The sequence below is a fragment of the Pseudomonas sp. BF-R-01 genome (assembly GCF_019946615.1).
Taxonomy (GTDB): Bacteria; Pseudomonadota; Gammaproteobacteria; order Pseudomonadales; family Pseudomonadaceae; genus Aquipseudomonas; species Aquipseudomonas migulae.
The window spans coordinates 1-57671 of sequence record NZ_JAGYFX010000008.1 but is presented as its reverse complement, the minus strand read 5'-3'; the positions used below and the strand labels follow the sequence as shown (position 1 = coordinate 57671).

Annotated in this window: 54 protein-coding genes (1 of these 54 running past the window's edge); 16 read left to right on the top strand and 38 right to left on the bottom strand. The window is 58.9% G+C overall.

Annotated elements, in window-relative coordinates; genetic code table 11:
• Positions 1-1405 carry the 5' portion of a protease modulator HflK gene (gene hflK, locus KGB27_RS05655; RefSeq protein WP_223553544.1) on the bottom strand. 554 nt of this gene lie to the left of the window's left edge, so only the first 1405 of its 1959 coding nucleotides appear in the window; its start codon is at positions 1403-1405; its stop codon lies off the left edge, out of view.
• 217 nt (positions 1406-1622) lie between these two features.
• Between hflK and lpdA the strand changes: the two genes are divergently transcribed.
• Positions 1623-3023 carry a dihydrolipoyl dehydrogenase gene (gene lpdA, locus KGB27_RS05650; RefSeq protein ID WP_223553511.1) on the top strand — a complete coding sequence of 467 codons (1401 nt, stop codon included), beginning with the start codon at positions 1623-1625 and terminating at the stop codon, positions 3021-3023.
• A gap of 121 nt (positions 3024-3144) precedes the next feature.
• Here lpdA and KGB27_RS05645 read toward each other — a convergent pair whose 3' ends face one another.
• Positions 3145-3618 (bottom strand): Lrp/AsnC family transcriptional regulator, encoded by a 474-nt coding sequence (locus KGB27_RS05645; RefSeq protein WP_008027506.1) that lies wholly within the window; start codon positions 3616-3618, stop codon positions 3145-3147.
• 144 nt (positions 3619-3762) lie between these two features.
• Here KGB27_RS05645 and KGB27_RS05640 point away from each other — a divergent pair, with 144 nt between their 5' ends.
• The gene (locus tag KGB27_RS05640) at positions 3763-4392 is read left to right on the top strand and encodes a LysE family translocator (protein ID WP_223553509.1); all 630 of its coding nucleotides are present in this window, start codon (positions 3763-3765) and stop codon (positions 4390-4392) included.
• A gap of 3 nt (positions 4393-4395) precedes the next feature.
• Here the strand turns inward: KGB27_RS05640 and KGB27_RS05635 are convergent, their stop codons facing one another.
• The 5 genes from KGB27_RS05635 to KGB27_RS05615 all read right to left on the bottom strand — a co-directional run bounded on the left by KGB27_RS05635 (position 4396) and on the right by KGB27_RS05615 (position 11579).
• Positions 4396-6513 (bottom strand): hypothetical protein, encoded by a 2118-nt coding sequence (locus tag KGB27_RS05635; protein WP_223553506.1) that lies wholly within the window; start codon positions 6511-6513, stop codon positions 4396-4398.
• Positions 6500-7696, bottom strand: coding sequence for a DUF3142 domain-containing protein (locus KGB27_RS05630; RefSeq protein ID WP_223553503.1), 1197 nt, complete (start codon positions 7694-7696; stop codon positions 6500-6502). The genes KGB27_RS05635 and KGB27_RS05630 overlap by 14 nt, the downstream gene beginning before the upstream one ends.
• A 130-nt stretch (positions 7697-7826) precedes the next feature.
• Positions 7827-9857: a pyridoxamine 5'-phosphate oxidase family protein gene (locus tag KGB27_RS05625; RefSeq protein WP_223553501.1), complete on the bottom strand. Its 2031-nt coding sequence runs from the start codon at positions 9855-9857 to the stop codon at positions 7827-7829.
• Between the two features lie 63 nt (positions 9858-9920).
• Positions 9921-10547, bottom strand: a complete 627-nt coding sequence (locus KGB27_RS05620; RefSeq protein WP_008041372.1) for a glutathione S-transferase family protein — start codon at positions 10545-10547, stop codon at positions 9921-9923.
• 129 nt (positions 10548-10676) lie between these two features.
• Positions 10677-11579 carry a LysR family transcriptional regulator gene (locus tag KGB27_RS05615; RefSeq protein WP_008041374.1) on the bottom strand — a complete coding sequence of 301 codons (903 nt, stop codon included), beginning with the start codon at positions 11577-11579 and terminating at the stop codon, positions 10677-10679.
• Positions 11580-11685: 106 nt separating this feature from the next.
• On the opposite strand from KGB27_RS05615, the gene ppk2 reads away from it, so the two are divergent.
• Positions 11686-12507, top strand: coding sequence for a polyphosphate kinase 2 (gene ppk2 / locus KGB27_RS05610; RefSeq protein WP_008027519.1), 822 nt, complete (start codon positions 11686-11688; stop codon positions 12505-12507).
• A gap of 69 nt (positions 12508-12576) precedes the next feature.
• Here ppk2 and glmS read toward each other — a convergent pair whose 3' ends face one another.
• From glmS to rpmH, 21 genes are all read right to left on the bottom strand, one after another.
• Positions 12577-14409, bottom strand: a complete 1833-nt coding sequence (glmS, locus tag KGB27_RS05605; protein WP_008041429.1) for a glutamine--fructose-6-phosphate transaminase (isomerizing) — start codon at positions 14407-14409, stop codon at positions 12577-12579.
• 1 nt (position 14410) lies between these two features.
• Positions 14411-15187, bottom strand: coding sequence for a DeoR family transcriptional regulator (locus KGB27_RS05600; RefSeq protein WP_008027522.1), 777 nt, complete (start codon positions 15185-15187; stop codon positions 14411-14413).
• Positions 15188-15379: 192 nt separating this feature from the next.
• Positions 15380-16747, bottom strand: coding sequence for a bifunctional UDP-N-acetylglucosamine diphosphorylase/glucosamine-1-phosphate N-acetyltransferase GlmU (glmU, locus tag KGB27_RS05595; protein ID WP_223553499.1), 1368 nt, complete (start codon positions 16745-16747; stop codon positions 15380-15382).
• 116 nt (positions 16748-16863) lie between these two features.
• Positions 16864-17289 carry a F0F1 ATP synthase subunit epsilon gene (locus tag KGB27_RS05590; protein WP_007969909.1) on the bottom strand — a complete coding sequence of 142 codons (426 nt, stop codon included), beginning with the start codon at positions 17287-17289 and terminating at the stop codon, positions 16864-16866.
• Positions 17290-17334: 45 nt separating this feature from the next.
• On the bottom strand, positions 17335-18714 hold the full coding sequence (gene atpD, locus KGB27_RS05585; RefSeq protein WP_008027526.1) for a F0F1 ATP synthase subunit beta: 1380 nt from the start codon (positions 18712-18714) through the stop codon (positions 17335-17337).
• Positions 18715-18741: 27 nt separating this feature from the next.
• Positions 18742-19602 (bottom strand): F0F1 ATP synthase subunit gamma, encoded by an 861-nt coding sequence (gene atpG / locus KGB27_RS05580; RefSeq protein ID WP_008027528.1) that lies wholly within the window; start codon positions 19600-19602, stop codon positions 18742-18744.
• Between the two features lie 50 nt (positions 19603-19652).
• On the bottom strand, positions 19653-21197 hold the full coding sequence (atpA, locus tag KGB27_RS05575; protein ID WP_008027530.1) for a F0F1 ATP synthase subunit alpha: 1545 nt from the start codon (positions 21195-21197) through the stop codon (positions 19653-19655).
• Positions 21198-21218: 21 nt separating this feature from the next.
• Positions 21219-21755, bottom strand: coding sequence for a F0F1 ATP synthase subunit delta (locus KGB27_RS05570; protein ID WP_008027533.1), 537 nt, complete (start codon positions 21753-21755; stop codon positions 21219-21221).
• A 12-nt stretch (positions 21756-21767) separates the two neighbouring features.
• Entirely contained in the window at positions 21768-22238 is a 471-nt protein-coding gene (locus KGB27_RS05565) for a F0F1 ATP synthase subunit B (RefSeq protein ID WP_008027535.1), read from the bottom strand.
• Between the two features lie 56 nt (positions 22239-22294).
• The gene (gene atpE / locus KGB27_RS05560) at positions 22295-22552 is read right to left on the bottom strand and encodes a F0F1 ATP synthase subunit C (protein ID WP_002555987.1); all 258 of its coding nucleotides are present in this window, start codon (positions 22550-22552) and stop codon (positions 22295-22297) included.
• A 133-nt stretch (positions 22553-22685) separates the two neighbouring features.
• Complete coding sequence (gene atpB / locus KGB27_RS05555; protein WP_008027537.1) at positions 22686-23555, bottom strand: F0F1 ATP synthase subunit A; 870 nt, start codon at positions 23553-23555, stop codon at positions 22686-22688.
• Between the two features lie 16 nt (positions 23556-23571).
• Positions 23572-23979, bottom strand: a complete 408-nt coding sequence (locus KGB27_RS05550; RefSeq protein ID WP_008027539.1) for a F0F1 ATP synthase subunit I — start codon at positions 23977-23979, stop codon at positions 23572-23574.
• Between the two features lie 148 nt (positions 23980-24127).
• Complete coding sequence (locus KGB27_RS05545) at positions 24128-25000, bottom strand: ParB/RepB/Spo0J family partition protein (protein ID WP_192228148.1); 873 nt, start codon at positions 24998-25000, stop codon at positions 24128-24130.
• A gap of 9 nt (positions 25001-25009) precedes the next feature.
• Complete coding sequence (locus tag KGB27_RS05540; protein WP_008027543.1) at positions 25010-25807, bottom strand: ParA family protein; 798 nt, start codon at positions 25805-25807, stop codon at positions 25010-25012.
• A gap of 18 nt (positions 25808-25825) precedes the next feature.
• The gene (gene rsmG, locus KGB27_RS05535; protein ID WP_007948096.1) at positions 25826-26470 is read right to left on the bottom strand and encodes a 16S rRNA (guanine(527)-N(7))-methyltransferase RsmG; all 645 of its coding nucleotides are present in this window, start codon (positions 26468-26470) and stop codon (positions 25826-25828) included.
• Positions 26467-28365, bottom strand: coding sequence for a tRNA uridine-5-carboxymethylaminomethyl(34) synthesis enzyme MnmG (mnmG, locus tag KGB27_RS05530; protein ID WP_008027545.1), 1899 nt, complete (start codon positions 28363-28365; stop codon positions 26467-26469). The genes rsmG and mnmG overlap by 4 nt, the downstream gene beginning before the upstream one ends.
• 550 nt (positions 28366-28915) lie before the next feature.
• On the bottom strand, positions 28916-30286 hold the full coding sequence (gene mnmE / locus KGB27_RS05525) for a tRNA uridine-5-carboxymethylaminomethyl(34) synthesis GTPase MnmE (protein ID WP_192228145.1): 1371 nt from the start codon (positions 30284-30286) through the stop codon (positions 28916-28918).
• A 79-nt stretch (positions 30287-30365) separates the two neighbouring features.
• Positions 30366-32051 (bottom strand): membrane protein insertase YidC, encoded by a 1686-nt coding sequence (gene yidC, locus KGB27_RS05520; protein WP_008041448.1) that lies wholly within the window; start codon positions 32049-32051, stop codon positions 30366-30368.
• A gap of 2 nt (positions 32052-32053) precedes the next feature.
• Positions 32054-32299: a membrane protein insertion efficiency factor YidD gene (yidD, locus tag KGB27_RS05515; RefSeq protein WP_010207715.1), complete on the bottom strand. Its 246-nt coding sequence runs from the start codon at positions 32297-32299 to the stop codon at positions 32054-32056.
• A complete protein-coding gene (gene rnpA, locus KGB27_RS05510; RefSeq protein WP_028620331.1) occupies positions 32292-32693 on the bottom strand; it encodes a ribonuclease P protein component in 402 nt (133 codons plus the stop codon). The genes yidD and rnpA overlap by 8 nt, the downstream gene beginning before the upstream one ends.
• 16 nt (positions 32694-32709) lie before the next feature.
• Positions 32710-32844 carry a 50S ribosomal protein L34 gene (gene rpmH / locus KGB27_RS05505; protein WP_003213577.1) on the bottom strand — a complete coding sequence of 45 codons (135 nt, stop codon included), beginning with the start codon at positions 32842-32844 and terminating at the stop codon, positions 32710-32712.
• A 566-nt stretch (positions 32845-33410) separates the two neighbouring features.
• Here rpmH and dnaA point away from each other — a divergent pair.
• The 5 genes from dnaA to KGB27_RS05480 all read left to right on the top strand — a co-directional run bounded on the left by dnaA (position 33411) and on the right by KGB27_RS05480 (position 40376).
• Positions 33411-34931: a chromosomal replication initiator protein DnaA gene (gene dnaA, locus KGB27_RS05500; protein ID WP_008027554.1), complete on the top strand. Its 1521-nt coding sequence runs from the start codon at positions 33411-33413 to the stop codon at positions 34929-34931.
• A 39-nt stretch (positions 34932-34970) separates the two neighbouring features.
• The gene (dnaN, locus tag KGB27_RS05495; RefSeq protein WP_008027555.1) at positions 34971-36074 is read left to right on the top strand and encodes a DNA polymerase III subunit beta; all 1104 of its coding nucleotides are present in this window, start codon (positions 34971-34973) and stop codon (positions 36072-36074) included.
• 20 nt (positions 36075-36094) lie between these two features.
• Positions 36095-37198, top strand: coding sequence for a DNA replication/repair protein RecF (recF, locus tag KGB27_RS05490; RefSeq protein WP_008041454.1), 1104 nt, complete (start codon positions 36095-36097; stop codon positions 37196-37198).
• A gap of 5 nt (positions 37199-37203) precedes the next feature.
• Positions 37204-39621, top strand: a complete 2418-nt coding sequence (gyrB, locus tag KGB27_RS05485) for a DNA topoisomerase (ATP-hydrolyzing) subunit B (protein WP_008027559.1) — start codon at positions 37204-37206, stop codon at positions 39619-39621.
• A gap of 236 nt (positions 39622-39857) precedes the next feature.
• Entirely contained in the window at positions 39858-40376 is a 519-nt protein-coding gene (locus tag KGB27_RS05480; RefSeq protein ID WP_032832632.1) for an Hcp family type VI secretion system effector, read from the top strand.
• 185 nt (positions 40377-40561) lie between these two features.
• Here the strand turns inward: KGB27_RS05480 and KGB27_RS05475 are convergent, their stop codons facing one another.
• From KGB27_RS05475 to glyQ, 4 genes are all read right to left on the bottom strand, one after another.
• Positions 40562-41341 carry a lysophospholipid acyltransferase family protein gene (locus KGB27_RS05475; protein ID WP_008027562.1) on the bottom strand — a complete coding sequence of 260 codons (780 nt, stop codon included), beginning with the start codon at positions 41339-41341 and terminating at the stop codon, positions 40562-40564.
• A gap of 82 nt (positions 41342-41423) precedes the next feature.
• Positions 41424-41957, bottom strand: a complete 534-nt coding sequence (gene gmhB, locus KGB27_RS05470) for a D-glycero-beta-D-manno-heptose 1,7-bisphosphate 7-phosphatase (protein WP_223553496.1) — start codon at positions 41955-41957, stop codon at positions 41424-41426.
• A 6-nt stretch (positions 41958-41963) separates the two neighbouring features.
• The gene (gene glyS / locus KGB27_RS05465; protein WP_008027567.1) at positions 41964-44018 is read right to left on the bottom strand and encodes a glycine--tRNA ligase subunit beta; all 2055 of its coding nucleotides are present in this window, start codon (positions 44016-44018) and stop codon (positions 41964-41966) included.
• Positions 44015-44968 carry a glycine--tRNA ligase subunit alpha gene (gene glyQ / locus KGB27_RS05460; protein ID WP_003213601.1) on the bottom strand — a complete coding sequence of 318 codons (954 nt, stop codon included), beginning with the start codon at positions 44966-44968 and terminating at the stop codon, positions 44015-44017. The genes glyS and glyQ overlap by 4 nt, the downstream gene beginning before the upstream one ends.
• An 81-nt stretch (positions 44969-45049) precedes the next feature.
• Here glyQ and tag point away from each other — a divergent pair, with 81 nt between their 5' ends.
• The 3 genes from tag (at position 45050) to KGB27_RS05445 (ending at position 46936) form a co-directional block, all read left to right on the top strand.
• The gene (tag, locus tag KGB27_RS05455; protein WP_223434177.1) at positions 45050-45607 is read left to right on the top strand and encodes a DNA-3-methyladenine glycosylase I; all 558 of its coding nucleotides are present in this window, start codon (positions 45050-45052) and stop codon (positions 45605-45607) included.
• 40 nt (positions 45608-45647) lie between these two features.
• Positions 45648-46535, top strand: coding sequence for a lysophospholipid acyltransferase (locus KGB27_RS05450; protein WP_192228140.1), 888 nt, complete (start codon positions 45648-45650; stop codon positions 46533-46535).
• Between the two features lie 161 nt (positions 46536-46696).
• On the top strand, positions 46697-46936 hold the full coding sequence (locus KGB27_RS05445; protein WP_008027574.1) for a PilZ domain-containing protein: 240 nt from the start codon (positions 46697-46699) through the stop codon (positions 46934-46936).
• Here the strand turns inward: KGB27_RS05445 and KGB27_RS05440 are convergent, their stop codons facing one another.
• From KGB27_RS05440 to def, 5 genes are all read right to left on the bottom strand, one after another.
• Positions 46937-47251 (bottom strand): tetratricopeptide repeat protein, encoded by a 315-nt coding sequence (locus KGB27_RS05440; protein WP_223553493.1) that lies wholly within the window; start codon positions 47249-47251, stop codon positions 46937-46939.
• A gap of 116 nt (positions 47252-47367) precedes the next feature.
• Positions 47368-48741 carry a Trk system potassium transporter TrkA gene (gene trkA / locus KGB27_RS05435; RefSeq protein ID WP_008027578.1) on the bottom strand — a complete coding sequence of 458 codons (1374 nt, stop codon included), beginning with the start codon at positions 48739-48741 and terminating at the stop codon, positions 47368-47370.
• A gap of 22 nt (positions 48742-48763) precedes the next feature.
• Positions 48764-50074 carry a 16S rRNA (cytosine(967)-C(5))-methyltransferase RsmB gene (gene rsmB / locus KGB27_RS05430; RefSeq protein ID WP_223553491.1) on the bottom strand — a complete coding sequence of 437 codons (1311 nt, stop codon included), beginning with the start codon at positions 50072-50074 and terminating at the stop codon, positions 48764-48766.
• A complete protein-coding gene (gene fmt / locus KGB27_RS05425; RefSeq protein WP_223553489.1) occupies positions 50071-51030 on the bottom strand; it encodes a methionyl-tRNA formyltransferase in 960 nt (319 codons plus the stop codon). Before fmt ends, rsmB begins: the two co-directional genes overlap by 4 nt.
• A 71-nt stretch (positions 51031-51101) precedes the next feature.
• Positions 51102-51608: a peptide deformylase gene (def, locus tag KGB27_RS05420; RefSeq protein WP_008027583.1), complete on the bottom strand. Its 507-nt coding sequence runs from the start codon at positions 51606-51608 to the stop codon at positions 51102-51104.
• Positions 51609-51779: 171 nt separating this feature from the next.
• Here def and KGB27_RS05415 point away from each other — a divergent pair, with 171 nt between their 5' ends.
• From KGB27_RS05415 to KGB27_RS05405, 3 genes are all read left to right on the top strand, one after another.
• On the top strand, positions 51780-52805 hold the full coding sequence (locus tag KGB27_RS05415) for a LysM peptidoglycan-binding domain-containing protein (RefSeq protein WP_223553487.1): 1026 nt from the start codon (positions 51780-51782) through the stop codon (positions 52803-52805).
• A gap of 80 nt (positions 52806-52885) precedes the next feature.
• A complete protein-coding gene (gene dprA, locus KGB27_RS05410) occupies positions 52886-53986 on the top strand; it encodes a DNA-processing protein DprA (protein WP_223553485.1) in 1101 nt (366 codons plus the stop codon).
• A 54-nt stretch (positions 53987-54040) separates the two neighbouring features.
• On the top strand, positions 54041-54598 hold the full coding sequence (locus tag KGB27_RS05405) for an L-threonylcarbamoyladenylate synthase (RefSeq protein WP_192228136.1): 558 nt from the start codon (positions 54041-54043) through the stop codon (positions 54596-54598).
• A gap of 89 nt (positions 54599-54687) precedes the next feature.
• Here the strand turns inward: KGB27_RS05405 and KGB27_RS05400 are convergent, their stop codons facing one another.
• Positions 54688-55665, bottom strand: a complete 978-nt coding sequence (locus KGB27_RS05400) for an NADPH:quinone reductase (protein ID WP_223553483.1) — start codon at positions 55663-55665, stop codon at positions 54688-54690.
• A 180-nt stretch (positions 55666-55845) separates the two neighbouring features.
• Here KGB27_RS05400 and hemF point away from each other — a divergent pair, with 180 nt between their 5' ends.
• On the top strand, positions 55846-56760 hold the full coding sequence (hemF, locus tag KGB27_RS05395) for an oxygen-dependent coproporphyrinogen oxidase (protein WP_223553481.1): 915 nt from the start codon (positions 55846-55848) through the stop codon (positions 56758-56760).
• A gap of 9 nt (positions 56761-56769) precedes the next feature.
• Positions 56770-57591: a shikimate dehydrogenase gene (gene aroE / locus KGB27_RS05390; protein WP_223553479.1), complete on the top strand. Its 822-nt coding sequence runs from the start codon at positions 56770-56772 to the stop codon at positions 57589-57591.
• Positions 57592-57671 lie beyond the last annotated feature (80 nt).

The window sequence follows — 57671 nt, the reverse complement described above, 5'->3', positions numbered from 1 at the left end:
CGAAGTCGTGCACCAGAATCCGGCTGGCGGTGCTGCGGATCAGTGCCGGCACGTTGGCGCTGTTGTACGTCGCGGCCAACGCCGCTTGATCCGTGAGGCCGATGCGATAGACAAAACGCACGTCCATGTTGACGATCTGGAAGCTCTGTTTGTCGGCGCGACTGCTGGCAATCACCTGAGACTTGTCGTTCACGTGGCTGGCGTCCCACAAGCGATTGGCCGTCGCCGGCGCCGGACCTTCAGCCGGTTCAGCCACAATCGGCGCCGTCGCTTCGCCAACACTGGTGGCCAACTCGTGGACCACGCCGTTCTCGACACTCAACACTCGACCCAGAGGCCACGGCAGACCTGCGTGCAAACCGGGGCCGAAGACCTCAACCGGTTTGCCGAAACGCTCATAGATGCCCCGCCCTTGCAGGGAAATTTCGTGAATGCCGGTGAGCGACCAACCGACCAGTGCCACCACCGCCAGCACCGGAACGAATGCCCGGCGCATGTAAGTGAAGGCCCAGATCTGTCGTAGATCGATGCCGAAGCGGTTATGTAATTCGTGTTGCAGCGCCAGCAACGGTTGGGGCGGCCAGCGCAGCATGTCGGCGACGAAGCTTCGCGCCAGCAACGCAGGTTCGAGTTGTTCACGCTGCGGACTGAACAGTGACAACACCGCGCGTAGCAGCAGTTCGACCGCGACCAGACCCGGCAGCAGGCCAATCAGTACAGCCAGACGTACCGGCCAAACCGACGCTTCGCTGCCCAACAACAGGCACAGCGCGCTCAGCACAAGACAGATGATTGCCACGCGCGTCAGCTGCGCAAGCGAACCTGCTTCGGGCCACTGGGCCACGTTTTCCTGGGCAAGTTGCCGCTCCAGCACCAGCAAACCGAAGGCCAGCAGTAACGACAATGCCGCCGCGACACTCGCGGAAAAACCGAGCGCAGCGGGAGGCAGGGCCAGGTTCCAGACTTGATTGATGCTGAACACTACCAGCAGCGCCCAAGCGCCAAGCCACAGCGTCGAGGCGCCGATCTGCGCCAGCAGCCGCAACCATCGCTGGCTGATCCGCTCCAGCAGCCGTTCATACCAGCCCTCCGGCGGTGATTCAGCGACGGCTTCCACAGGGAGCATCGCAGGGTTCATCGCCCTTTCACGCCACTGCGTCACCCACCACGCCGATTGCAGCCCGGCGACCAGCACCAGCAAACCGGCGCTCTGATTGACCAGCACCGCAGGCCAAAGCGACTGCGGTGCAAACAGCCCGACGAAAAACGCCAGCACCCAGCCTGCCCCTGCGAGCGCGCCAAGGCCGATTGCCAACTGCCGCAATCGCCGCCCTTGAAAGACTGCCTGCTGAAAGCGCGGTAGCCCGGCTACCGTTGCGCCCTCAATCTCGAGATCGACTTGCATACCACCCCAGTGATTTTCTTTGCTCACGTCGCAATTCGTTACGATATAACGAAAGCCGTGAAATTTTCGTACTAAATCTCTTTATCTAAAGACGCTCAACCTGTCGCTTGGCTGAAGCCTTGACCGAAAGGCGTGGCTGCGCACATATTACGCTCGTAATTTTATTCAGGAACTACGTTTATCCAGCCCGATTCCCATCCAATTCAGGAGTACATCCATGAGCAACTATGACGTCGTGATACTGGGCGGAGGCCCCGGCGGCTATAACGCGGCGATTCGCGCCGGCCAGTTGGGCCTTAAAGCCGCCTGTGTCGAAGGCCGCGCCACCCTCGGCGGCACCTGCCTGAACGTCGGTTGCATGCCGTCCAAGGCATTGCTGCATGCTTCTGAATTGTATGACGCGGCCATGGGTGCGGAATTTGCCAACCTCGGTATCGAGGTCAAACCCACGCTGAACCTCGCGCAAATGATGATGCAGAAGGATGACAGTGTTGCCGGGCTGACCAAGGGCATCGAGTTTCTGTTCCGCAAAAACAAGGTCGACTGGATCAAGGGGTGGGGCCATATCGACGGGCCGGGCAAAGTCACGGTAACGGACAGCCAGGGCGGCAAGACTGAGCTGAGCGCCAAGGACATCATCATTGCCACCGGCTCCGAGCCCACTCCCCTGCCCGGCGTGGACATCGACAACACGCGCATCCTCGATTCCACAGGTGCGCTTTCTTTGTCCGAAGTGCCCAAGCATCTGGTGGTGATTGGCGCCGGGGTCATTGGCCTGGAATTGGGCTCGGTGTGGCGGCGTTTGGGTGCACAGGTGACCGTGGTCGAGTTTCTCGACCGGATCTGCCCTGGTGTGGACGGTGAGGCGGGCAAAACCCTGCAACGTTCGTTGAGCAAGCAAGGCATCAGCTTCAAGTTGAGTTCCAAAGTCACCCGCGCCACAACCTCGGCGAACGGCGTTCAACTCAGCGTCGAACCGGCCGCCGGCGGTACTGCCGAACTACTCGAAGCCGATTACGTGCTGGTCGCCATCGGGCGCCGGCCTTACACCGAGGGGCTGGGGTTGGAGAACGTTGGCCTCGCCACGGATAAACGCGGCATGCTCGCCAACAAGGGTCATCGCACTGAAGCGGCAGGCGTGTGGGTCATCGGCGATGTCACGTCGGGGCCGATGCTCGCGCACAAGGCCGAAGATGAAGCCATGGCCTGTATCGAGCAGATCGTCGGCAAGGCAGGCGAGGTCAATTACGACCTGATCCCCAACGTCATTTACACCAGGCCGGAGCTGGCCAGCGTCGGCAAGACCGAAGAGCAACTCAAGGCTGAGGGCCGCGCGTACAAGGTCGGTAAATTCCCCTTCACCGCCAACAGCCGGGCGAAGATCAACCACGAGACTGAAGGCTTCGCCAAAGTGCTGGCCGATGAGCGCACCGACGAGATTCTCGGTGTACACCTGGTAGGCCCGAGCGTCAGTGAAATGATTGGCGAATATTGCGTGGCCATGGAGTTCAGTGCTTCGGCTGAAGATATTGCCCTGACCTGTCATCCACACCCGACCCGCTCCGAGGCTTTGCGCCAGGCGGCGATGAATGTGGAGGGGATGGCGACGCAGATGTAGGGCTGGAGACCTGATGAGACTGATCTATCGCCATCGCGAGCAGGCTCGCTCCCACACTGGTTTTGTGTACGCCACAGATCACATGTGGGAGCGGGCTTGCTCGCGAAGGGGGCAACTCGGTTTAAAGCGGCAAATGCTCTAGAGGCAACGCGCCCGGCGTTTTCACAGTGTGAATCGCAAAGTTGCTGCGGATGTCGCTCACGCCCGGCAACTTCAGCAACCGCCCGGTGAGAAAGCGGTCATAAGCACGCAAATCCGGCACCACCACCTGCAACAGAAAATCCGATTCCCCTGACACCAGAAACGCCGAAATCACTTCGGGCAACGCCATCACCGCCACACGGAAGGCTTCGGCCTGTTCGTCGTTGTGGCGTTCGACCTTGACCCCGACAAACACCGTCAGCCCCAACCCGACTTCATCGCGATCCAGGTTGGCCTGATAGCCGCGAATCACCCCGGCCTCCTCCAGCATCCGCACCCGACGCAAACAAGGGGATGCGGACAGACCGATTTCATCTGCCAGTTGTACGTTGCTCAGACGACCGTCACGTTGCAGGGCCGCGAGAATTTTTCGGTCGTAAGCGTCCAGTTTCATGTTTGGCAGATCCTGATGGTATAGGCGTCAGAGAATGGAAGGTTATGCCAATTCAAGACTGTTTAGAAGCAAACTACGCAACCACCTGCCCTGTGCTTCAGCCCTAGACTGGCGCTACCGAATCGACAACGAAAGGGGTGCAGCATGGCGGGGTTTTGGCTGTTTTTCATGGCGCTGGCAGTGGTTTACCTGCTCCCAGGCCCGGACATGATTCTGCTGCTGCAAACCGGCGCTCGTCAGGGCAAAGGCGCGGCGCTGGCCACGGCGGTGGGATTGGGCATTGCCCGGGGTTGTCATGTGGCGTTGGCGGCACTGGGGCTGGCGGCACTGTTCAAGGCCGCGCCCTGGACGTTCGATTTGGTGCGCCTGGCCGGGGCCGCGTACCTGTTGTGGATCGGCATTCAATGCCTGCGGACCACGATGCTCCCGAGCCTGAACGGCGCAGATTCAGCCTGTGGAAAACCTCGTTGGCGCGAAGCCATTCAGCGCGGATTGTTGACCAACCTGCTGAACCCCAAGGCGCTGCTGTTCTGCTCGGTGCTGCTGCCGCAGTTTATCGATCCGCATACAGGGCCGGTGCTCGCACAATTCGCGACCCTGGGCGTGGTGCTGGTCAGTGTCGGTTTGTTGTTCGACAGCGCGTACGCCTTGGCCGGCGCCGCGCTTGGCCGCTGGCTGCAACGCAGTCCTTCGGCCCAGCGCGTACAGCAGTGGTTGTTTGGCAGCCTGTTGATTGGTTTTGCCTTGCGACTGACCTTTGTTCAACAGGTTTGAACCTTACTGCGACTTACGGCGACGACGATTGATCAGTAACAATGCCGCTGCCGTGACCGCCAACACACCGCCGATCTGCAAAGTTTTTTTGTAAGGCCGCAGCTCGGAGCGCACGGCGTCGGTGACCTGGGTGACGTAGCGCTTGTCGGCGCGCTGAAAGTCCGGGTCCTGGCATTGGTGACCGAAATCACCCGCCCAGACGACATACGGGCCTTCCTCGACATAACGACGGTAGAACGCGCTTTGCTCTTGCAGGCTCGTCCCCCACGACGAAGCCTTGCACAGCACCGACGCGAAAGCCTGGCTGCTGTGGGGCAAAAGATCAGCCGCTTTACTCGCCAGCGCGGTGGCAACAAACCGGTAATGGAAACGCTCATCAGGTTGCGCCAACGTGGCTTGCTGCCGTTTCACCTCACCCTCGGCCATTAATGGGCCGACCTTGAGCTCGGGAGCCTCGAGGCTGTAATTACCACCGAAAGTGGCGTAATCCGGAGACATCTCGTAGCCCAACAGCTCCATTCCGTCGAAACGAGCCACTGTCGCGGCATGGTAATAAGCGAATGCCCGTTTGGTTGGCCACCATTTCGACTCGGCGTCGTGGCGCAACTCCCCGTACCACTTGGCCTTGGCCTGCAAGTCGGCATTATCGAAATAGCCTGGCGCCTCGTCATAACGGCCCTCACGCAACAAGCGCCGCCCCAGCAGGTTGCGCAACTTCGCCGCCACCGACAACGGCACGTAGTTATCGCGATCCTGTTGAGTCAGCGCTGGCGGCGCCGGCACCTGAGTGTCGACGTATTGCTTGAGCTCATCGACGGTCAGCACACGCTCAGCGACGGTCGCAGCGTCGAACCAGTAAATGTCATTGCTGCGATAAAGCTGATCGAATGCCTGCAAATAATCCCCACGTTGCAACGCCAGGATCGCGCTTTCCCCCTCGACGCGGCACTTGGGCTGAAGCGTTTCGAAATCCCAGTCCGGCGTCCGTCGCTCGCCCCAGGATTCGCTCTGCGGGAAGGCCTTGGCAGCCTTGGCGTACGCGGCGGCGGCAGCCGTCTTATCACCCTCGCGCATCGCCAGTTTCGCCCGCAGCCACCACGCCAGGCCACCGTCGCCGGCGTGTTCAAGGAAGGCCTTGGCGCTGGCGTAATCGCCCTGTTGATAATTCACGGCCGCCAGCCGATCAGCATTGTCGAGGCTGCCGCGCGTGCTGTTCTGCAGCAGCTTGATCAGTTTTTGCTCGCTCGGCGGTTGATCACCAAATGACCAACCCAACCGGCTGATCAGCGACGCCGTGACCAGCTGCTGCACTGGTTTGCCTTTAAGCAACGCGGCCAGTTGCTCGTCAGGCATCGCCGCCAGATCAGCCATCAACAGCTTCAATGAGGTGTAACCCACCGCGGAACCGTGGAGGTTTTGCGTGGCGTAGAGTTTTATAGCGTTGTCCCAATCGCCCGCCGTGCGAGCGACACGCGCCTCTTCGCCGAGGCTGGCGACGCCCAGCTCCAATGGGTCGCTGAAACCGTCGATGCTCAACTGGCGCGCCTGCTCAAAGGCCTTGCGCGACTGCGTCAGCAGATCGGGTGCGGCGTCCGCTTCGCTGCTCATGGCAAACAGCGCCCGGCCCAGCGAATAAGCGGCCCACGTGCTGCGCAACGCGCGTTGATCCGCCGGCAATGCGAGCACTTTCTGGAAGTAATCGGCAGCCAATTCATGGTCACCGGCGCTGAACGCCACGGCGCCCGCCAGATAGAGCCTGTGCTCGGTCGGCAGACTTGCGCCCTGCGCCTCGACCTGATGAGCATCGCTCAGCGTGCGCAGTTGTTTGACCAACGCCTGCTGCGGCACCGTCAAACCAGCCTGTTCGGCGTCGTCGCGCTGCACGGCATAGTCAGGCGCGTCCATGCTGTAGACGACTTCGCTGACGTTCTTCAAACCCGTAATCGCCTGCCCGAGACGACTGATCTCGAACCGGAAGTTGCCTTCCGGCAGCTCCGCCAGCGACTGGCCCCGGTTGTCGAGCAGGCGCATAGGGAAATCCGGCCCGCAGGCCACTGCCGAACCCAGTGGAAAACCGAGGCTCAGGCAAAGCAAATGGCGGGGCCAGTTACGGGTGAACATTCGAACCTCCTTGATCAATGTTTGTGCAGCGTGCCCAACCAATGGCGCGCTGCCCACCGGCCAGGATCCGACCGTCGCGCAGGCGGGTGAAGGTAAGCAGATCCGGGCTTTGTTGCAACGCATAACCGGCCAGCGCATCGGCGCCTTCACAACCTCGTGCGGCGAGCGTCAGGCGTTCGGGCCAGGCGCTGTCGAGGTTGCCTTGATTGCTGATGCTGACGTCATAGAGGCCATCCTGCGCCGAGAGTTTCAGCGTCAGGCGACTATCGAGGGCATCGCCACGGGCCACGGCGCGCAAGGTCGTCAGGCTCCAGGCCCGGCGATCATTGACCAATGGCAGGCGAAACCAGATCAGCCCGGCCAGATGAGCCGGTGGATCGTCGCGCAACTGGGTAGCAAGTGTGCTCAGTTGCTGCGGATCGGCCAGCAATTCCCGGCGCTCGCCGACGCGCTCAATGGGCACTTCGCTTTCCACGTCGGGTGCGCCGCCGGCCTGCGGCAACAACGCTACGCCATAGGCCGGCAGCGCCAGATAAAAAGGTTTCGACGTGATGCGGCTCCAGGCACCGGCCCATTTTCTGGCCTGATCCGGGTCAAACAATCCCATGCGCGGGTCGCTCACCGCATGCACCTGCAACACGCTGCTATCGACTGTGGATAACAATGCAGGCAGTTCAGGACTGTCGAGCCACGCCGGCAGCGCAGTAATGCTCAACGGCATGGAAGCCGGCAGCACCGCGCGCAAATCCGTGAGGAATTTCCGATAAGCCGGTAGCCGAGCGTTCCCGGCATCGTGGTCGATTTCCACGCCGGAGAGCACCAGCCCCTGCGCCTGCCAATCGCTGAGCACTTGCAGGATCTGCGCAGAGACCTCGTCCTGATCCAGCGACTTGAGCTGGCCATCGAGACGAATCACCGCAATCAGCGGCCGGCCATCCCGTTTGAGCAGCACCGGGTCGATTCGCGCCCGGTTCCAGCCCGCCTTGGGGAATGCTTGCAAGGCCAACACCCGCAGGGTCGAAAAATCCGCACGGCTGTCTTTGAGTGCGGCTTCGTGGGCCGGCGTCCATTGTCGTTGCCATACATAAAGTTGCTGATCGAGCGGCGGTGCGTCCTGTTGTTCGCAACCGCTAAGCAAAGCCAGCATCACCAGCAAGCCTGACAGGCGAGCGAGAAAAACCATAAAACTCCTAAGCCTGAATCTCATATTTGTAGGAGCGAGGCTTGCCCGCGAAGCTTTTGGCGGAGTTTAGGACGCCTTCGCGGGCAAGTCGGGTCGCCGCATCGCTCGCTCCTACACGCCGCGTCAGATGCTACAGGTCGAGCACCAAAGGCTGCGAGCCCTGCGCCGGAATCGCACAACAAATCAGGACATGTCCTACTTCCGGCACTTCCGCTGGTGGCTGTGGATAATTCACCTGACCGCTGATCAGGCGAGTCTTACAGGTCCCGCAGGAACCGCCGCGGCAACTGAACTCCGGGCGCAAACCGCGGCTTTCCGCCAACTCCAGCAAACTGCCGCCGTCGGGTTGCCAGCGAGCTTCTTTGGCCGAACGCTCGAACACCACCGGCACTGACGTGGTCGCGGCGGGCGGTTGCTCGATGACCACCGCATCGGGGTCCGGCCGGCGACGCAAGGTCGACGGGCCGAAGGTCTCGGCGTGAATCCTGCTGTCACGGATGTCCAGTTCCCGCAGGCTGTCGTACAGCCCCTGGGTAAAACTGCCCGGCCCGCAGAGTACAAAATCGAGCTGATCGTAGTCCTCCACTTCAAGGATGTTCTTCAGCAACGCGGCGTCTATCCGTCCGGTCAGGTCAAAGTCCTCACCCTCGTGAGCATCGGCCTCCGGCTGACTGAGCAGACGCAGCACCCGCACCGAATCACCGGCGTCATCCAGCAAACGATCCAGCTCGGAGCGAAACGGTTGATCAGCCAGCGTGCGCGAACTCTGGAAAAACCATGTAGGCCGAATGTGTCGGGTGCGCAGGCCTTGATACACCACCTCCCGTACCATCGACAGCAGCGGCGTAATGCCTACGCCGGCGGCCAACAACACCAGCGGCCGACGTTCATGGGTTGCCACGGTGAAGTGCCCCTGAGGCGCGCGGGCTTCCAGCAGGTCACCGACACGAACCTGCTCATGCAGATGCGAAGACACCCGCCCTTCTCGCTTCACGCTGATGCGGAAAAAGTCATCGGACGGCGCGCTCGACAGGCTGTAGGTGCGGATATGCACCTCGCCGCCAATGTTGAACCGCAGCGGTAGATGCTGCCCCGCTTGAAACAGCGGCAACCCGGCGCCATCGGCGGGCTCCAGATAGATCGAGCGGATGTTGTGGCTTTCCGCTTCGATGCGCACCACCCGCAGCGGCCGCCAATGATCACCCAGCGCCCGGGCTTGCAGGCGTGCGTTGGCCTGCTCCCAGGTGCCCGTCAGCAAACTGGTGGGCGATACGCCGTCGAAGCGCCAGCGCAGAGCCAGTGCTGCAGGCCGACGCACCACCTGCTCCACCTCGAATGTCCACAGACGCTCGGCGCCTTGAAAGGCTTCGACTTGGGGGCCTTCAAGGATGATTTCGGTACGACCGCTGAGGTGCAGCAGGTCGCCGGAGTTGAAATCGATAAACAGCAAGCCCGCCCGTGGATTGATCAACAGGTTGCCCAGGGTATTGAAGAACAGATTGCCGGCGAAGTCCGGGATGGTCAGACGATTACCTTCCACGTGTACGAAACCGGCCTGACCGCCACGGTGGGAAACGTCCACTGAGCGCCGACCGTCGACATCCACATAACTGGCGACGAAGAAGGTATCGGCGTCGGCAATCATGGCTTTGGCAGCGTCATCCAGAGCGCCCAGGTGCTGCGCGATGCGCGTCGAGGGATCCGCCAGCGGCACCGAACGAAACTGCCGCAATTGAATGTATTGCGGGCAGTTGCCGAAGGACTGTTCGACCATTACGCCGAAGCCATTCGCCGTCACGGCGCCGACGCGACCATTGAGGCGGTTGCGCCGCCGCGTGTGCAGTTCGATCCCCAACAAGCCGATCGCCGCGCCATCGGTCAATTGCGCCGGGTCATCCGCCCCCGGCAAGATGTCGAATTGCAGCGCACCTGGCTCGGGCGAATGAGCGAAGCCCGGTTGCCCCTCAAGAATGCTCGCCCAAGGATTGCCGTCGATGTCCACTGCGCCGTACAGCATGAACGGCAGTTGCTCATAGAATTTGCGGTGCTGGTCCGGCATCTCAGTGCGAACCACCCTACGACCCAACTCCTCCATTCGCTGGGCAACACCGACGTGTGCCTGCAACTGTTTTTCGCCCGCGTGCCAAGGTGACTGGTCCATTACGGCTTCTCCCGTGCGCGCCAGGCGCAGTGTGAACGGCCCGACAATGCCGGGCCGCAGGTATCAGGCAGTTTTTTGCAGGCCGGCGACAGTGCGCGGCATGCCGACAAACCCTGGCAAGGCTTCGATGCGCGCCAGCCAGGCCCGCACGTTGGCGTAGTCCTCGAGCGACACGTTGCCTTCCGGAGCGTGGGCGATGTAACTGTAGGCGGCCACGTCGGCAATGGTCGGTTCGCTGCCGGTCAGGTAAACCGTATCCGCCAGTTCCTGATCGATCAGTTTGAGCCAGACGTGGGCGTAAGCGATCGTCTCTTCAGCCCTGTAAGGCGCGCCAAACACCGTGATCAGCCGGGCCCGGCCCGGACCAAAGGCAATCGGTCCAGCCGCCACTGACAACCAGCGTTGAACCTTGGCGGCGCCGAGCGGGTCGTCTGGCAGCCAGCGACCGTTACCGTATTTTTTCGCCAGGTAAACCAGAATCGCGTTGGAATCGGCCAGCACCACGCCTTGATCATCGATGGCCGGGACCTGTCCGAACGGGTTGATCGCCAGGTAATCGGGCTGTTTGTGCGCGCCCTTGGCCATATCGACCAGGATCAGCTCGGTCGGCAGTTGCAGCAGGGATAACATCAGCTCCACACGGTGAGCATGGCCGGAACGTGGGAAGTTGTAGAGTTTGATCGCTTGCATGGTCGACTCCGCTGGGTGGTGGCGCCGTTCTGAAACGATCAGCGCCGATGGGAGCCATCTTCCACCCCCAACCAAAACAACAGAATAACCAGCAAACGCAATCAATTATTTCAGCCAGTGCAATAACCCTCAGCCCTGCAAGGCCGGGTGTTCGCGCAGCGCTTTCACCGTGAAGTCGACAAAACTGCGAATCCGGGCCGGCGCATTGCGGCCGCCCTGATACACCACATGGATGGGCAATGGCGGCAGTTCGAAGTCAGCCAATACGATTTCCAGTTCGCCGGAAGCGACTTTACTGGCGACTTGATAAGACAGGACACGGGTGAATCCCAGCCCGAGACACGCAGCCGTAATGGCTGCCTGATTCGCCGTCACCACCAATCGCGATTCAACCCGCACGCTGAGTGGCTCGCGCGCATCCTGAAAAGGCCAGCTTTTAAGCTGACCAATAGCGGACGTCGAAATAACCGGTGCACGCGCCAAATCCTGAGGATGCACGGGCCTGCCCTGTGCCTCCAGAAATGGCGGAGCAGCGCAAATCACCCGCCGTACTTCGCCGACGCGGATCGCGTGCTGGTTGCTGTCGGGCAATTCACCGATGCGCACAGCCACATCAATCCCCTCCTCGACCATGCTCACTACCCGATCGACCAGCAAGCCGTTGATGCAGACTTCAGGAAACTGCTTCAGATAACTCACCATTACCGGCGTAACGAACAACTCACCAAATAACACCGGCGCGGTGATCGTCAGTTGCCCACGGGGTTCGGCATGACTGCCCGCAGCTGAATCCTCCGCTTCCTGCACCTCGGCAAGGATCCTGCGACAGTCTTCGAGATACCGCTGACCCGCCTCGCTCAAATGCACGCTGCGTGTGGTGCGCGTCAGCAAGCGTGTGCCAATGCGTTTTTCCAGCGCGGCCACGGCACGGGTAACACTGGCCGCCGACAGGCCCAAACGCCGCGCCGCTGCCGAGAAACCTTGGTCCTGGGCGACGGCGGCGAAGACCTGCATTTCCTGGAATCGGTCCACTGGGTATGTCCTCTACTCAGATATTCGCTACCGTCAGGCTGCGAATCCAATACGGCGTTCAAAACAATCTAGTCTGACATAACCGGGAATTTGCGAGGTCTTGATTATGGCAAAGGATAAGAAGCGCCCGCTTAAGCAGAACGCTGCAGACAGCTCGAAGATGTCTAACAAGGATTACCTGGAAGAACTGCGCCGACTGCACGTCGAAACCGTCAAGTTGCAGGAGTGGGTAAGGCAAAAAGGGATCAAGGTGTGCATTGTTTTCGAGGGCCGCGACGGTGCCGGCAAGGGAGGGACAATCAAGGCCCTGACTGAACGGGTGAGCCCACGTATCTTTCGGGTGGTGGCGTTGAGCGCGCCGACCGAACGTGAGAAAACCCAGATGTATGTCCAACGGTACCTGCCGCATCTGCCGGCGGCTGGCGAAGTGGTGATCTTCGATCGCAGTTGGTACAACCGTGCGGGCGTTGAACGCGTGATGGGGTTCTGCACCCAAGAGCAGGTCGACCGTTTCCTGAAGTCGATTCCGTTGGTGGAACGTGCAATCGTCGATTCAGGCGTCATCCTGATCAAATATTGGCTGGAGGTCAGCCAAGAGGAACAGACACGACGTCTCCAGGCACGCATCAAGGATGGACGCAAAATCTGGAAGCTCACCGGCATGGATCTCAAGTCATACAGCCGCTGGTACGACTATTCACGCGCCCGTGACGACATGTTCAAGATGACCGACACCGAACATGCCCCCTGGTTCGTGGCCAACTCCAATGACAAGCGACGGGCTCGCCTGAACATCATCACCGACCTGCTCAGCCGCATTCCCTATAAGGATGTTCCGAGGGAGCCTGTGAAGTTGCCCAAACGCCAGAAACCAGGCAGCTATCGAGAGCCGGATTATCCACTGCGATTGATAGAGGAAAAATTCTGAGCTGAATGTAAAAGGGGCAAGGTCCTGTCAACAACAGGAACCCTGCCCCTCGATTCAGCTGTGGATAACTTATTCCACGGTGACTGACTTCGCCAGGTTGCGCGGCTGGTCAACGTCTGTGCCTTTCAACACCGCGACGTAGTACGACAGCAACTGCAGCGGGATGGTGTAGAGGATCGGCGACAGAATGTCGTGGATGTGCGGCATGTGCACAACGTGGGTGCCTTCGCCGTTGGTCATGCCGGCCTGTTCGTCAGCGAAGACGATCAGCTGGCCGCCACGGGCGCGCACTTCCTGGAGGTTGGACTTCAACTTCTCCAGCAGTTCGTTGTTGGGCGCCACGGTCACGACCGGCATGTCGTTATCCACAAGCGCCAACGGGCCGTGTTTCAGTTCGCCGGCCGGGTAAGCTTCAGCGTGGATGTAGGAGATTTCCTTGAGTTTCAAGGCACCTTCCATCGCTACCGGGAATTGCGCGCCACGACCGAGGAACAGGGTGTGATGCTTCTCGGCGAACAACTCGGCGATTTTCTCCACCGTGCTGTCCATGGCCAGGGCTTCGCCAAGACGGGTCGGCAGGCGACGCAGTTCTTCGACCAGGGTGGCTTCGACGCCTTTGGCCAAAGTGCCGCGCACCTGACCGAGGGACAGCGTCAGCAACAGCAGGCCAACCAATTGAGTGGTGAAGGCTTTGGTCGAGGCCACGCCGATTTCGCGACCGGCCTGGGTCAGCAAGGTCAGGTCGGACTCACGCACCAGCGAGCTGATGCCGACGTTGCAGATCGCCAGGCTGGCGAGGAAGCCCAGCTCCTTGGCGTTGCGCAGCGCGGCCAGGGTGTCGGCGGTTTCGCCGGACTGGGAAATGGTCACGAACAGGGTGTCGGGCTGCACCACGACTTTGCGATAGCGGAATTCACTGGCGACTTCGACCTGGCACGGGATGCCGGCCAGTTCTTCCAGCCAGTAACGGGCGACCATGCCGGCGTGGTAGCTGGTGCCGCAGGCGACGATCTGCACGTTGCGCACTTTGGCGAACAGCTCGGCAGCCTGTGGGCCGAAAGCTTGCACCAACACACCGTCCGGGCTCAGACGACCTTCGAGGGTACGCTGCACCACAGCCGGTTGTTCGTGGATTTCCTTGAGCATGAAGTGGCGGAACTCGCCCTTGTCAGCCACGTCGGCACCGTCACGATACTGCACGGTTTGGCGCTCGACGACCTTGCCGCTAACGTCCCAGATCTGCACGCTATCGCGACGAATTTCGGCGATATCGCCTTCTTCCAGGTACATGAAGCGGTCAGTGACCTGGCGCAGGGCCAATTGGTCGGAAGCGAGGAAGTTTTCACCCAGGCCAAGGCCGATCACCAACGGGCTGCCACTGCGAGCGGCGAGCAGACGATCCGGTTGCCGAGCGCTGATCACGGCCAGGCCGTAAGCACCGTGCAACTCTTTAACGGTGGCCTTGAGGGCCACGGTCAGGTCGTTCAGATCTTTGAGTTTGTGGTTCAGCAGGTGGGCGATGACTTCAGTGTCGGTGTCCGATGTGAACACGTAACCCAATGCCTTGAGTTGTTCGCGCAGGGCTTCGTAGTTCTCGATGATGCCGTTGTGCACCACCGCCAGATCACCGGAAAAATGCGGGTGAGCGTTGCGCTCGCACGGCGCACCGTGAGTGGCCCAGCGAGTGTGGGCGATGCCCAGGCGGCCGGCCAGCGGCTCGGCTTCGAGCGCCAGTTCCAGTTCGCTGACTTTACCCGGACGACGCATGCGCTCGAGCTGTTGGTCATTGGTATAGACCGCCACACCGGCGCTGTCATAGCCACGGTATTCCAGGCGCTTGAGGCCTTCGAGGAGGATGGCAGTGATGTTACGTTCTGCGACTGCACCGACAATTCCACACATGCTATTTCTCCTGACTGACAGCCGCGCATATCAGCGTGATACCGCGGGCTTGTATCTGATCGCGTGCCTCCAGCGGCAGGCGATCATCGGTAATTAGGGTATGGACGCTGCTCCATGGCAGCTCCAGGTTGGGAATCTTGCGGCCTATCTTGTCGGACTCCACCATCACGATCACTTCACGGGCAACATCCGCCATGACGCGGCTGAGTCCCAGCAATTCATTGAAGGTGGTGGTACCGCGCACCAGGTCGATGCCGTCGGCACCGATGAACAACTGATCGAAATCGTAGGAGCGCAGCACTTGCTCGGCGACCTGCCCCTGGAAAGACTCGGAATGCGGGTCCCAGGTACCGCCGGTCATCAGCAGCACCGGTTCATGCTCGAGTTCACTCAAGGCGTTGGCGACATGAAGCGAGTTGGTCATCACCACCAGGCCCGGCTGTTGACCGAGCTCCGGAATCATCGCTGCCGTGGTGCTGCCGCTGTCGATGATGATCCGGGCATGCTCGCGGATCCGCGCAACGGCAGCGCGGGCGATCGCCTGTTTGTACCTGGAAACCGGCTGCCCGATATCGGCGACCAGTTCCTGAGGCATGGTGATCGCACCGCCATACCGGCGCAACAAAAGACCATTGCTTTCGAGCGCCGCCAGGTCCTTGCGAATCGTAACTTCCGAGGTTTCGAAGCGCTTGGCCAGTTCATCAACACTGACTTCGCCCTGCTCATTGAGCAAGGCGAGGATATTGTGACGGCGTTGAGGTGTATTGCGCTTCGACATGACCTGGTAAGTTTCGATTCGAAAGATAACGGAAGCAATCAAAACCTATTGGCGAAACTTCGTCAAGCGCGAGGCGATAAAAAGGTCTGTGGATAACCTTGTAGGAGCCGGCTTGCCGGCGATGGGCCGACGCGGTGTTTCAGGTAAACCGCTATCGCCGGCAAGCCAGCTCCTACAGGGATTGTGGATAACTCAGGCCTTTTTGATTTTCACTGGCCGTTTCCAGCCATCGATATTCTTCTGGCGCGCACGTCCGACGGCCAGTTGCTCTTTATCCACATTCTGCGTGATGGTCGATCCGGCCGCAGTGGTCGCACCGCTAGAGATATCCACAGGCGCCACCAACGAGTTGTTGGAACCGATGAACACATCCTCACCCAACACGGTTTTCCACTTGTTGGCACCGTCATAGTTGCACGTGATGGTGCCTGCACCGATGTTGGTGCGTGCGCCAATCTCGGCATCGCCCAGATAGGCCAAGTGACCGGCCTTGGCGCCTTCGCCCATGTGAGCGTTTTTCAGCTCGACAAAGTTACCCACATGCGCGCGAGCCTCCAGCACGGAGCCGGGACGCAGGCGCGCGAATGGACCGGCATCGCTGCCTTCGCCCATGATCGCGCCTTCGATATGGCTGTTCGCCTTGATCATCACGCCTTTGCGCAAAGTGCTGTCCTTGATCACGCAGTTCGGGCCGATCACCACGTCATCTTCGATGACAACCTTGCCTTCGAGAATCACGTTGATGTCGATCAGCACATCGCGACCGACAGTGATGTCACCACGGACATCGAAACGTGCCGGGTCGCGCAGGGTCACGCCCTGGGCCATCAAACGACGACCCGCGCGCAGTTGATAATGACGCTCGAGCTCGGAAAGCTGCTTGCGATCATTGGCGCCCTGCACTTCCATCGCATCGTGAGGCTGCTCGGTCGCCACCACCAGACCATCACTGACTGCCATGGCAATCACGTCAGTCAGGTAGTACTCGCCCTGGGCGTTGTTGTTGGAAAGACGGCTCATCCAGCCGCCCAGTTGCGCGAACGGCAGCGCGAGAATACCGGTGTTGCCTTCAGTGATCGCACGCTCGGCTTCGTTGGCGTCTTTCTGCTCGACGATAGCCGTCACCTTGCCGGCAGCATCACGAACGATGCGGCCATAGCCGGTTGGATCATCCAGCTGAACGGTCAGCAAACCCAATTGCTGCGGTGCAACCTGCTTGAGCAGACGTTGAAGGGTCTCGACTTCGATCAACGGCACATCGCCGTAAAGAATCAGGACGGTGTCGGATTCAATGAACGGGACTGCCTGAGCAACCGCGTGGCCAGTACCCAACTGCTTGTCCTGCAGGACGAAATTCAGATCATCGGCTGCCAGTCGCTCACGTACGGCGTCGGCACCATGGCCAATCACCACGTGGATGCGCTGTGGATCAAGTTGCCGCGCGCTGTGGATAACATGGCCAAGCATCGAGTTGCCGGCAATCGGATGCAGGACTTTCGGCAGTGCCGAACGCATGCGAGTGCCTTGGCCGGCAGCGAGGATAACAATTTCAAGAGACATGACTGGCTACCAATCCTGGATGGTCAGCGGCTGCGACCAGGTTATGAAAATCGGAAAAGAAAAAAGGGTAGCCGAGGCTACCCTTTTTAATCAATCGCGCAACAAGTGATGGCCTGTTAGTGGCCAAACTTCTTGCGGATCTGCTGGACGGTGCGCAGCTGAGCTGCAGCCTCGGCCAGACGTGCGGCAGCAGAACCGTAATCGAATTCCGCGCCCCGCTCATGCAAGGCCTTCTCGGCAGCCTTAACGGCTTCCTGAGCGGAGGCTTCGTCCAGGTCGGCAGCTCGTTGCACGGTGTCGGCAAGAACCTTGACCATGTTCGGCTGAACCTCGAGGAAACCACCGGAGATGTAATACACCTCCTCTTCCCCGCCCTGCTTGACCAGGCGGATCGGGCCAGGCTTGAGATTAGTGATCAGCGGCGCGTGGCCCAGGGCGATACCAAGATCACCCAGTGCACCGTGCGCAATCACCATCTCGACCAGGCCGGAAAAGATTTCTCCTTCCGCGCTGACGATATCGCAATGGACTGTCATAGCCATCTGATTGCCTCAACCTAAATTAGCGCCCGTTGCCGGGCGCCGGGATTACAGTTTCTTGGCTTTCTCGATCGCTTCTTCGATGCCGCCGACCATGTAGAACGCTTGTTCTGGCAGGTGGTCGTAGTCACCGTTGAGGATGCCTTTGAAGCCAGCAATGGTGTCTTTCAGGGAAACGTATTTACCCGAGGCACCGGTGAAGACTTCAGCCACGAAGAACGGCTGCGACAAGAAGCGCTGGATCTTACGAGCACGGTTTACCAACTGCTTGTCGGCTTCCGACAGCTCGTCCATACCCAGGATCGCAATGATGTCCTTCAGTTCTTTGTAACGCTGCAGAACGTACTGTACACCGCGAGCGGTATCGTAGTGGTCCTGGCCGATTACGTTCGGGTCCAGCTGGCGCGAAGTCGAGTCGAGTGGATCGACCGCTGGGTAGATACCCAGGGAAGCGATGTCACGGGACAGAACGACGGTGGCGTCCAAGTGGGCGAAGGTGGTCGCTGGCGACGGGTCAGTCAAGTCATCCGCAGGTACGTATACCGCTTGGATCGAGGTGATCGAACCGTTTTTGGTCGAAGTGATACGCTCTTGCAGAGTACCCATCTCTTCGGCCAGGGTCGGCTGGTAACCTACTGCGGAAGGCATACGGCCCAGCAGTGCGGATACTTCAGTACCGGCCAGGGTGTAACGATAGATGTTGTCGACGAACAGCAGAACGTCGTTACCTTCGTCACGGAACTTCTCGGCCATGGTCAGGCCGGTCAGTGCTACGCGCAGACGGTTACCCGGCGGCTCGTTCATCTGACCGTAAACCAGTGCCACTTTGTCCAGAACGTTGGAGTCCTTCATCTCGTGGTAGAAGTCGTTACCCTCACGAGTACGCTCACCCACACCGGCGAACACGGAATAACCGCTGTGCTCGATGGCGATGTTACGGATCAGTTCCATCATGTTTACGGTTTTGCCTACACCGGCACCACCGAACAGACCAACTTTACCACCCTTGGCGAACGGGCAAACCAGGTCGATAACCTTGATGCCGGTTTCCAGCAGGTCGTTGCCGCCCGCTTGCTCAGCGAAGGTTGGCGCAGGACGGTGAATGCCCCAGCGCTCTTCGGTGGCGATCGGGCCAGCTTCGTCGATCGGGTTGCCCAGTACGTCCATGATCCGGCCCAGAGTCGCTTTACCGACCGGTACGGAGATGGCTGCGCCAGAGTCGGTGACTTCCAGACCGCGCTTCAAGCCCTCGGTGGAACCCATCGCAATGGTACGAACCACGCCGTCGCCCAGCTGCTGCTGAACTTCGAGAGTGGTGCCTGCATCGCTTTTTACACTCAAAGCGTTGTAGATGCTCGGTACGCTGTCGCGTGGGAATTCCACGTCGATAACGGCGCCGATGATTTGAACGATACGTCCGCTACTCATAGCTGGATCCTCTGAATATTTGAACCGTTAAACCGCGGCAGCGCCGCCGACGATTTCCGAGATCTCTTGGGTGATCGCAGCCTGACGCGCCTTGTTGTAGACCAGCTGCAAATCGCTGATCAAATCACCGGCGTTGTCGGTAGCGTTCTTCATCGCGATCATCCGCGCAGCTTGTTCAGCCGCGTTGTTCTCGACCACCGCCTGGTAGACCTGCGACTCCACGTAACGGACCATCAAGCCGTCAAGCAGCTCTTTGGCGTCCGGTTCGTACAGATAATCCCAGTGGTGCTTGAGTCCTTGATCCGGGGTTGCCACCAGTGGAATCAACTGCTCCACGGTAGGCGTTTGCGTCATGGTGTTGATGAACTTGTTGGACACCACGGACAGGCGGTCAATACGGCCGTCCAGGTAGGCATCCAGCATCACCTTGACGCTGCCGATCAGGTCATTGATCGACGGCTCTTCACCCAGGTGGCTGATAGCTGCTACGACGTTACCGCCGAAGTTGCGGAAGAAAGCCGCACCCTTGCTACCAACAACACACAGATCAATCTCGACGCCGTTTTCGCGGTTTACCGCCATGTCCTTGACCAGAGCCTTGAACAGGTTGGTGTTCAAGCCACCACACAGACCACGGTCACTGCTCACCACGACATAACCAACACGCTTTACTTCACGGTCGATCATGAATGGGTGGCGATATTCCGGGTTAGCGTTGGCCAAATGGCCAATAACCTGGCGGATGCGCTCCGCGTAAGGACGGCTAGCAGCCATGCGCATTTGTGCCTTGCGCATTTTACTGACCGCCACTTTTTCCATGGCGCTGGTAATCTTTTGCGTGCTTTTGATGCTCGCAATCTTACTGCGAATCTCTTTTGCGCCTGCCATGTAACACCTATCAGGTTAGCAAGCGGGAGCCTTGCGGCTCCCGCTGCGGCTTACCAGGTTTGGGTGGCCTTGAACTTCTCGATACCGGCTTTCATGCCAGCGTCGATTTCGTCATTGAAGTCACCCTTCACGTTGATCTTCGCCATCAATTCGGCGTGATCGCGGTTGAAGAAAGCAATCAGCGCTTGTTCGAAGCTGCCGATCTTGGCGATTTCAACGTCAGTCAGGAACCCACGCTCAGCGGCATACAGCGACAGCGCCATGTCAGCGATCGACATTGGTGCGTATTGCTTCTGCTTCATCAGCTCGGTAACGCGCTGACCATGCTCAAGTTGCTTACGGGTCGCTTCGTCCAGGTCAGAAGCGAACTGGGCGAATGCCGCCAGTTCACGGTACTGAGCCAGAGCGGTACGGATACCACCGGAGAGCTTCTTGATGATCTTGGTCTGAGCGGCACCACCCACACGGGATACCGAAACACCGGCGTTCACAGCAGGACGGATCCCGGAGTTGAACATGGCCGATTCCAGGAAGATCTGACCGTCGGTGATGGAAATCACGTTGGTCGGAACGAACGCGGAAACGTCGCCAGCCTGGGTTTCGATGATCGGCAGTGCGGTCAGGGAACCGGTTTTGCCGGTCACTGCGCCGTTGGTGAACTTCTCTACGTATTCTTCCGAAACGCGGGATGCGCGCTCCAGCAGACGGGAGTGGAGATAGAACACGTCGCCTGGGTAAGCTTCACGGCCTGGTGGACGGCGCAGCAGCAGGGAAATCTGGCGGTAAGCCACTGCTTGCTTGGACAGATCGTCATAAACGATCAGCGCGTCTTCACCGCGGTCGCGGAAGTACTCACCCATGGTGCAACCGGAGTACGGTGCCAGGAATTGCAGTGCTGCAGATTCCGAAGCGCTCGCTGCCACGACGATGGTGTTAGCCAGTGCGCCGTTTTCTTCCAGCTTGCGAACCACGTTGGCGATGGTCGATTGTTTCTGACCGATCGCTACGTAGACGCAGAAAATGCCGCTGTTTTTCTGGTTGATGATCGCGTCGATCGCCAGAGCGGTTTTACCGATCTGACGGTCACCGATGATCAGCTCACGCTGGCCACGGCCGACAGGGATCATGGCATCGACAGCCTTGTAGCCAGTCTGTACAGGCTGGTCTACCGACTTACGCCAGATCACGCCTGGAGCAACTTTCTCGACCGCGTCGGTCTCGGTGTTGTTCAGCGGACCTTTGCCGTCAACTGGGTTACCCAGTGCGTCGACTACGCGACCCAGCAGTTCCTTACCAACCGGAACTTCGAGGATGCGGCCGGTGCACTTGGCGCTCATGCCTTCAGCCAGAGTCTGGTATGCGCCCAATACAACGGCACCTACAGAGTCTTGCTCCAGGTTGAGGGCCATACCGAAGACGCCGCCCGGAAACTCGATCATCTCGCCGTACATTACGTCGGCCAGACCGTGAATCCGCACGATACCGTCAGATACGCTGACGACAGTGCCTTCGTTACGGGCTTGGGAGGTCACATCGAGCTTGTCGATGCGGCCCTTGATAATTTCACTTATTTCGGAAGGATTGAGTTGCTGCATTGCTCTGCTGCCCCTTCAAACTCAAGATTTCAATGCTTCGGCAAGGCTCGCGAGTTTGCCGCGAACCGAGCCATCGATAACCAGGTCGCCGGCGCGGATGACAATGCCCCCAATAAGGGATTTGTCTTCCTCGACTTGCAGGCGCACTTCCCGGTTGAGTCGTGCACTGAGAACCTTGGCGAGTTTGTCTTGCTGTTCTTGGTTCAATGCAAAAGCACTGGTCACTTCAACGTCTACCGACTTCTCTTGTTCGGCCTTGTACAGGTCGAACAGAGCGGATATCTCCGGCAACAGCGGGAGACGGTCGTTTTCGGCAACGACGTTGATGAAGTTCTGTGCCTTGGCATCAAACTTGTCGCCGCACACGTCAATAAACGTGGCGGCCTTGTCTGCGCTCGTCAGTCGCGGGGCCTTGAGCACGCGCTGCATGGTGTCGTCTTGCGACACTGCTGCAGCCAGGCCGAGCATGGCTGACCAAGAGGCCAGTTGCTGGTGGGCCTGGGCGTGCTCGAAGGCTGCCTTAGCGTAAGGTCGGGCCAACGTGGTCAATTCTGCCATGATCGCCCTCGCTTAAATTTCAGCAGCCAGTTTGTTTACCAGCTCCGCGTGCGCGTTTTGATCGATTGTGGCACCCAGGATCTTCTCGGCGCCGCCAACGGCCAGTGCACCCAGTTGGGCACGCAGCGCGTCTTTGACACTGTTCAGTTCCTGCTCGATCTCGGCCTGAGCCTGAACCTTCACACGGTCAGCGTCGATACGGGCTTTTTCAACAGCCTCTTCAACAATCTGGTTACCGCGTTTCTTGGCTTGCTCAATGATTTCAGCTGCCTGAGCCTTAGCTTCGCGCAGTTGTTGACCCGCTTTATCTTGGGCCAACTCCAGGTCGCGAGCTGCTCGGGCGGCAGCGTCCAGTCCATCCGCGATCTTCTTCTGACGTTCGTGCAAAGCCGCGATGACCGGAGGCCACACGAACTTCATGCAAAACAGTACAAAAATGAAGAACGCAACGGACTGGCCAATCAGGGTTGCATTAATGTTCACGCCAACACCTCGCTCGTTCGTTGCACATCAAACCAATCACTCGAAGGTTCGAGTGATTAGCCAGCGAGTTGACCAACGAATGGGTTCGCGAAGGTGAAGAACAGAGCGATACCAACACCGATCATGGTTACGGCGTCGAGCAGACCGGCAACGATGAACATTTTAACTTGCAGCATTGGAACCATTTCTGGCTGACGCGCTGCGCCTTCCAGGAACTTGCCGCCCAACAGGCCGAAACCAATTGCGGTACCCAGTGCGCCCAGGCCGATCAACAGTGCAACAGCGATAGCGGTTAGACCAACTACAGTTTCCATCTTTCCTCCCGACTTTTACGTCGTATGGTTTAGGTTTTTTAGATTTTAAAGCGGTAAAACAAATCGTTTCATAGCCCTGTTCGGGCCCCCACCCGTTTGACCGGGTGGGACATCAGACTAGTCGAGACTGGCCTTAATGGTTCTCTTCGTGCGCCATCGAAAGGTAAACGATGGTCAGCATCATGAAGATAAACGCCTGCAGGGTGATGATCAGGATGTGGAACACAGCCCACGCCCACTGCAGAACTACGCCCAGGCCGCTAAGCCAGAGCAGACCGCTGCCGAACATCACAGCAATCAGAATGAAGACCAGCTCGCCGGCGTACATGTTGCCGAACAGACGCAGTGCCAGGGAGATTGGCTTGGCTACCAGCGTCACGAACTCCAGCAGGAAGTTCACCGGAATCAGCAGGGCCTGAACGAAGATGTTCTTGCTGCCGAACGGGTGCAGGGTCAGCTCGCCGACAAAGCCGCCGATGCCCTTGACCTTGATGCTGTAGAAAATGATCAACGCGAACACCGACAGGGCCATGCCCAGGGTAGCGTTCGGGTCAGTGGTCGATACGGCACGGAACGGAATGTGCGCATCGCCAGTGATCAGGATGGCCAGCTGAGGAATCCAGTCGACCGGGATCAGGTCGACGGCGTTCATCAGGAAGACCCAGACGAAGATGGTCAGTGCCAGCGGTGCAATCACCGGGCTACGGCCATGGAAGCTGTCTTTCACGCTGCCATCGACGAATTCGACCAATACTTCAACGAAGTTCTGCAAAGCACCAGGCTGACCGGAAGTCGCTTTCTTTGCCGCCATGCGGAAAAGAAGAACGAAGATCAGACCCAAAGCGACCGACCAGCCGAGGGTATCGACGTGGAAAGCCCAGAAGCCCATTTCTTTGGCTTCTGCTGCGGTGTGGGCAAAACCCCACCCGCCGGTTGGGTGCTGACCGAAGGTCAGGTTCTGCAAGTGGTGCTGGATATAGCCCGAAGCGGTTGTTTCTGCCATGGTTGCCTCAAACGCCCTAAGGTCTCGAAAGTCTTGTTCTCATCAGCAGGGGCGCGAACCAGCTGACCAGTTGGGTCAACACGAAGACGCCGAATACAGCTAGCGGCGCCAATGGCTTCACACCTGCAAACGTCAATGCAAAAAGCACTGCCGTCAAAATCAGTTTGCCCGCCTCGCCGGCATAAAAAGACCGGACGATGGCTTGAGCTGCTCGGGCGCCGGAAAACCGAAATGCCCTGTGAGCGAAATAAACATTGGGCAGCAAGGCTATCAGGCCTCCGCAGAGTCCTGAGTACCCGGCAACGACTCCGTGCCATTGCCACAGCGCCAAAGCGGCGATCAGCAACACGACAAACTGAGCCATCAACACCGGAAAAACTGCCAGGCGATGGAACGGCAAGCGGTTTGGCGTGCGGGTTTCCATCACTAATACTCCCCAATGGTCGGCTGCCAGAATTCAATAACTTGGCATAATTTGTGCCGACAAAATGCGCGCAGAGTATAGGGGCGGTTCTGCCCCTATTCAACTGTCAGGTAGTGATTTCCGACTGCACGCTACATGAGGAAATGTTTCAGCGAATGTGTGCGAGCACACCCTGAAGCTCATCAAGGGAGTTGTAACCAATGACCAACTGCCCTTTCCCCTTCTTTCCGTGTCGGATCTGCACCGCAGAGCCTAGGCGCTCAGCCAGACGCTGCTCGAGTCGGGCGATATCCGGGTCCGGTTTTACCGGTTCGGCGGGCTCCTGTTTGCCACTCAACCACTGGCGAACCAGTGCCTCAGTCTGGCGCACAGTCAGCCCCCGTGCGACAACATGTCGCGCCCCTTCAACCTGTTGATTCTCCGGCAAACCAAGCAAAGCACGGGCATGACCCATTTCCAGGTCACCGTGCGACAGCATGGTCTTGATAACTTCCGGCAACGAGATCAAGCGTAGCAGGTTGGCCACAGTCACGCGGGATTTGCCCACCGCTTCGGCCACTTGTTGCTGAGTCAGCTGGAATTCCTGCTGCAAACGCTGCAAGGCCACCGCTTCTTCGATCGGATTGAGGTCTTCGCGCTGGATGTTCTCGATCAGCGCCATGGCGATGGCGGTTTCATCCGGTACATCGCGCACCATCGCCGGGATGGTTTCCTGGCCAGCCTGCTGGCTCGCACGCCAGCGACGTTCGCCGGCGATGATTTCGAAGCGGCCGCTGCCGATCGGGCGAACCACGATCGGCTGCATCACGCCCTGGGCCTTGATCGATTGCGCCAGTTCTTCCAGCGCTTGCGGGTCCATGTCCCGACGCGGCTGGTACTTGCCGCGCTGGATCAGGTCCAGGGGCAAATGCTGCAGCTCTCGCTGATCGGCTTGTACTGCCTGCTCTTCCAGCGAGCTGACGGTCGGACCGCTCAGCAGTGCATCCAGTCCACGTCCGAGACCTCGTTTCTTGACGGCCATGGGGATTCCTTAAGTTGCCTGAGCAGCGGCAGTGCGTGAGTTTTTGCGCTGACGGCGAACCATCTCGCCGGCAAGTGCCAGATAGGCAATGGCGCCCCGCGAAGTCTTGTCGTAAGCCAGCGCCGGCATGCCATAGCTTGGCGCTTCGGCGAGGCGGATGTTACGCGGGATAACCGTATCGTAGAGCTGCTCGCCGAAGTGTTCTTTCAACTGCGCCGACACATCGTTCATCAGGCTCAGGCGCGGGTCATACATCGTGCGCAACAGGCCTTCGACTTTCAGGTTCGGGTTCAGCAGTTCTGCGATGCGCTTGATGTTATCCACAAGGTCGCTCAAGCCTTCGAGCGCAAAGTACTCGCACTGCATGGGGATAATTACCCCGTCAGCCGCGACCAAAGCGTTCAGCGTGAGCATCGACAGCGACGGCGGGCAGTCGATCAAAATGTAATCGTAGTTTTCACGGATCGGCGCCAGCGCGCTGCGCAGGCGGCTTTCCTTCATCTGCATTTCCAGCAGAACCACTTCGGCCGCGGTCAGGTCGCGGTTGGCCGGCAACAGCTGGTAACCACCGTGCTCGGAGAAGTGCATGGCCTGGGCCAGATCGCATTCGCCGATCAGCAAGTCGTAGACCGAGTTTTCCAGGCCGTGTTTATCCACACCGCTACCCATGGTGGCGTTGCCCTGTGGATCGAGATCGATCAACAGCACCCGGCGCTTGGTAGCAACCAGGGAAGCTGCGAGGTTGATGCAGGTGGTGGTTTTACCCACACCACCCTTTTGGTTCGCTATCGCGAATACCTTAGCCATTCTTGCTTGTGTTCCCAATCATGCCGTGCGGCGCAGTATCAGCAGATGGCGTTGGCCTTGGCAACCAGGTACGGCCAGGGCGTGTTCGCTATCGAGGTGGAAGTCTGCCGGCAATGCTACCAGCTCATCGGCCGGATGAACGCCCTTCATTGCCAGCCAACGTGTATCGGCATCGCCAAGGTGGCGCGTCCAGTTGCTGAAGTTCTCCATGCTGCTGAACGCCCGGGAAATGATCCCGTTGAAAGGCTGTGCAGGCTGGAAGGCTTCGACGCGACTGTGGATAACTTGCAGGTTATCCAGTTTGAGTTCGAGTTTGACCTGGGTCAGGAAGCGGGTTTTCTTGCCGTTGCTGTCCAGGCAGGTCACTTGGGACTCTGGAAACAGGATTGCAAGCGGAATGCCCGGCATGCCGCCGCCGCTGCCAACGTCCAGCCAACGACCGTTTTCGATGAACGACATCACGCTCAAACTATCGAGCAGGTGACGCGAGACCATTTCGTCCGGATCGCGCACGGCGGTCAGGTTGTAGGCCTTGTTCCATTTGATCAACAGGGCCAGATAACCCAACAACTGCGCGTGCTGGGTTTCGGTCAATGTGACACCGAGCTGGCGAGCACCTGTGGATAACTCTTCGGCGTGTTGCGAGGTGACCAACGAACTCAAGCGCTTTGCTCCAACTGACGGCCAGCGCCGCGTTTTTTCAAATGAATCATCAACAGCGAAATGGCTGCCGGTGTGACACCCGGAATGCGTGACGCCTGGCCCAGTGTTTCTGGACGGGTCGCACCGAGCTTGCTCTGGATCTCTTTGGAGAGACCGGAAATGTTCGTGTAATCGATATCCACAGGCAGTTTCGTGTCCTCGCTCGCCCGCAGACGCGCGATTTCATCTTGCTGACGATCGATATAACCGGCGTATTTGGTCTTGATTTCGACCTGTTCGGCGACTTGTGGATCTTCTGCGCCCCCGCCAGTCACAGCGATCAGACCAGCGTAGTCGATTTCGGGACGGCTCAAGAGGTTGAGCAGGTTGTATTCGTGAGTCAGCGGCGTGCCGAATTTTTCGGATATCGCATCGCCCTGCTCGGTGCCGGGACGAACCCAGGTACTTTTCAGGCGCTGCTCTTCCAGCGTGATGCTTTCGCGTTTGGTGCAGAACGCCGCCCAACGCGCGTCATCCACCAGACCCAGCTCGCGACCTTTTTCGGTCAGGCGCAGGTCCGCGTTGTCTTCGCGCAAGATCAGACGGTACTCGGCGCGGGATGTGAACATCCGGTACGGCTCTTGAGTTCCAAGGGTAATCAGGTCGTCAACCAACACGCCGATGTACGCCTCGTCGCGACGCGGGCACCAGGCGTCTTTGCCTTGCGCACGCAGTGCAGCGTTGGCCCCGGCCAGCAAACCCTGGGCACCGGCTTCTTCGTATCCGGTGGTGCCATTGATTTGCCCAGCGAAAAACAGACCGCCGATGACTTTGGTTTCCAGGCTGTACTTCAGGTCACGCGGGTCGAAGTAGTCGTACTCGATGGCGTAGCCCGGACGCACGATGTGCGCGTTTTCCATGCCGCGAATCGATTGCACGATCTGCAATTGCACGTCGAACGGCAGGGATGTGGATATCCCGTTCGGGTACAGCTCGTGAGTGGTCAAACCTTCCGGTTCGATGAAGACCTGGTGGCTTTCCTTGTCGGCAAAGCGGTGGATCTTGTCTTCGATCGACGGGCAGTAACGCGGGCCGATACCTTCGATCAACCCTGCATCGGAATACATCGGCGAACGGTCGAGGTTCGCTGCGATGATTTCGTGGGTCCGGGCGTTGGTGTGGGTAATCCAGCAGCTCACCTGTTTCGGATGCTGCTCTTTGGAACCCATGAACGACATCACCGGGATCGGCGTATCACCTGCTTGCTCGGTCATCACCGAGAAATCCACAGACCGACCGTCGATACGCGGCGGTGTACCGGTTTTCAATCGGCCAACACGCAGTGGCAATTCGCGCAGACGGCGAGCCAGGGCGATCGACGGCGGATCACCGGCACGACCACCGGAATAATTCTGCATTCCGATGTGGATAAGTCCACCGAGGAAGGTGCCAGTGGTCAACACCACTGAGTCAGCGAAGAAACGCAGGCCCATTTGGGTGACAACACCGCGCACTTGTTCCTGTTCAACGATTAGGTCATCAGCGGCTTGTTGAAATATCCACAGGTTCGGCTGGTTTTCCAATGCTTCGCGGACAGCGGCCTTGTACAGAACCCGGTCTGCCTGGGCGCGGGTTGCACGCACGGCCGGGCCTTTGCGGCTGTTCAACACGCGAAACTGAATGCCGCCTTTATCGGTAGCCATGGCCATCGCGCCGCCGAGGGCATCGATTTCTTTTACCAAGTGGCTTTTGCCGATCCCGCCGATGGCCGGGTTGCAACTCATGGCACCGAGGGTTTCCACGTTATGCGTCAGCAACAGGGTTTTTGCCCCCATACGTGCTGAGGCCAGTGCTGCCTCGGTACCGGCATGACCGCCGCCGATGACGATCACTTCAAAACGGGAAGGGAAATCCACCACGCACCTCGTGCCTGCTTAAGTAGGTAATTCAGGAATAGTTTGAGCTCAGGTTTTTGGACCTGGTCGACAAGTATAGGGACTTCGCCCTTCCTAAAGAACCCTTTGCACAAAATTTAACCAGCTGTGGAGAAGTCGGGGTTATAGAAATTAAAAAGAAAGAAATTTATTAAATCTTTGTTTTTATGTTTATTTCTACTGAGCACCATTTCTGTGGATAGATTCGTACAGCCCTTTGTTTTCAATATGTACAGAGAATCAAAACCCTGTGGTCATGTGCCAATGAGGCCCTTGGATAACCGGTGTAAGCCTGTGGATGAAAGGGGTGGTTATCCACAGAGGCGGTTATCTTCAGTTTTGAGGCCCTGTTATCAACTGCCCTTAGCGGCAGTTATTCACAGGGCTTAATCCTCAGAAAAGCGCCGATTGATCAAATCCCGGGCGCAGAAAATCCGCCCAGGCAGAAAGAATCTGCTCGGCACTGGAGGCAATTCAGGAAAAGGGGGAGAACAGACAGGCGCGAATGGCCTGTCTGTGGACAACGATAGGGCTATTTGCCGATACAGAAACTGGAAAAGATCCGTCCCAGCAGGTCATCGGAGCTGAATGCACCGGTGATCTCGCCCAAGGCATGTTGAGCCTGGCGCAAATCTTCGGCCAGTAGCTCACCGGCACCCGCCAGAGTCAGCTGCGCACGGCCGTGCTCGAGGGATGCACTGGCATGACGCAACGCCTCAAGGTGACGCCTGCGAGCGCTGAAGCTGCTTTCCGACGTCTGCTCATAGCCCATGCAGGCCTTGAGATGATCACGCAGCAGTTCCAGGCCTTCGCCGGCCGACTTGGCACTCAGGCTGATGGTCACATGGCCATCCTCACTGACTTCCAGGGCAATCGCTTCGCCCGTAAGGTCGGCCTTGTTACGGATCAACGTGACTTTTGCCGGATCCGGGCGGGTTTCCAGGAACTCTGGCCACAACGCAAACGGATCAAGCGCTTCCGGTGCGGTGGCATCGACCACCAGCAGCACTCGATCAGCTTCGCTAATGGCTTTCAACGCCCGTTCAACACCAATTTTTTCCACATGGTCATCGGTATCTCGCAGACCAGCGGTATCCACCACGTGAAGCGGCATGCCATCGATGTGGATATGTTCGCGCAAAATGTCACGTGTGGTGCCGGCAATCTCGGTCACGATCGCTGCTTCACGACCCGCCAGTGCGTTGAGCAAACTGGATTTACCGGCATTTGGCCGACCGGCGATCACCACCGTCATGCCGTCACGCAGCAACGCACCCTGCCCGGCTTCGCGCAGCACGGTGGATAACTCTTCCCTGACTTTGTCGAGCATGCTCAGTACATGGCCATCGGCAAGGAAGTCGATTTCTTCTTCCGGGAAGTCGATGGCCGCTTCTACGTAAATCCGCAGGCCGATCAGTTGCTCGGTGAGGTTATGCACACGATCGGAAAATGCCCCCTGCAAGGAGCGCAATGCATTGCGGGCGGCCTGTGCAGAACTGGCCTCGATCAGGTCGGCGATTGCTTCGGCCTGTGCCAGATCGAGTTTGTCATTCAGGAACGCACGCTCACTGAATTCACCTGGTCGTGCCAGACGGCACCCCAGTTCAAGGCATCGCTTGAGCAGCATGTCGAGAACAATCGGGCCGCCATGACCCTGGAGTTCCAGCACGTCTTCGCCGGTGAACGAGTTCGGGCCCGGAAAATACAAGGCAATGCCCTGGTCCAGCACCTCTTCGTTTTGATCGAAAAACGGGCCGTAGTGGGCGAATCGCGGCTTGAGTTCACGACCGCTGAAGGCCTTGGCCGCAACGCTCGCCAGCGGCCCGGAAATACGGACGATGCCTACGCCGCCACGACCTTGAGCGGTGGCGACGGCGGCGATGGTTTCACGAGGAGCGCTCATAAACCGGTATCCAGACAAAAGTGACAGATAGCAAAACGCCCCACTAGGGGGCGTTTTGAGTGGTTATCCACAGTGTAAATCAGGCAGCTGCTTTAGTAGCCGCTTCGATTTTACGAGTGATGTACCACTGTTGGGCGATGGACAGGCAGTTGTTCACTACCCAGTACAGCACCAGACCAGCCGGGAACCACAGGAAGAAGAAGGTGAAGATGATTGGCATCAGCTTCATCACCTTGGCCTGCATCGGATCCGGAGGAGTCGGGTTCAACTGCTGCTGGATGAACATGGTTGCACCCATGATGATCGGCAGAATGAAGAACGGATCCTTGATCGACAGGTCAGTAATCCACAGCATGAACGGCGCTTGGCGCATTTCAACGCTTTCCAGCAGAACCCAGTACAGCGAGAGGAAAACCGGCATCTGCACGAGGATTGGCAAGCAACCACCCAGCGGATTGATCTTCTCTTTCTTGTACAGCTCCATCATGGCTTGCGACATTTTCTGCCGGTCATCGCCATGTTGCTCTTTCAGCGCGGCCAGTTTCGGTGCCACTGCGCGCATGCGGGCCATGGATTTGTAGCTGGCTGCCGACAGCGGGAAGAAAATCCCTTTGATCAGCATGGTCAGGAAGATGATCGACCAGCCCCAGTTACCGACCAGCGCGTGGATGTGTTGCAGCAGCCAGAAGATTGGCTGGGCAATGAACCACAGAATGCCGTAGTCGACGGTCAATTCCAGACCTGGGGACAACTCTTTCAGCACAGCCTGGCTTTTCGGACCGGCGTACAGAACAGCGCTGGTTTCGGCTTTCGCACCTGGCGCAACAGTCATTGCCGGGGCGGTGTAGCCGATGATGTAGTTGCCTTTGCTGTCTTTACGGGTCTGGACGACGTTGTTTTCGCCCTTCGCCGGAATCCATGCGGTCACGAAGTAGTGTTGCAACCAGGCAACCCAACCACCGTTCACGGTTTCTTTCAGCTGAGCCTTGTCCATGTCCTTCATCGACACTTTCTTGTACGGCTCGTTACTTGTCCACAGGGCGGCGCCCAGGTAAGTCGCGGTGCCGGTGGCAGTGCTGGAAGAAGGATCGGAGCTGGCGTCGCGCTTCAGTTGGGCGAACATCGCACCCGACCAAGGCTTGGCACTTTCGTTGTCGATCACGTAGGAAACGGTTACGTCGTACAGGCCACGTTTCAGTGTGAAACGCTTGATGTAGTTGACGCCGTCCTTGCTGAACTTCAGGTCTACAACCAATTGGTCCTGACCGTCGGCCAGTTGGTAGATCTTCTTCTCGGAGGAGTAAACCGGACGACCGGCAGGACTTGCGTCCGGACCATCGGTACCGATCAAACCGCTTTGAGCCAGATAAGTCCGCTCGTTGCCGTTATCGAACAACTGGAATGGAATTTCCGGATGGTCCTGGCGACGTGGATACAGCGGCAGAGTCAACTGTGCAACATCGCCACCTTGTGGATCGATAGCCAGGTTGAGCACATCCGTTTTGATCTGGATGAGGTCTTTGCTTGCAGCTACTGGTGTTTCAGCAGGTGCAGTGGCACTGGTATCGCTTGCGGCGCGCGGAATGTCGTCACTGACAGAAGCATTATTGCCAGTCGCCGTATCCGGTAGGCCCGGTGCGGAAGTACTGGAAGCAACATTCTGAGTCGGCAGGGCAGCCTGGCCATAGTCCTGGTTCCATTTAAGAACCATAACGTAGGACACGATTGCCAGGGCGACGATCAGGATCGTGCGTTTGATATCCATGATTACTCGGCCATCGAAGAAGAACGGGAGGTAGGGATAGGTGGAACCGGGTCATAACCACCGGGATTCCACGGATGACAGCGACCTAAACGACGAAAGGTCAGCCAGCCACCGCGCAGAAGGCCATGATTTTCTATGGCTTCTAACGCGTAGCAGGAACAACTGGGGTAGAAACGACAGTGACTGGCCATCAGAGGACTAATGGCATAGCGATAAAACTGGATCGGAACGAGTGCCAGTTTACGCATCGGGACTGTCTACCCCTACAGTTTCGGTTTTGACTGCTGGTACCGGCGTGCTGCGTGCCAGACGCTTCCAGAGTTTGCCGAAATGCTGAATCAATTCGGGGTTTTCTACGTCACCCAAACCTTTGCGCGCGACGATAACGATATCCCAGCCGACCAGTGAATCCTGGTTCAGACGGAACGATTCGCGCATCAGACGTTTGAGGCGATTGCGCTCGACGGAGAGCTTTACGCTCTTTTTCCCGATAACCAGCCCGAGACGGGGGTGATCAAGATCGTTGTTGCGCGCAAGGAGCAGGAGATTTTTCCCCGGAACCTTGCCGGTAGGGGAGTCAAAGACTGCCTTGAAATGCCGGGGAGTAAGCAGACGCTTTTCCCGACTGAAGTCCTGACTCACCTCCAGTGCCGGCTTATCAAACTGCCAGACGCGCACGACCTTTGGCGCGACGACGCGACAGAACGGCACGACCGTTCTTGGTAGCCATGCGAGCACGGAAACCGTGGGTACGAGCGCGTTTGATAGTGCTTGGTTGGAAAGTACGTTTCATTGTCGTGTTACCTGGTTCGTCCACAACGGGCCGGAATGGCCCCCGTTTTAAGAGACCGGGGATTCTAGAGAAAGCAAGCCTCTAGGTCAATTTCCAACCAACGTTTCCTTATAAATAGATCTCCAGACGTTTTGCTCGTCTTCACCTCCAGACAAATATAAAAATAAAGAAGGAAAGTATTTAAAGCTTTTCTGTAAAGCTTATAAAAGCTAGGACACCGATCATCTGTGGATAACTACCTTCAAGCCTTCTATCCCGTGCTGTACAGAGAATGACAACTACGGTGGAAAACGGTGGTCAGCCTGTGCTGCGCTGTCGGATAAGCTGTGTGTGAAAGGGGGTGTTATCCACAGGCAGGTTATCCACCGAGTTTCGCCCCCACTTGTGCAACGACCTCAAGGGCGGTTATCCACAGAGCTTATGCACAGACCACTGGTCGTCTTTTTTACGTATAAAACGTTGATTCTTCTTGGTCAGTGACCCACCTACGTGTGGATAAGTCGGCGTCTGGTCGCTACAATGGCCGCTTGTTTTTGCCTCACCGGCTTTCAACTTAGGGGATATCCGTGTCAGTGGAACTTTGGCAGCAGTGCGTGGAGCTTTTGCGCGATGAGCTGCCTGCCCAACAATTCAACACTTGGATCCGTCCACTACAGGTCGAAGCCGAAGGCGACGAGTTGCGTGTCTACGCACCGAATCGTTTTGTTCTCGACTGGGTCAACGAAAAGTACCTGGGCCGCGTCCTTGAACTGCTGGATGAGCATGGCAATGGCATGGCGCCGGCGCTTTCCTTATTAATAGGCAGCAAACGCAGTTCGGCTCCACGGGCTGCCCCGAATGCGCCACTGGCTGCCGCCGCGTCTCAGGCACAGGCGGCTCAAGCGCCTGTCAGTGCTCCGGCACCTGCCCCGACGGCCACACCGACCAAGCGTTCGACCCAGAAAGTTGCCGAAGTCAGTGAAGAGCCATCGCGCGACAGCTTCGATCCGATGGCCGGCGCCAGTTCTCAACAGGCCCCGGTGCGTTCCGAGCAGCGCACGGTGCAGGTAGAAGGTGCGCTCAAGCACACCAGTTACCTGAACCGCACTTTCACCTTCGAGAACTTCGTCGAAGGTAAGTCCAACCAACTGGCCCGGGCTGCGGCCTGGCAGGTGGCGGACAACCCCAAGCACGGTTACAACCCGCTCTTCCTTTATGGCGGTGTTGGCTTGGGTAAAACTCACTTGATGCACGCTGTGGGTAACCATCTATTAAAGAAGAACCCGAATGCCAAGGTCGTGTACCTGCATTCGGAGCGTTTCGTGGCCGATATGGTCAAGGCTCTGCAACTGAACGCGATCAACGAGTTCAAGCGCTTCTACCGTTCGGTGGACGCATTGCTGATCGATGACATTCAGTTCTTCGCCCGCAAGGAACGTTCGCAGGAAGAGTTTTTCCACACCTTCAACGCCCTGCTCGAAGGTGGCCAGCAGGTCATTCTCACCAGTGACCGCTACCCTAAAGAAATCGAAGGCCTTGAAGAGCGCCTCAAATCCCGCTTCGGCTGGGGCCTGACGGTAGCCGTCGAGCCGCCGGAGCTGGAAACCCGTGTCGCGATCCTGATGAAAAAGGCCGACCAGGCCAAAGTCGATCTGCCCCACGACGCGGCGTTCTTCATCGCCCAGCGTATTCGCTCCAACGTCCGTGAGCTGGAAGGTGCGCTTAAGCGCGTAATCGCCCACTCGCACTTCATGGGCCGCGATATCACCATCGAGCTGATTCGCGAATCCCTGAAAGATCTGTTGGCGCTGCAAGACAAACTGGTCTCTGTGGATAACATTCAGCGCACTGTCGCCGAGTACTACAAGATCAAGATTTCCGACCTGCTGTCCAAGCGTCGTTCACGCTCGGTCGCTCGTCCGCGTCAGGTTGCCATGGCGTTGTCCAAAGAGTTGACTAACCACAGCCTGCCGGAAATCGGCGATGTGTTTGGCGGCCGCGACCACACGACTGTTTTGCACGCCTGCCGCAAGATCAACGAACTTAAGGAATCCGACGCGGACATCCGCGAGGACTACAAGAACCTGCTGCGTACTCTGACAACTTGATGAACACCAGCGCAGCTTATTAAGGCAAGGGACTAGACCATGCATTTCACCATTCAACGCGAAGCCCTGTTGAAACCCCTGCAACTGGTCGCAGGCGTCGTCGAGCGCCGACAGACCTTGCCGGTGCTCTCCAACGTGCTGCTGGTTGTCGAAGGCCAGCAACTGTCGCTGACCGGTACCGACCTGGAAGTCGAGCTGGTCGGTCGTGTACAACTCGAAGAGCCGGCTGACCCGGGTTCCATCACTGTGCCTGCGCGCAAGCTGATGGACATCTGCAAAAGCCTGCCGAACGACGCGCTGATCGACATCAAGGTCGACGAGCAGAAGCTGGTTGTGAAAGCAGGCCGTAGCCGCTTCACTCTGTCGACCCTGCCGGCGAACGATTTCCCGACCGTTGAAGAAGGTCCGGGTTCGCTGACTTGCAGCCTTGAGCAAAGCAAACTGCGTCGTCTGATTGAACGCACCAGCTTCGCCATGGCCCAGCAGGACGTGCGTTATTACCTGAACGGCATGTTGCTGGAAGTCTCGGCCGGGATCATCCGGGCCGTGGCCACCGACGGTCACCGTCTGGCCATGTGCTCGATGCAGGCCGACATCGGTCAGCCGGATCGCCATCAGGTCATCGTGCCGCGCAAGGGTATCCTTGAGCTGGCGCGTCTGCTGACCGAGCCGGACGGCAATGTCAGCATCGTCCTGGGTCAGCATCACATCCGCGCCACCACAGGCGAGTTCACCTTCACCTCTAAACTGGTCGACGGTAAATTCCCGGACTACGAGCGTGTTCTGCCGAAGGGCGGCGACAAACTGGTGCTCGGCGATCGTCAGGCGTTGCGTGAAGCTTTCAGCCGTACCGCGATTCTGTCCAACGAGAAGTACCGCGGTATCCGTCTGCAACTGGCCAGCGGTCAGTTGAAGATCCAGGCCAACAACCCGGAGCAGGAAGAAGCGGAAGAAGAAGTGGGCGTTGAGTACAACGGCGGCAATCTGGAAATCGGCTTCAACGTGAGCTACTTGCTCGACGTGTTGGGCGTGATGACCACTGAGCAGGTTCGCCTGATCCTGTCCGACTCCAACAGCAGTGCGCTGGTGCAAGAGTCTGACAATGATGACTCGGCCTACGTTGTCATGCCGATGCGTCTGTAATCATGCTCAGCAGAAGCTAGATGTCATTAAGTCGCGTCTCGGTCACCGCGGTGCGCAATCTGCACCCGGTGACCTTCTCCCCCTCCCCCCGAATCAACATTCTTTACGGCGCCAACGGCAGCGGCAAAACCAGTGTTCTGGAAGCCATTCACCTGCTGGGGCTTGCCCGTTCGTTTCGTAGTACCCGCCTTTTGCCGGTTATTCAGTATGAGCAATTGGCCTGTACCGTATTCGGTCAGGTTGAGTTGGCTGAGGGCGGGCATAGCGCACTGGGGATATCACGGGACCGCCAAGGCGAGTTCCAGATCCGTATTGACGGGCAGAACGCGCGCAGTGCCGCACAGCTGGCGGAGATCCTGCCGCTGCAACTGATCAACCCTGATAGCTTCCGCCTGCTTGAAGGCGCACCGAAGATTCGCCGGCAGTTTCTCGACTGGGGCGTGTTCCACGTGGAACCGCGGTTCATGTCCACCTGGCAGCGCTTGCAGAAGGCCCTGCGCCAGAGAAACTCTTGGCTGCGGCATGGTACACTTGACGCCGTTTCGCAAGCGGTTTGGGACAGGGAACTGTGCCAGGCCAGCGCTGAAATTGATGAATACCGCCGTGCCTATATCAAAGCCTTGAAACCAGTCTTTGAACAGACCTTGAGCGAACTGGTTGAGCTTGAAGGTTTGACGCTCAGCTATTACCGAGGCTGGGACAAAGACCGCGAATTGAGTGCAGTGCTCGCTGGGTCCGTTCAGCGAGACCAGCAGATGGGGCATACCCAGGCCGGACCACAACGCGCTGATTTGCGCCTCAGATTGGGCGCACATAACGCCGCGGACATCTTGTCCCGCGGTCAGCAGAAGTTGGTGGTCTGTGCATTGCGGATTGCCCAAGGGCACCTGGTCAGCCAGGCCCGACGCGGCCAGTGTATTTATCTGGTGGATGACTTGCCGTCCGAACTGGACGAGCAGCACCGCCGCGCGCTTTGCCGCTTGTTGGAAGACTTACGCTGCCAGGTGTTTATCACCTGTGTAGATCACGAATTATTGAGGGAAGGCTGGCAGACGGAAACGCCAGTCGCTCTGTTCCACGTGGAACAGGGCCGTATCACCCAGACCCACGACCATCGGGAGTGAAGGCATTGAGCGAAGAAAATACGTACGACTCAACGAGCATTAAAGTGCTGAAAGGCCTGGATGCCGTACGCAAACGTCCCGGTATGTACATTGGTGACACCGACGATGGCAGCGGTCTGCACCACATGGTGTTCGAGGTGGTCGATAACTCGATCGACGAAGCTTTGGCCGGCCATTGCGACGACATCAGCATCATCATCCACCCGGACGAATCCATCACCGTTCGCGACAACGGTCGTGGCATCCCGGTAGACGTACACAAAGAAGAAGGCGTCTCGGCAGCTGAGGTCATCATGACCGTGCTGCACGCCGGCGGTAAGTTCGACGACAACTCCTACAAAGTATCCGGCGGTCTGCACGGTGTAGGTGTTTCGGTAGTGAACGCACTGTCCAAGGAACTGGTCCTGACCGTTCGCCGCAGCGGCAAGATCTGGGAACAGACTTACGTCCATGGCGTCCCGCAAGAGCCGATGAAAATCGTTGGTGAGAGCGAAACCACGGGCACCCAGATTCACTTCAAGCCATCGGCTGAAACCTTCAAGAACATCCACTTCAGCTGGGACATCCTGGCCAAGCGGATTCGTGAACTGTCCTTCCTCAACTCCGGTGTCGGCATCGTCCTCAAGGATGAGCGCAGCGGCAAGGAAGAGCTGTTCAAGTACGAAGGCGGCTTGCGTGCGTTCGTTGAATACCTGAACACCAACAAGACTGCGGTCAACCAGGTGTTCCACTTCAACATCCAGCGTGAAGACGGCATCGGCGTGGAAATCGCCCTGCAGTGGAACGACAGCTTCAACGAGAACCTGTTGTGCTTCACCAACAACATCCCGCAGCGTGATGGCGGTACTCACCTGGTGGGTTTCCGTTCCGCACTGACGCGTAACCTGAACACCTACATCGAAGCTGAAGGCCTGGCCAAGAAGCACAAGGTCGCCACCACCGGTGATGACGCCCGTGAAGGCTTGACCGCGATCATCTCGGTGAAGGTGCCGGATCCGAAGTTCAGCTCCCAGACCAAAGACAAGCTGGTTTCTTCCGAAGTGAAGACCGCGGTCGAACAGGAAATGGGCAAGTACTTCTCCGACTTCCTGCTGGAAAACCCGAACGAAGCCAAACTGGTCGTCGGCAAGATGATCGACGCGGCACGTGCGCGTGAAGCAGCACGTAAGGCCCGTGAGATGACCCGCCGCAAAGGCGCGCTGGACATCGCCGGCCTGCCGGGCAAACTGGCTGACTGCCAGGAAAAAGACCCTGCCCTTTCCGAACTGTACCTCGTGGAAGGTGACTCTGCTGGCGGCTCCGCCAAGCAGGGGCGTAACCGTAAAACCCAGGCCATCCTGCCGTTGAAGGGCAAGATCCTCAACGTCGAGAAGGCGCGCTTCGACAAGATGATCTCTTCGCAAGAAGTGGGCACCTTGATCACCGCACTGGGCTGCGGTATCGGTCGCGACGAATACAACATCGACAAGCTGCGCTACCACAACATCATCATCATGACCGATGCTGACGTCGACGGTTCGCACATCCGTACCCTGCTGCTGACCTTCTTCTTCCGTCAGCTGCCAGAGCTGATCGAGCGTGGCTACATCTACATCGCTCAGCCACCGCTGTACAAGGTCAAGAAAGGCAAGCAAGAGCAATACATCAAAGACGACGACGCCATGGAAGAGTACATGACGCAGTCGGCCCTGGAAGATGCGAGCCTGCACCTGAACGAGGAAGCCCCGGGTATCTCCGGCGAAGCCCTTGAGCGTCTGGTGAACGACTTCCGTCTGGTGATGAAGACCCTCAAGCGTCTGTCGCGCCTGTACCCTCAGGAACTGACCGAGCACTTCATCTACCTGCCAGCGGTGAGCATGGAGCAACTGTCCGATCACGCAGCGATGCAGGATTGGCTGGCCAAGTATGAAGTCCGTCTGCGCACCGTCGAGAAGTCCGGCCTGGTCTACAAGGCCAGCCTGCGTGAAGACCGTGAGCGTAACGTCTGGCTGCCAGAGGTCGAGCTAATCTCCCACGGCCTGTCGAACTACGTCACGTTCAACCGCGACTTCTTCGGCAGCAACGATTACAGGACTGTCGTATCCCTGGGCGCTCAGCTGAGCACCCTGCTGGACGACGGCGCGTACATCCAGCGTGGCGAACGCAAGAAGCCGGTCACCGAATTCAAGGAAGCCCTTGAATGGCTGATGGCTGAAAGCACCAAGCGTCACACCATCCAGCGATACAAAGGTCTGGGTGAGATGAACCCGGATCAGCTGTGGGAAACCACCATGGACCCAAGTCAGCGCCGAATGCTCAAAGTGACCATCGAAGACGCCATTGGCGCGGACCAGATCTTCAACACCCTGATGGGTGATGCGGTCGAACCTCGTCGTGACTTCATCGAAAGCAATGCCTTGGCGGTTTCTAACCTGGACTTCTGATCCAGCGGTTCTGCCAACAATAAAAAGGCCAGCGCATTGCGCTGGCCTTTTTTATTACGCTATTTCGCCCTTCAGCGGCGGTGCCAAATCGTATGGAACGCAGGCGTTTTGCCTCGGATCCTCACAGATAAGTCCTACATACGCTATCCCGAGTGCTCTTTATCCTACAGCCTCTTCGTCAAGTGTATGACTGACGGGAGCTATCATTTTTGGGATATCGAACAGGGAATGCAGTTATGCCAACACCCGCGTATTTAGTTATAAATGGAAATCGGCAAGGGATGATTACTGCCGGGACATTTACTCCGGAGTCGGTTGGTAACGTCTATCAGGAGGGGCACGAAGACCAAATCCTGGTCCAGGCATTCAGTCACCAAATTATCATTCCGAGAGATCCCCAATCGGGTCAGCCAACGGGCCAGCGTGTGCATAAGCCGCTGATGATCTCAAAGGTATTTGATAAATCATCACCGTTGATTTTTAACGCGTTAACGAGCGGAGAAGTGTTGAATAGCTGCCATATCGCTTGGTATCGGACTTCGTCGGCGGGGAAACAGGAACATTACTTCAGCATCGAGCTGGAAGACGCAGTGATCGTCGATGTGCAGACAAGAATGCCAAGCTGCCAGGATCCCAATATGGCCCACTTTACGCATCTCGAAGACGTGTATTTCACCTACCGAAAAATCACCTGGACTCACGAAGCCTGTGGTACTTCCGGTTCTGATGACTGGCGTGCTCCGATTATCAGCTAAGCCTCGCTGCTCAATTCGCAGGCATAAAAAAACCGGCTATATCAGCCGGTTTTTTTACGTCCGAAAAAAACTTATGCACCTTTTTCCATATTTTATGAGCTTAAGAAATATGTATATAAATCATAAGCTTACAAACTAAATACGTTACTTTTCAGCAAAACGGTACACAGGTTATCCACAGAATCTCAGACAGCCATCTGATCATTGGCAGCCGGTGCTTGCGGAGCGGGTGGGAGCGAGCCCATTTCCCGTTGCATCTGCTCGTTCCAGGCCTGAACCCGGTCATTGAGGTTGGCAATCGCGCGGGGGCCACTGCCTTCGGCGTACATCGGCTCGCCGATGATCACAGTGATGACGCCCTGCTTCTTGGCCCAACCGGTTTTCGGCCAGAATTTGCCGGCATTGTGCGCAATCGGCAGCACCGGAAGTTCGGCGTTGACGGCTAACGCCGTACCACCTCGTGAGAATTTTCCGATGGTGCCGTAAGGGACCCGCGTTCCTTCAGGGAATATCAGTACCCAGACGCCATCCTTCAGCAGTTCATCGCCCTGCTTCGCTACATGTTTGAGCGCGGCCTTCGGGTTGTCGCGGTCGATGGCGATCGGCCGCAGCATGGCCATGGCCCAACCGAAGAACGGTACAAACAGCAATGAACGCTTCAGTACCTGGCTCAACGGCTCGAAATAGGCCGAGAGGAAGAACGTCTCCCAGGTGCTCTGGTGGTTCGACTGAATCACGCAGGGCTGGTCTGGCACGTTCTCGGCACCTTTCACTTCGTAGCTGATGCCCAGAAAGACTTTGCTCAGCCACAAGGCGCAACGGCACCAGTACACGTTGATAAAACGATAGCGCGCCTTGAACGGCAGAAAAGGCGCGATAAAAAAGCTCAGGCTGCACCAAAGCAAGGAGCTGGTGCCCAGCAGCAGGTAAAAGAGGAAGGTTCTGATGGCCTGCAATATCGACATGGCGACGTTTACCGTGCGGGCTCTGCCCGTCTATATAAAGCGCACTCCCGATCAATCCTTGGTCAGGAATCTCGAAAACGCTCTAATTGTGGATAAGTTCTGCGGCAATCGCCGCGAGATCGTCAAAAATCAAAGTGCCTACCGGTAGGGTTTTGCCCAAAGTCTTTTCGCCTTTCCCGGTCTTTACCAAAACTGGCTGAGAATCGACGGCTTTGGCGGCTTCCAGGTCACCAAGACTGTCGCCGACGAACCATAGATTAGTCAGCGATACGTTGTAATGCGTGGCGATGGTTTTCAGCATCCCGGGTTTTGGCTTGCGGCAATCGCAGCCTTCGTCCGGCCCGTGCGGGCAATAGACGATCAGCCCGACTTCACCGCCCTGCTCCGCCACCAACGAGCGCAAGCGCTCGTGCATGGCGTCCAGGGTGGCGACGTCGTAATAGCCGCGAGCGATGCCGGACTGGTTGGTAGCGACTGCTACCGTCCAGCCGGCCTTGCTCAACTGCGTGATGGCTTCGATCGAACCGGGGAGCGGTTTCCACTCCTCCACCGACTTGATGTAAGCGTCGGAGTCGTAATTGATCACCCCGTCCCGATCGAGAATCAGCAGTTTCAAACAGTCTTACCCCAGCAACGAAATATCGGCGACGCCGAGGAACAAGCCACGCAGACGCGCCAGCAGCGCATAGCGGTTGGCACGGACCTTGGCATCTTCAGCGTTGACCATGACGGCTTCGAAGAAAGCATCCACAGGCTCGCGCAAGGCTGCCAGACGTGCCAGCGACTCGCTGTACTGACGCGCAGCTGCCATCGGTTGAACCGCTTGGTCTGCCTGTTGAATCGCCGAGTACAGGGAGAATTCGTTGGCGTTGTCGAAGTACTTGGCTTCAACGACTGTAGGAACAGAACCTTCGACCTTGCTCAGCAAGTTCGAAACGCGCTTGTTCACTGCAGCGAGGGCCGCCGCTTCAGGCAATTTGCGGAACGCTTCCACCGCTTGTACGCGCTGATCGAAGTCCAGCGCCGAACCTGGCTTCAGGGCACGAACCGACAGGTAAGTCGCCACGTCCACGCCTTCATCTTCGTAACGGGCACGCAGACGGTCGAACACGAATTCCAGTACCGAGTCGGCCAGGCCAGCAGCCTTGACCTTGGCGCCGAACGCATTTACGGCAAAGGCCACGGCGTCGTTCAGGTCGAGGTCGAGCTTCTTGTCGATCAGGATGCGCAATACGCCCAGTGCAGCACGGCGCAGGGCATACGGGTCTTTGCTACCGGTTGGCAGCATGCCGATCCCGAAGATACCGACCAGCGTGTCGAGTTTGTCGGCGATGGCCACGGCCGCACCGGTCAGGGTGGTCGGCAGTTCAGCACCGGCACCGCGCGGCATGTATTGCTCGTTCAGCGCCAGCGCGACTTCTTCCGGCTCGCCATCGTTCAGGGCGTAGTAGTAACCGGCGACGCCTTGCATTTCCGGGAACTCACCGACCATCTCGGTCGCCAGGTCGCACTTGGACAGCAGGCCGGCACGGGAAGCCCATGCGGCGTTGCCGCCAATGCGTTGCGCGATGAACGCAGCAAGCTTGGAAACGCGCTCGGCCTTGTCGTAGACGCTGCCGAGTTTTTCCTGGAACACCACGTTTTGCAGGCGCAGGTTGAAGTCTTCGAGTTTCTGCTTCTTGTCTTGCTTGAAGAAGAACTCGGCGTCGGTCAGGCGTGGGCGAACCACTTTCTCGTTACCGGCGATGATTTGCTGCGGGTCTTTGCTTTCGATGTTGGCCACGGTAATGAAACGTGGCAGCAACTTGCCGTCGGCATCCAGCAGGCAGAAATACTTCTGGTTGTCCTGCATGGTGGTGATCAGCGCTTCTTGCGGCACGTCGAGGAAACGCTCTTCGAACGAGCACACCAGCGGCACCGGCCATTCAACCAGCGCGGTCACTTCGTCGAGCAGGGCTGGCGGAACGATCGCCGTGCCTTCCTGCATCGTCGCCAGTTCTTCGGTGCGCTTGCTGATAATCGCGCGACGCTCGTTGGCATCGGCCAGAACGTAAGCGGCACGCAAGTCGGTCAGGTAGTTGGCCGGCGAGGTGATGCGTACGCTTTGCGGGTGATGGAAGCGGTGACCACGGGAGTCGCGGCCGGCCTTCTGGGCGAGGATCGTGCAATCGATGACCTGGTCACCGAGCAGCATGACCAGCCATTGGGTCGGACGAACGAATTCTTCCTTGCGCGCACCCCAGCGCATGCGCTTCGGGATCGGCAGGTCATTCAGGGAATCTTCGACGATGGTCGGCAGCAGGCTTGCGGTCGGCTTGCCGGCGATGCTCTGGCTGTAACGCAGTTTCGGACCGCTCTGATCGATTTCGCTCAGCTCTACGCCGCACTTCTTGGCGAAACCCAGTGCAGCTTGAGTCGGGTTGCCTTCGGCATCGAACGCCGCCTGACGTGGCGGGCCGTCGAGGTTGATGCTGCGATCCGGTTGCTGGGTAGCCAGCGCGGTGATCAGCACAGCCAGACGACGCGGCGCGGCGTAGACGGTTTTGGTCTCGTAGTTCAGGCCAGCGGCTTGCAGGCCTTTGTCGATACCGGCCAGGAACGCTTCGGCCAAGGTGTTCAGGGCCTTGGGTGGCAGTTCTTCGGTGCCCAGTTCAACCAGGAAATCTTGAGCACTCATTGTGCAGCCTCCAGCTTGGCCAGTACTTCATCACGCAGGTCCGGGGTCGCCATCGGGAAGCCCAGCTTGGCGCGAGCCAGCAGGTAGGCTTGCGCAACGGAACGCGCCAGGGTGCGCACACGCAGGATGTATTGCTGACGCGCAGTCACCGAGATCGCCCGGCGCGCATCCAGCAGGTTGAAGGTGTGGGACGCCTTCAACACCATTTCGTAGCTCGGCAACGGCAGCGGCTGGTCGAGTTCGATCAGGCGCTTGGCTTCGCTTTCGTAGAAGTCGAACAGTTCGAACAGCTTCTCGACGTTGGCGTGTTCGAAGTTGTAGGTCGATTGCTCCACTTCGTTCTGGTGGAACACGTCGCCGTAGGTCACTTTGCCGAACGGACCGTCAGCCCAGACCAGGTCGTAGACCGAGTCCACGCCTTGCAGGTACATGGCCAGACGCTCGAGGCCGTAAGTGATCTCACCGGTCACCGGGTAGCACTCGATGCCGCCCGCCTGCTGGAAGTAAGTGAACTGCGTCACTTCCATGCCGTTGAGCCAGACTTCCCAGCCCAGACCCCAGGCGCCCAGGGTCGGCGATTCCCAGTTGTCTTCGACGAAGCGAATGTCGTGGACCAACGGGTCCAGGCCGACATGCTTGAGGGAGCCCAGGTACAGTTCCTGGAAGTTGTCCGGGTTCGGCTTCAGAACCACCTGGAACTGATAGTAGTGCTGCAGACGGTTCGGGTTTTCGCCGTAGCGGCCGTCAGTCGGGCGACGACTGGGCTGCACATAAGCGGCGTTCCAGGTTTCCGGGCCGATGGCGCGCAGAAACGTGGCTGTGTGGAAAGTCCCGGCGCCTACTTCCATATCGTAGGGCTGAAGTACCACGCAACCTTGCTCGGCCCAGTATTGCTGGAGGGCGAGGATCAAGTCTTGGAAGGTACGCACGGCTGGCGTAGGCTGGCTCACGAAATTCACCTGTTTCTTGGGCTGCGATTTAAAGAGCGGGAGTATACCCGATTCATTGCTGCGCACGCCCCCTGGAGCCTTATGCCACGCTGCTTTTGGTGTTCCGAAGATCCGCTGTACATGGCTTATCACGACCAGGAGTGGGGCACGCCGCTACGCGATGCGCAGGGTTTGTTCGAGTTGCTTTTGCTCGAAGGGTTCCAGGCCGGCCTTTCCTGGATCACCGTGTTGCGTAAACGCGAGCGATATCGCGAGGTGCTGTTCGGCTTCGATGTACAGCGCGTGGCGCAAATGAGCGACGCCGAAATCGATGAATTGATGCTCGATCCCGGGATCATCCGCAATCGCCTCAAACTCAACGCCGCCCGGCGCAATGCCCAGGCCTGGCTGGCGCTTGAAGACCCGGTCGAGTTTCTCTGGTCTTTCGTTGGCGGTACGCCTGTGATCAATCATTTCAAAGATCGCACCGAAGTCCCGGCGGTCACGCCAGTCGCCGTGGAAATGAGCAAAGGCCTGAAAAAAGCCGGCTTCACCTTCGTCGGCCCGACCATTTGCTACGCGTTGATGCAGGCCTCGGGGATGGTCATGGACCACACCCAGGATTGCGATCGCTACGCGACCTTGTCGATCGGCGGTTAGAATAGCCGCCTCGCGCACAGCACAAGATCAGGAGTGACCTGTGGATAAGTTGAAAGGCGCCTTGCTGGTAGGCGCTCTGCGGCTGTTTGCCCTGCTTCCCTGGCGAGCAGTGCAGGTGGTTGGCTCGGCCATTGGCTGGGTAATGTGGAAAACCCCTAACCGTTCCCGTGATGTGGTGCGGATCAATCTGGCCAAGTGTTTTCCGGAGATGGACCCTGCCGAGCGCGAGCGCCTGGTCGGCCAGAGCCTGAAAGACATCGGAAAATCACTGACCGAAAGTGCCTGCGCGTGGATCTGGCCGGCACAGCGTTCCATCGATCTGGTGCGCGAAGTCGAAGGGCTCGACGTCTTGAAAGACGCCCTCGCCTCCGGCAAAGGTGTGGTCGGCATCACCAGCCACCTCGGCAACTGGGAAGTGTTGAACCACTTCTATTGCAGCCAGTGCAAACCGATCATTTTCTATCGCCCGCCAAAGCTCAAGGCTGTGGATGAATTGTTGCGCAAGCAGCGAGTGCAACTGGGTAACAGGGTCGCCGCCTCCACCAAGGAAGGCATCCTCAGCGTCATCAAGGAAGTGCGCAAAGGTGGTGCAGTGGGCATTCCCGCTGACCCGGAACCGGCCGAATCCGCCGGGATCTTCGTGCCGTTCTTCGCTACTCAGGCACTGACCAGCAAGTTTGTACCGAACATGCTGGCAGGCGGCAAAGCGGTTGGCGTGTTCCTGCACGCCCTGCGGCTGCCGGACGGTTCGGGCTACAAAGTGATCCTCGAAGCGGCGCCAGAGGCCATGTACAGCACTGATACCGAGACGTCCTGCGCAGCCATGAGCAAGGTGGTCGAGCGTTATGTGCGGGCGTATCCGAGCCAGTACATGTGGAGCATGAAGCGCTTCAAGAAGCGGCCGCCGGGTGAAGAGCGCTGGTATTGAGTTGATTGGCATGATCTGTGGATAACTTGAACCTGTAGGAGCGAGGCTTGCCCGCGAAGGCGATATCACATCCAACCTCAATGTTGAATGTAATGGCCTCTTCGCGAGCAAGCTTCGCTCCTACAAGTTATCCACAACTGTTCATAAAAAGGGCGCAGAAGATGTCCGAACACCGCAAATCGTTTCGCATCAAGATCAGTCACGAAAGCTTCGGCGAATGCCTTGGCCAGACCCGAAATCTCTCGACCACGGGCGTCTACGTCAAGCATCCGGGCTTGTCGGCGTTGCCCAAGGGGGCGGTGGTCTATGGTCAGGTACAGGATTTACCCACAGGCGCGCCGCGGGTTCGCATGGAAGTGGTGCTGGTAGACGCTGACGGCATTGGCCTGCGCTACCTCTGATCAGTGCGCCTGGCGCTCAAGCTTCTTCAGGAACACCGTCATCTCCTTCTCCGCCTGCTTGTCGCCGTGAGCACGAGCAGCTTCCAGACCCTGCTCCCACGCCTGACGCGCGGCCGGATAGTCCGCCAGCGCCAGATGAGCCTTGCCCAACAGCTTCCAGGCCGCTGAATACTTCGGGTCGAATTCGACGCAACGCTGGAAATGCTCGGCAGCCTTGGTGTTTTCCCCAAGATCCAGATACCCCTTGCCGAGGCCGAAGCGCAGCAATGAGTTATCCACACCCTTGGCGAGCATTTTTTCCAGGGATTCGATCATGGTGCACCTCGGTTTTTGGGGGAGCTTCGGAATCGCCTTCGCGGGCAAGCCTCGCTCCTACAGGGATATGCATGTTACCTGTAGGAGCGAGGCTTGCCCGCGAAGAGGCCTTCGGATCAGAAAAAACTCAGGCCCACATGGAACAACTTCTCCACATCCCGAATATGCTTCTTATCCACAAGGAACAGAATCACATGGTCGCCCGCCGCGATCACCGTGTCATCGTGGGCAATGATCACTTCTTCATCACGAATGATCGCGCCAATCGTGGTGCCCGGCGGCAGACCGATGTTCTCGATGGCCTTGCCGATCACCTTGCTCGACTTCGCATCGCCATGGGCAATGGCCTCGATGGCCTCCGCCGCACCACGGCGCAATGAATGCACGCTGACGATGTCGCCGCGCCGCACGTGGGCCAGCAAGGTGCCGATGGTCGCCAGTTGCGGGCTGATGGCGATGTCGATGTCGCCACCCTGGATCAAGTCGACGTAAGCCGGGTTGTTGATGATCGTCATCACCTTCTTCGCGCCCAGGCGCTTGGCCAGCAGCGACGACATGATGTTGGCTTCGTCATCGTTGGTCAGCGCCAGGAAGATGTCGGCGTCGGCGATGTTCTCTTCCATCAGCAAATCGCGGTCGGAGGCACTGCCTTGCAGGACCACGGTGCTGTCGAGGGTGTCTGAGAGATGGCGGCAGCGGGCCGGGTTCATCTCGATGATCTTCACCTGATAACGACTTTCGATGGCCTCGGCCAGACGCTCACCGATCTGCCCGCCCCCGGCGATGACGATGCGCTTGTAGCTCTCATCGAGGCGGCGCATTTCGCTCATTACTGCGCGAATATTCGCCTTGGCGGCGATGAAAAATACTTCGTCGTCCGCCTCGATCACCGTATCGCCCTGAGGCAGGATCGGCCGGTCACGGCGGAAAATCGCCGCTACGCGGGTTTCGACATTCGGCATGTGTTCACGCAACTGACGCAGTTGCTGACCCACCAGCGGTCCGCCGTAGTACGCCTTCACCGCGACCAATTGTGCTTTGCCTTCGGCGAAGTCGATCACCTGCAACGCACCCGGATGCTGGATCAGGCGTTTGATGTAGTTGGTGACCACTTGTTCCGGGCTGATCAGCACATCCACCGGAATCGCTTCGTTATCGAACAGCTCGGAGCGCGTGAGGTACGCGGCTTCACGGACGCGGGCGATCTTGGTCGGGGTGTGGAACAGGGTGTGGGCGACCTGACAGGCGACCATGTTGGTTTCGTCACTGTTGGTCACCGCCACCAGCATGTCGGCATCGTCCGCGCCGGCCTGGCGCAGCACCGTCGGCAGCGAGCCGCGGCCTTGCACGGTACGGATGTCCAACCGGTCGCCGAGGTCGCGCAGGCGTTCGCCATCGGTGTCGACCACGGTGATGTCGTTGGCCTCGCTGGCCAAGTGTTCCGCCAGCGAACCGCCGACCTGCCCTGCGCCGAGGATGATGATTTTCATCCAGTCACTCCCTTAAAACCGGTTAACCGCGCGCGGCGGCGATCTTGATCAGCTTGGCGTAATAGAACCCGTCGTGGCCGCCTTCCTGTGCCAGCAGCTGGCGACCGTGGGGCTGCTTGATACCGGCCGTGGTGGCGAGGTCCAGCTCACGAGCGCCCGGCGTGCGAGCGAGGAAGGCTTCGATGACTTCGGTGTTCTCGGTCGGCAACGTGGAACAGGTGGCGTAAAGCAGAATCCCGCCCACCTCCAGAGTTATCCACATGGCATCCAGCAACTCGCCTTGCAGCACTGCCAGCGCGGCGATGTCATCCGGTTGGCGAGTCAGCTTGATGTCCGGGTGACGACGGATCACGCCGGTGGCCGAGCATGGCGCATCGAGCAGGATGCGTTGGAACGGTTTGCCATCCCACCAGGTGGCCGTGTCGCGGCCGTCGGCGGCGATCAGTTCGGCGCTCAGGCCCAGGCGTGCGAGGTTTTCTCGCACACGCACCAGACGCTTGGCTTCCAGATCCACGGCGACGACGCCCGCCAGTGCAGGTTCGGCTTCGAGGATGTGGCAGGTCTTGCCGCCCGGTGCGCAGCAGGCGTCGAGCACTCGCTGGCCCGGCGCCAGGTCGAGCAGGTCGGCGGCCAGTTGCGCCGCTTCGTCCTGCACGCTGATCCAGCCTTCGGCGAAGCCTGGCAGGCTGCGTACGTCGGCGGCGGCGTCGAGAATGATGCCGTCCCGGCTGTAAACACACGGTGTGGCGGCAATGCCGGCGTCGGTCAGCAAGCCAAGATAGGCATCGCGGCTGTGATGGCGACGGTTGACCCGCAAAATCATCGGCGGATGCGCGTTGTTCGCCGCGCAAATGGCTTCCCACTGCTCAGGCCAAAACGCTTTCAGGGATTTTTGCAGCCAGCGTGGGTGGGCGGTGCGCACCACCGGGTCGTGTTCCAGCTCGGCCAGCAGCGCTTCGCTTTCACGTTGGGCGCGGCGCAACACGGCGTTGAGCAAGGCTTTGGCCCACGGCTTCTTCAGCTTGTCGGCGCAACCGACGGTTTCGCCGATGGCGGCGTGAGCCGGGACGCGGGTGTAAAGCAGTTGATAGAGACCGACCAGCAGCAACGCCTCGACATCGGCGTCGGCAGCCTTGAACGGCTTCTGCAGCAACTTGGCCGCGAGCGCCGACAAACGTGGCTGCCAGCGCGCGGTGCCGAACGCCAGGTCCTGGGTGAAGCCGCGATCGCGGTCTTCGACCTTGTCCATTTGTGTCGGCAGCGAACTGTTGAGTGAGGCTTTTCCGTTGAGAACTGCAGCAAGTGCCTTGGCGGCGGCCAGACGTGGATTCATTGAGCGTCCGCCGTTTGACCGAGCACGGTGCCGACGGCGAATTTCTCACGACGGCTGTTGAACAAATCGCTGAAGTTCAGCGCCTTGCCGCCGGGCAATTGCAGACGGGTCAGGCACAGCGCTTGCCCACCGCAAGCGACGATCAGGCCGTCCTTGCTGGCGCTGAGGATTTCACCTGGTGCGCCCTTGCCTTCGGCGAGGCTCGCGGCCAGCACTTTCAGCGCTTCACCATTCAACGTGCTGTGGGTGATCGGCCATGGATTGAAGGCGCGGACCAGACGTTCCAGCTCAATGGCCGGGCGGGTCCAGTCGATGCGCGCTTCGTCCTTGTTCAATTTGTGTGCGTAGGTGGCGAGGCTGTCGTCCTGCACTTCGCCTTCCAGCGTGCCGGCGGCGAGGCCGGCAATGGCTTGAATCACTGCCGGCGGGCCGAGTTCCGCCAGGCGGTCGTGGAGGCTGCCGCCGGTGTCTTCAGCGCTGATCGGCGTAGTGACCTTGAGCAGCATCGGCCCGGTGTCGAGGCCCAGTTCCATGCGCATCACGGTCACGCCGCTTTCGCTGTCGCCGGCTTCGACGGCGCGCTGGATCGGCGCCGCACCGCGCCAGCGTGGCAGCAACGACGCGTGGCTGTTGATGCAACCCAGGCGCGGAATATCCAGTACCACTTGCGGCAGGATCAGGCCGTAGGCGACCACCACCAGCAAGTCCGGTTTCAGCGCGGCCAGTTCGGCTTGAGCGTCTTCGTTGCGCAGGGTTGGCGGTTGCAGCACCGGGATGTTGTTTTCCAGTGCCAACTGCTTGACCGGGCTCGGCATCAGCTTTTGCCCGCGACCCGCCGGACGGTCCGGTTGGGTGTAGACCGCGACGATCTCGTAAGGGCTGTCGAGCAGGGCCTTGAGGTGTTCGGCGGCGAATTCCGGGGTGCCGGCAAAGACGATGCGCAGTGGCTCAGTCATGGGAAGCTCTCATTTACAAAGCAGTCGCAAAAGAAAAAGGCTTGCCGCAGCAAGCCTTTGAAAGGAGGGCATCAAGCGTTCTGGCGATGGAGCTTTTCCAGTTTTTTCTTGATTCGGTCACGTTTGAGATTCGACAGGTAGTCGACGAACAATTTGCCGTTGAGGTGGTCGCATTCATGCTGGATGCACACGGCGAGCAGGCCTTCGGCGATCAGTTCGTAAGGCTGGCCGTCGCGGTCCAGGGCCTTGACCTTGACCTTCTGCGGGCGATCGACGTTTTCGTAGAAACCCGGCACCGAGAGGCAGCCTTCCTGGTATTGCTCCATCTCGTCGGTCAGGGGCTCGAACTCAGGGTTGATGAACACCCGCGGTTCGGTGCGGTCTTCGGAGAGGTCCATCACGACGATACGTTTGTGCACGTTGACCTGGGTCGCGGCGAGGCCGATGCCTGGCGCTTCATACATTGTTTCAAACATATCATCGACCAACTGACGCACTTCGTCGTCCACTACGGCCACAGGTTTGGCGATAGTGCGCAGGCGCGAGTCGGGGAATTCGAGGATGTCTAAAATGGCCATAAGCTTGATTGCTGCACGTGTGAGGTAAAGTCGGGTCGATGGCCTGGCAGGTCCGAAGATGCAGGCTACCGTTGTGAAGCGTAGCTCCTTTTCTTTTAGGTAAAGAGTCGGGAGCGAGCCACGAGGGCTCTGGCGTTTCACGCGAACGCACATAATAAAGGGATTCACCGCATGAGGAAATCACTACTCGCCTTGCTCCTTCTGGCCTCGGCCGGTTTGGCGCATGGGCAAGTGCAACTCAAGGAAGGTTTTCCACAGCAATACACAGTGGCGGCGGGTGACACACTCTGGGACATCTCCGGGAAATTCCTCCGTGAGCCGTGGAAGTGGCCCGAGCTCTGGCAGGCCAATCCGCAGATCCAGAACCCCAATCTGATCTACCCCGGCGATTTGCTGTCGCTGGTCTACGTTGACGGTCAGCCGCGCCTGACCCTCAATCGCGGGGCTTCCCGGGGCACCATCAAGCTCTCGCCACGGGTGCACAGTTCGCCGGTGGCCGACGCCATCCCGAGCATTCCGTTGCAGTCGATCAACAGTTTTCTGCTGAGCAACCGCATCGTCGACAAGGTCGAGGATTTCGACAAGGCGCCTTACATCGTCGCCGGCGATGCCGAACGGGTGCTCAGCGGCACCGGCGACCGGATTTTCGCCCGCGGCCATTTCGATCCGAACCAGCCGGTCTACGGCATCTTCCGCCAAGGCAAGGTTTATACCGACCCCGAGAGCAAGGAGTTCCTGGGGATCAATGCCGACGACATCGGCGGTGGTGAAATCGTCGCTACCGAGGGTGATGTCGCGACGCTGGCACTGCAACGCACCACTCAGGAAGTTCGCCTCGGCGATCGCTTGTTCAGCGGCGAGGAACGATCGATCAACTCGACCTTCATGCCCAGTGCGCCAAAAAACCCGATCAACGGCCTGATCATTGACGTACCGCGCGGGGTTACCCAGATCGGCGCGATGGATGTCGTGACGCTGAACCGGGGCCAACGCGACGGTCTCGCCGAAGGCAACGTGTTGGTGGTGATGAAAACCGGCGAAACCGTGCGTGACCGGGTCTCCGGCCAGCCTCTGAAAATTCCCGATGAACGCGCCGGTTTGCTGATGGTGTTCCGCACCTACGACAAACTCAGTTACGGATTGGTGCTCACCGCATCGCGCTCCTTGGCAGTGATGGACAAGGTGCGAAATCCGTAAGCAGGCTCCACAAGTTACCAACAGAGTTATCCACAGCTTATTCCCGTTTGAACGGGGCTCATAACGATCAAGGATGATCCATGTCGCTGCCTGCTGTTACACCGGTTTCCCCTGCGGAACTGGAAGCCCGTTTACGTCTGCATCGTTTGCCGGAGCTCGGTCCTGCGCGTTTCAGGAAACTGCTCGAAGCCTTCGGCTCGGCGTCCAAAGCTATCAGCGCGCCGGCCAGTGCCTGGCGTTCGCTGGGCTTGCCGTTTGCTTGCGCCGAGGCTCGCCGGGCCGATGATGTCCGGGACGGCGCCAGCCACGCATTGGCCTGGCTAGACCGTCCCGGCCAGCATTTACTGATGTGGGACCAGCCTGACTACCCGGCATTGCTGGCGGAAATCAGCGACGCGCCGCCACTGCTATTCGTCGCGGGCGATCCGGGCATACTGGAAAAACCGCAATTGGCGATGGTCGGCAGTCGTCGCGCTTCCCGTCCGGGGATGGACACGGCCGCCGCGTTTTCGCGCAGTCTGGCTGGCGCCGGTTTTGTCATCACCAGCGGTCTGGCGCTGGGGATCGATGCCGCCGCGCATCAAGCCGCTCTGGACGTGGGCGGGCAAACGGTCGGCGTACTTGGCACGGGACTTGAAAAGTTTTATCCACAGCGCAACCGCAGGCTTGCCGATGCCATGATTGCGTCGGGCAGCGCGGTGCTTTCCGAGTTCCCGCTGGACGCCGGGCCTACGGCCAGCAACTTCCCGCGACGCAATCGAATCATCAGTGGTTTGTCCCTCGGTGTGCTGGTGGTCGAGGCCAGTGTCGCCAGCGGTTCCTTGATCACCGCGAGGCTGGCGGCGGAACAAGGTCGTGAGGTGTATGCGATTCCGGGATCGATCCATCATCCCGGCGCCAAGGGGTGTCATCAGCTGATTCGCGACGGCGCGATGCTGGTGGAAACCATCGAACATATCCTCGAAGCGTTGCGCGGCTGGCAGCAGTTGCCGTTAGCTATGCAGGTTCCGTCGGTGGCACATCCGCTGTTGATGCTGCTGCACGCGGCGCCGCACACCAGTGAAGCGTTGTCCGTCTCCAGCGGCTGGGCGTTGCCCAAAGTGCTGGCGGCGTTGACGGAACTGGAAATGGACGGCCGGGCGGTCTGCGAAAGCGGGCGCTGGTTTGCGCGGGTGAGCTAGGTTTTATAAGGAACATCGGTAAACTGCGCAGAGCCTTATTCCGGAGAGTTTTTCATGGTCAACAGTTGGCGTGTGCAACAAGCCGCGCAAGCCATTCGCGCAGGGGCGGTGATTGCCTATCCAACCGAGGCGGTCTGGGGCCTGGGTTGCGACCCGTGGGATGAAGAAGCGGTCGAGCGTCTGCTGATGCTAAAGGGCCGGTCGGTGGACAAGGGCCTGATTCTGGTCGCCGACAACATCCGCCAGTTCGACTTCCTGTTCGAAGACTTCCCTGAGCTGTGGATGGACCGCATGGCCAGCACTTGGCCGGGGCCGAATACCTGGCTGGTGCCGCATCGGAATCAGTTGCCGCAGTGGATTACCGGCGTGCACGAAACGGTGGCGTTGCGGGTCAGCAATCACCCGTTGGTGCGGGATTTGTGCGCATTGGTCGGGCCGTTGGTGTCAACCTCGGCCAACCCGCAGGGCCGGCCGGCGGCGCGGACGCGGATTCGCGTGGAGCAGTATTTCCGCGGGCAGCTTGATTTGATTCTTGGCGGCAACCTCGGTGGGCGCAAGAATCCGAGCGTGATTCGCGATCTGGCGACCGGGAACGTCATTCGCCCGGGTTGAGACCGCGTCATCGTTCTTCGCGGGCAAGCCTCGCTCCTACAGGGATCGCATACAAACTGTAGGAGCGAGGCTTGCCCGCGAAGAGGCCCTCAAGGCAACAAAACAGTCGAACCTGTCGTCCGCCGTGCCGACAACTCGGTCTGCGCCTTCGCCGCGTCAGCCAGTGAATACTTCTGGCTGATCTCCACCTTCAGCTTCCCGCTGATGATCATCTCAAACAACTCATCCGCCATCCGCTGCAGGTTTTCAGCGTTGTTGGCATAAGTCGCCAGTGTTGGCCGGGTCACGTACAGCGATCCCTTCGCCGACAGAATCCCCAGGTTTACCCCGTCCACCGCGCCCGATGCGTTGCCAAAACTCACCACCAGGCCCCGAGGCGCTGTGCTATCCAGCGAAGTCAGCCAGGTGTCTTTGCCGACACCGTCGTACACCACCGGGACTTTTTTGCCGTCGGTCAATTCCAGTACGCGTTGTGCGACGTTCTCGTGGCTGTAGTCGATGGTCGCCCACGCACCGTTGGCCTTTGCCAACGCGGCTTTCTCCGGCGAGCTGACCGTGCCGATCAACTTCACGCCCAGCGCCTTGGCCCATTGGCAGGCCAGCGAACCGACACCCCCGGCAGCGGCGTGAAACAGAATGGTTTCGCCACCCTTGAGTTCATAGGTCTGACGCAACAGGTACTGCACGGTGAGGCCCTTGAGCATTACCCCGGCGGCTTGTTCGAAGCTGATCGCGTCCGGCAGGTGCACCAGATTGGCTTCCGGCAATACGTGAACCTCGCTGTAGGCGCCCAATGGGCCGCTGCCGTACGCCACGCGATCACCGACCTTGAAGCGGGTGACTTCGCTGCCCACCGCCTCGACCACGCCCGCACCTTCCGAACCCACGCCCGACGGCAAGGCCGGCGGCGCATAGAGGCCGCTGCGGAAATAGGTGTCGATGAAGTTCAGGCCGATGGCCTCGTTGGTCACGCGCACTTGCTGCGGGCCGGGCTCGGCCGGTTGGTAATCCACATACTCGAGCACTTCGGGGCCGCCATGGGCGCGGAACTGGATACGCTTTGCCATCAGAACTCTCCTTAGGTCTTCAGCTACTAGAGGTGTAGTGCCAAGCGCCCTATCGAACTCCCAAGCTTGATCCCCGTCAACTGTGGCGAGTCCATCTGCAATGTTATGCTACGCGCCCATTTGCGCCGGCCCTCGCTCCCATGGAGCGCCGCGTAGTTTTGCCCGATTCAAGGTGAAGACATGACGACCCGCACCGAGGCCGTAAAAGCCTACCTGCTCGACCTGCAAGACCGCATTTGCGCTGCCCTGGAAGCCGAAGACGGCGGCACGCAATTCGTCGAAGACGCCTGGACCCGGCCTGCCGGCGGTGGCGGTCGTACCCGCGTGATCGAGAACGGCGCGGTCATCGAAAAGGGCGGCGTCAACTTTTCCCACGTGTTTGGCAGCGGTCTCCCACCGTCCGCCAGCGCCCATCGACCGGAACTGGCCGGCCGTGGCTTTGAAGCCCTGGGCGTGTCGCTGGTGATTCACCCGCACAACCCGCATGTGCCGACTTCCCACGCCAACGTGCGCTTTTTCATCGCCGAAAAAGAAGGCGAAGAACCGGTCTGGTGGTTCGGCGGCGGCTTCGACCTGACCCCTTATTACGGCAACATCGATGACTGCGTGCACTGGCACCGAGTCGCCGAGCAGGCCTGCGCGCCGTTCGGTCCGGACGTCTATTCGCGCTACAAAGCCTGGTGCGACAGCTATTTCCACATCAAGCATCGCCACGAACCGCGCGGCATCGGCGGCCTGTTCTTCGATGATTTGAACGAGTGGGATTTCGACACCAGCTTCGCTTTCATGCGTGCCATCGGTGACGCTTACATCGACGCCTACCTGCCGATCGTGCAGCGCCGCAAAAATGATGCGTTCACTACAAAACAGCGCGAATTCCAGGAATTCCGCCGTGGCCGATACGTCGAGTTCAACCTGGTTTACGACCGTGGCACGCTGTTCGGCCTGCAATCGGGTGGGCGTACCGAGTCGATCCTCATGTCGTTGCCGCCGCAAGTTCGCTGGAGCTATGACTGGAAAGCCGAGCCCGGCAGCGAAGAAGCACGCCTGACCGAGTACTTCCTGCAAGACCGCGACTGGCTGGCCCAGGCCTGAGGATTTCTGATGGATCGTTACGTCGTATTCGGTAACCCGATTGGCCACAGCAAGTCGCCGTTGATCCATCGTCTGTTCGCCGAACAGACTGCTCAGCAACTGGACTACAGCACTTCGCTGGCACCGCTCGACGATTTTTCCGACTTTGCCCGGGAGTTTTTCCTGGAAGGTTGCGGGGCGAACGTGACGGTGCCGTTCAAGGAAGAGGCGTTCCGTCTGGCCGACAGTTTGACGGCGCGAGCGCAGCGGGCTGGCGCGGTGAACACCCTGAGCAAGCTCGCCGATGGCACGCTGCTGGGCGACAACACCGATGGTGCCGGGCTGGTGCGGGACCTGACGGTCAACGCCGGTTTCAGCCTCAAGGGCAAACGCATCCTGCTGCTCGGCGCCGGCGGCGCAGTGCGCGGAGCGCTGGAGCCACTGCTGGCCGAGCAACCCGCCTCGGTGATCATCGCCAACCGCACGGTGGAAAAAGCCGAGCTGCTGGCTGAGTTGTTTGCGGATCTGGGGCCGGTGTCGGCCAGTGGTTTCGACTGGTTGCGGGAATCGGTGGACCTGATCATCAACGCGACATCGGCCAGTTTGTCGGGCGATGTACCGCCGATTGCGGGCAGTCTGATCGAGCCGGGCAAGACCGTTTGCTACGACATGATGTACGGCAAGGAACCGACCTCGTTCTGCCGTTGGGCTACGGCGCATGGCGCTGCCGTGTCGATGGATGGTTTGGGGATGCTCGCCGAACAAGCGGCAGAAGCCTTCTTGCTGTGGCGCGGTGTACGCCCGGACACCGCGCCGGTGCTGGCCGAGCTGCGCCGCCAACTCGCGGCGTAGCCCTTGTAGGAGCGAGGCTTGCCCGCGAAGTTTTTGGCGTACTTAAGGAAGCCTTCGCGGGCAAGCCTCGCTCCTACAGG

Excerpts from the sequence above, each read along its gene's own strand:
- lpdA (WP_223553511.1), top strand. The coding sequence starts at position 1,623 with ATGAGCAACTATGACGTCGTGATACTGGGCGGAGGCCCCGGCGGCTAT.
- KGB27_RS05645 (WP_008027506.1), bottom strand. The coding sequence starts at position 3,618 with ATGAAACTGGACGCTTACGACCGAAAAATTCTCGCGGCCCTGCAACGT.
- KGB27_RS05640 (WP_223553509.1), top strand. The coding sequence starts at position 3,763 with ATGGCGGGGTTTTGGCTGTTTTTCATGGCGCTGGCAGTGGTTTACCTG.
- KGB27_RS05635 (WP_223553506.1), bottom strand. The coding sequence starts at position 6,513 with ATGTTCACCCGTAACTGGCCCCGCCATTTGCTTTGCCTGAGCCTCGGT.
- KGB27_RS05630 (WP_223553503.1), bottom strand. The coding sequence starts at position 7,696 with ATGGTTTTTCTCGCTCGCCTGTCAGGCTTGCTGGTGATGCTGGCTTTG.
- KGB27_RS05625 (WP_223553501.1), bottom strand. The coding sequence starts at position 9,857 with ATGGACCAGTCACCTTGGCACGCGGGCGAAAAACAGTTGCAGGCACAC.
- KGB27_RS05620 (WP_008041372.1), bottom strand. The coding sequence starts at position 10,547 with ATGCAAGCGATCAAACTCTACAACTTCCCACGTTCCGGCCATGCTCAC.
- ppk2 (WP_008027519.1), top strand. The coding sequence starts at position 11,686 with ATGGCAAAGGATAAGAAGCGCCCGCTTAAGCAGAACGCTGCAGACAGC.
- glmS (WP_008041429.1), bottom strand. The coding sequence starts at position 14,409 with ATGTGTGGAATTGTCGGTGCAGTCGCAGAACGTAACATCACTGCCATC.
- KGB27_RS05600 (WP_008027522.1), bottom strand. The coding sequence starts at position 15,187 with ATGTCGAAGCGCAATACACCTCAACGCCGTCACAATATCCTCGCCTTG.
- glmU (WP_223553499.1), bottom strand. The coding sequence starts at position 16,747 with ATGTCTCTTGAAATTGTTATCCTCGCTGCCGGCCAAGGCACTCGCATG.
- KGB27_RS05590 (WP_007969909.1), bottom strand. The coding sequence starts at position 17,289 with ATGGCTATGACAGTCCATTGCGATATCGTCAGCGCGGAAGGAGAAATC.
- atpD (WP_008027526.1), bottom strand. The coding sequence starts at position 18,714 with ATGAGTAGCGGACGTATCGTTCAAATCATCGGCGCCGTTATCGACGTG.
- atpG (WP_008027528.1), bottom strand. The coding sequence starts at position 19,602 with ATGGCAGGCGCAAAAGAGATTCGCAGTAAGATTGCGAGCATCAAAAGC.
- atpA (WP_008027530.1), bottom strand. The coding sequence starts at position 21,197 with ATGCAGCAACTCAATCCTTCCGAAATAAGTGAAATTATCAAGGGCCGC.
- KGB27_RS05570 (WP_008027533.1), bottom strand. The coding sequence starts at position 21,755 with ATGGCAGAATTGACCACGTTGGCCCGACCTTACGCTAAGGCAGCCTTC.
- atpE (WP_002555987.1), bottom strand. The coding sequence starts at position 22,552 with ATGGAAACTGTAGTTGGTCTAACCGCTATCGCTGTTGCACTGTTGATC.
- atpB (WP_008027537.1), bottom strand. The coding sequence starts at position 23,555 with ATGGCAGAAACAACCGCTTCGGGCTATATCCAGCACCACTTGCAGAAC.
- KGB27_RS05550 (WP_008027539.1), bottom strand. The coding sequence starts at position 23,979 with ATGGAAACCCGCACGCCAAACCGCTTGCCGTTCCATCGCCTGGCAGTT.
- KGB27_RS05545 (WP_192228148.1), bottom strand. The coding sequence starts at position 25,000 with ATGGCCGTCAAGAAACGAGGTCTCGGACGTGGACTGGATGCACTGCTG.
- KGB27_RS05540 (WP_008027543.1), bottom strand. The coding sequence starts at position 25,807 with ATGGCTAAGGTATTCGCGATAGCGAACCAAAAGGGTGGTGTGGGTAAA.
- mnmE (WP_192228145.1), bottom strand. The coding sequence starts at position 30,286 with ATGAGCGCTCCTCGTGAAACCATCGCCGCCGTCGCCACCGCTCAAGGT.
- yidC (WP_008041448.1), bottom strand. The coding sequence starts at position 32,051 with ATGGATATCAAACGCACGATCCTGATCGTCGCCCTGGCAATCGTGTCC.
- yidD (WP_010207715.1), bottom strand. The coding sequence starts at position 32,299 with ATGCGTAAACTGGCACTCGTTCCGATCCAGTTTTATCGCTATGCCATT.
- rpmH (WP_003213577.1), bottom strand. The coding sequence starts at position 32,844 with ATGAAACGTACTTTCCAACCAAGCACTATCAAACGCGCTCGTACCCAC.
- dnaN (WP_008027555.1), top strand. The coding sequence starts at position 34,971 with ATGCATTTCACCATTCAACGCGAAGCCCTGTTGAAACCCCTGCAACTG.
- recF (WP_008041454.1), top strand. The coding sequence starts at position 36,095 with ATGTCATTAAGTCGCGTCTCGGTCACCGCGGTGCGCAATCTGCACCCG.
- KGB27_RS05480 (WP_032832632.1), top strand. The coding sequence starts at position 39,858 with ATGCCAACACCCGCGTATTTAGTTATAAATGGAAATCGGCAAGGGATG.
- KGB27_RS05475 (WP_008027562.1), bottom strand. The coding sequence starts at position 41,341 with ATGTCGATATTGCAGGCCATCAGAACCTTCCTCTTTTACCTGCTGCTG.
- glyS (WP_008027567.1), bottom strand. The coding sequence starts at position 44,018 with ATGAGTGCTCAAGATTTCCTGGTTGAACTGGGCACCGAAGAACTGCCA.
- tag (WP_223434177.1), top strand. The coding sequence starts at position 45,050 with ATGCCACGCTGCTTTTGGTGTTCCGAAGATCCGCTGTACATGGCTTAT.
- KGB27_RS05445 (WP_008027574.1), top strand. The coding sequence starts at position 46,697 with ATGTCCGAACACCGCAAATCGTTTCGCATCAAGATCAGTCACGAAAGC.
- KGB27_RS05440 (WP_223553493.1), bottom strand. The coding sequence starts at position 47,251 with ATGATCGAATCCCTGGAAAAAATGCTCGCCAAGGGTGTGGATAACTCA.
- trkA (WP_008027578.1), bottom strand. The coding sequence starts at position 48,741 with ATGAAAATCATCATCCTCGGCGCAGGGCAGGTCGGCGGTTCGCTGGCG.
- rsmB (WP_223553491.1), bottom strand. The coding sequence starts at position 50,074 with ATGAATCCACGTCTGGCCGCCGCCAAGGCACTTGCTGCAGTTCTCAAC.
- fmt (WP_223553489.1), bottom strand. The coding sequence starts at position 51,030 with ATGACTGAGCCACTGCGCATCGTCTTTGCCGGCACCCCGGAATTCGCC.
- def (WP_008027583.1), bottom strand. The coding sequence starts at position 51,608 with ATGGCCATTTTAGACATCCTCGAATTCCCCGACTCGCGCCTGCGCACT.
- KGB27_RS05415 (WP_223553487.1), top strand. The coding sequence starts at position 51,780 with ATGAGGAAATCACTACTCGCCTTGCTCCTTCTGGCCTCGGCCGGTTTG.
- dprA (WP_223553485.1), top strand. The coding sequence starts at position 52,886 with ATGTCGCTGCCTGCTGTTACACCGGTTTCCCCTGCGGAACTGGAAGCC.
- KGB27_RS05405 (WP_192228136.1), top strand. The coding sequence starts at position 54,041 with ATGGTCAACAGTTGGCGTGTGCAACAAGCCGCGCAAGCCATTCGCGCA.
- KGB27_RS05400 (WP_223553483.1), bottom strand. The coding sequence starts at position 55,665 with ATGGCAAAGCGTATCCAGTTCCGCGCCCATGGCGGCCCCGAAGTGCTC.
- hemF (WP_223553481.1), top strand. The coding sequence starts at position 55,846 with ATGACGACCCGCACCGAGGCCGTAAAAGCCTACCTGCTCGACCTGCAA.
- aroE (WP_223553479.1), top strand. The coding sequence starts at position 56,770 with ATGGATCGTTACGTCGTATTCGGTAACCCGATTGGCCACAGCAAGTCG.